This is a genomic window from Actinoplanes sp. NPDC020271, assembly GCF_044388125.1.
In the GTDB taxonomy this organism is placed as follows: domain Bacteria; phylum Actinomycetota; class Actinomycetes; order Mycobacteriales; family Micromonosporaceae; genus Actinoplanes.
The window spans coordinates 1-55899 of record NZ_JBIRWQ010000009.1 but is presented as its reverse complement, the minus strand read 5'-3'; the positions used below and the strand labels follow the sequence as shown (position 1 = coordinate 55899).

The window sequence follows — 55899 nt, the reverse complement described above, 5'->3', positions numbered from 1 at the left end:
TACGCGGAGATCCCGATGGCCTGGGCACCGACCGTGGAGGCGGCCGCGACGGAGGCGCACCGGACGTCGCGCTGGTCACTGAGCGGCTGGAAGGTGATGGCCGAGCTGCCGAACCCGGTCAACTTCGACGCGGCCTCGGAGACGGTGCGGGTCGAGGACGTCCAGGAGCAGTTCGTCTGCGGACCGGACCCGCAGCCCTACCTCGACGCGATCGCGACCTACACCGAGGCCGGTTTTGATCACCTGGTTCTGCAGAACGCGGGTCCGGATCCGGACGGCTTCCTGGAGTTCTTCGCCAACGACCTCAAGAAGCGGCTGTGACCGGCAACGACGAGTAGCCGCGCAGGGTCAGCCGATCCCGCCGCACCGGCTCGCCGGCCAGCGCCAGCCCCGGCAGCCGGCTCAGCAGCAGCGGGAACGCGACCTGCGCTTCGAGCCGGGCGAGCGGCGCGCCGAGGCAGTAGTGCGCGCCGCCGCCGAACGACACCGGCTGGATGTTCGGCCGGTCCGGGTCGAACCGGTGTGGGTCCGGGTACCGCGCCGGGTCCCGGTTCGCCGCGCCCAGCAGTATCATCATCATCGCGCCGGCACCGACCTGGACCCCGTCGAGATCCACCGGGGCGGTCGCGAATCGCGAGGTGAGCTGCACCGGTGAGTCGTACCGCAGGATCTCCTCGACGAAGTTCGGCGCCAGCGACGGATCTGTCCGCAACCGATCAGCCTGCGACGGGTGCTCCAGCAGGATCTTGAGGCCGGTGCCGAGCAGGTTCGTGGTCGTCTCGAACCCGGCGACCAGCAGCAGCACCAGGTTCGCCAGCAGTTCCGCGCCGGTGAGCACGGCGTCGTCGGCGCTCGCGGCCTCGACGAGCGCGCTGGTCAGGTCTTCCCGCGGGGTCCGCCGCCGGTCGGCGACCAGGCCGATGAAATAGTCCTCCAGCTCGCGGCCGGCCTTGTCGGCGCGGCCCATCTCCTCCTCGGTGCTGATCGGCTCCAGCACCACGGTCAGGTCGGCGGCGCGCCGGCGGAACCAGCGGCGCTCCGACTCCGGGATGCCGAGCAGCGAGCAGATCACCCCGATCGGCAGCGGGTAGGCGAACGCGCTCATGAAGTCGGCCTCGACCGGCATCTCGTCGATCAGCTCACCGGCCTGCGCGGCGATGACCTCGCGCATCGCGGCGACCCGCCGGGCGGTGAACGTCGACGCGGCCGCGCGGCGCACCCGGGAATGGTCCGGCGGGTTGGTCTGCAGCATGGACAGCACGACCGAGGCGACGCCCCGGTTCTCCCGCCAGGTGGGCCAGAACTGGTCGTAGTCGAACTTGTCCGCGACCCGCAGGCCGGGGTCGCGCAGCAGGCGGCTGACCAGGGCATGGCTGCTGATGAACCACTGGTCCTCCATCGCCGGGGCGGCCGGAGCGTGCGCACGGATCACGTCGTAGGCCGGATACGGATCCTCGCGTCCCTCGAGCTGAAAAAGTGAACCGACCGCGGTTTCGTAATCCATCCGGCCATCATGCCGCGTCCCATCAACACCGGCGGAACCCTCAGGAGCCGAAAGAGCCGACCGATGCTGTGTCCCGGAAGAGGCCGGACGAAGGGGCGATCATGGAGCGTTGGTTCGGGGTGGGGCGCAGCCTGCTGGCAGACCCGGCCGAGGCCGGGGCGCAGGCGTGCCGGGAGGCGCTCGGCGGTCGCCGGGCGAGCCTGATGATCGTCTTCGCGGCGCTGTCGCACTCGACGCCGGCGATGGCGGCCGCGGTGCACGCCGCCGCCGGTGGGGACGTGCTGATGATCGGCTGCTCGACGTCCGGTGAGTACACGGTGGACGGGCGAGGGTCGGGCGTGGTGGTCAACGCCATCGGCGGGGACGGATTCCAGGCTTCGGCGCGGGCCGTGCCGTACAACAGCATGGATCTTTACGCGGCCGGCGAGACCGTGGCGTCGGCACTCGACGACGTCGACTCCCCGCACCGGGTGCTGCTGATGCTCGGCGACGGGCGCAGCGGCGACCAGCAGGAGGTCGTGCGCGGGGCGTATTCGGTGGCGGGCGCGCAGGTGCCGCTCATCGGCGGGTGCGCGGGCGACGACGTGACGCAGACCGGGACGTACGCCTTCTTCAGTGACGGCCAGCAGGTGCAGGTCCTGAAGAACGCGGTGCTCGGCGCCGCGCTCGGTGCGGAGTCGCCGTTCGGGATCGGGGCGGCGCACGGCTGGCACCGCACGGGCGAGCCGATGGTGGTGACCCGCAGCGAGGGCGGCAAGATCTTCGAGCTCGACGGCGAGCCGGCGCTCGACGTCTACCTGCGGCGCACCGGTGCGGCGCCGGAGCTGGCCGCGGACCCGGAGGCGTTCCTGATGCACGCGACCGTCCGGCCGCTCGGGCTGGCCCGGCGCACCGGTGAGGACGTGCGCATCATCTTCGAGTGCGACGCGCAGCAGCGGTCGATCTCCGGGCTGGCCGAGACACCGGAGGGCGCGATGGTCTGGTTCATGGAACAGGACACCGCGGCCGTCGTCGACGCGGCGGCGGACGCCGCCCGCGCCGCCGCCGACTCCCTGGACGGCGCGGCGCCGCTGGGGGTCCTGGTCTTCGACTGCTGCGTACGCCCGATCGCGCTCGGCCAGGACAACACCGACCTCGCCGCCGAGCGGCTGCGGGACGCGCTGAAGCCGATCCCGTTCGGCGGTTTCTACTCCAACGGCGAGATCGTGCTGAACAAGGGTGCGAAGGGCATGCATCACCTGACGGTCGCCGCCCTCGCGGTGAGCTGACGCCATGACCGCGTGGTCGATGCTGCGGCTCAGCGAGTACTTCAGTGCCATCACCCGGGCCGGCGACGAGCCGAGCGCCACCCGGATCGCCGTTCAGCGCGCCACCGAGGCGACCGACGCCGAGCTGGGCGCCGTGGTCTGCGGTGACGTCCTGGCCGCGTCGGTCGGGCTGGGCCGCTCCCCCGACGCGGCCCTGTTCGCCGGGGTCCGCTCGGGCGCGGAGACGTGGTCGTTCCCCGGGCTCGGGGACGCGTTCCTCACCGTGCACGCGCTCGACGGCGACTACGACGAACGGCTGATCGTGGCGCGGGCCGGCGAACCGTTCACGCCCGAGGAACGGCAGATGCTGCAGGGTATGGCCAAGGTGCTCGGCCTGGCCTTGCGCGGGCTGCGCACGATCGCCGCCGAGCAGCAGCTGCGCCTCGAACGCGAACGTGAGGCCGAGGCCCGGCTCGTCCTGCTGGAGGCCCTCGAACGCCGGGAACGGCTGCTGGAGACGCTGCTGCGCGTGCAGCGGGCGGCGAGCCAGGGCACCCCGCTCGGCGAGCTGCTCGACTCGATCACCCTCGAGGCGCGGATGCTGCTCGACGACGGCGTGGCCGCGCTGGTGCTGGACGACGCCGGCGACACGGCGAAGCTGACCGTCGCGTCGGCCTCCGGCGGGACGGCGTCCGGCCGGGAGGCGGTGCTGAACGCCGCGCGGCGGGCGATGGACGCGGGCGAACCGGTCTCCGCGGGCATGCTGGCGGCCGCGCCGGTCTACATCGGCGACCGGCTGGCCGGCGCTTTCGTGATCGCCGGCCACGGCGGTGACGTGCGCGAATCGGAGCGCCGCGACGTGCTGGCCGCGTTCAGCGAGCAGGCCAGCCTCGCGCTGACCGGCGCACACACCCAGGCCGCGGTCCACGCCGCGCACCACGACCCGCTGACCCGCCTGCCGAACCGGGCGCTGTTCCTGCAACGCGTCGAGCGGGTGCTCGCCGCGAACGGTGACGCCGCCCTGCTCTACCTCGACCTCGACCTGTTCAAGCAGGTCAACGACACGCTCGGGCACACCGCGGGCGACGAGTTGCTGCGCGGGGTCGCCGACCGCATCCAAGCCTCGGTCCGGGACACCGACATGGCCGCGCGGTTCGGCGGCGACGAGTTCGCGGTGCTCCTCGAACCGATCGCCGGGGAGAAGGAGGCGTGGGAGATCGCTCAGCGGGTCATCGGCGCGATCGGTGAGCCGTTCGAGATCGCCGGCCGGTCGGTGCTCACCCGGGCCAGCGTCGGCATCGCCTACAGCTCGCCCGGCCGGACCGCGGAAGGCCTGCTGGAGGAGGCCGACCTGGCGATGTACCGGGCGAAGAAGACGATGCCGGGCACCTGCCGGGAATTCGACCCGCGGATGCGCACCGAACTGCTCCGACCGGCCTGCTGACTCACCGAACTTTTTCCGACGTGGCCCGGGCCCGCGGTGCCGGCGGCCCGGCGGCCCGGCAGCTTCGGGCCCGTCGCCAGTGCAGGGTGGTTCACTGGTAGCCGACATTCATGATCAGCCGGTCGTCCCGGACGCGCGTCACGATGTAGACCGAACCCGGGTCGAACAGCGTCGGTGACTTCGTCTGCGACTCGGCCAGGCCCATCGCCCGCGCCAGTTCCTCCGGCGACTGCCCGGCCGGCGGCTCGACCGTCAGCTGCCACCAGCAGCCGCCGGAGCCGCACGCCTGCTCCTTGCTGACCACGGTCGCCCCGGCCGGCACCGCCGGGATCCGCGAGTCAGGCGGCAGCGACCCCTCCCCGAGCGTCCGGATGTAGAGGAAGACCGTCCCCCACAGGCACGCCGCCACGGCCGACACCGAGATCAACCCCACAACCACGTTTCGCGTACGTCGTGAGCGCACCATCCCGGAAGTCATCGCGCCAGACTAGCGACCAAGGTCAACTTCCCTGGCTCACTGCAGCACCGCGGCGCCCAGGAACAGGCAGGCGGCAATTTCGAGAAGGCCGACCTGCTTCGGCGTCAGTCGGCGCCGCGGGAGCACGAACGCGCGGATCGCCAGAACGGCGAACAGGGCCGCGAGGAGCCGGCTCAGCAACAATGCCACCACGACAGCGGCCACGTGGTACGCGATCGACGTCCGGTAGTAGAGGATGCTGCCGCGCTCCCGGATCATCGTCTTCACGTAGAAGACGGTGCCGGTGAAATAGAGCAGCGTCGCCGTGAACGGAAGCACCGTCTCGCTCGGCGCGACACCCGCGATCGTCGCCGTCACGAACACCATCAGACAACTCTCGACGACCGAGACCAGGTCGTTGACGAGCGCGCGTTCCTGGCGGCGGGCGGCGTGACAGGCGTTGACGGCCAGGAGCGCGGCGAAGATCGGGGCGTAGAGGAGCACCCGCGGGCGGGCCAGGATGACGGGTGCGGCGAAGAGGGCGGTGCTCAGGCCGTACCACATCATCTGGCTCTTGAATCTGCCGGGGCGCCTCGTCTTGAGCGCCTGCGACGCGTAATACGACAGCAGATAGCCCGACAGCCAGGCGAGCAGCAACGGAATGTCGGGCCAGCGGAAACCGGCGGTCAGAACCCCGGCCAGATACGGCAACAGCAGCATCGCCCAGGCACCATGCTGCGGCGGAACAAATCGGCGGAGGCGGCGCATGCCCCCAAACTAGGCCGCCGCCGGCTCCGCTCCCAGGGACCTTCGACCCAGAGATCGCAATCGGTCAGCACGGCCGGTTCATGCGCGGGTGGCGCGGGTGCAGCGGGTGACGTAGGGGAGTGTGATCTCGTCGTGGCCGGCCAGGTCCGGGTGGGAGTCGAGCAGCTCGGCGACGTTGCCGAGGAGTTCGGCGCGTTCCGGCTCGGGCAGGACGATCACGTAGCTGCGCGAGGCGATCATGTCGATCAGCGACTGCCGGCTCATCGTGTGCACCCACCGGAACTCGGCCCGTTCGACCTGCGTGAACGGCACGGCCAGGCTCGGCGTGGTGTCCAGATCCTGGCGGCTGTGGTGGTGCAGGAGTTCGTCGAGTTCGGCGACCCACGGCTCGGCGCTGTCCCGGATGTTCCAGATCAGGCCGAGCGTCCCGCCGGGCCGCAGCACCCGGACGATCTCCGGGATGCCGCGCGCGGGGTCGACCCAGTGCCACGCCTGCGCCATCACGATCGCGTCCACCGACGCGTCGGCGAGCGGAATGTTCTCGGCTGTGCCCTCGTGCACCGCGGCGGTCGGCACCACCTCGGCGAGCTGTTCGCGCATCCCCTCGGAGGGCTCGACCGCGATGACGTCGAAGCCGGCCTTGACCAGGAGTTCCGTGAACTTACCGGTGCCGGCGCCGAGGTCCGCGACGGTCTTCGCGGACGACGGCACCAGCCAGTCGAGGGCCTCCTGCGGGTAGGAGGGCCGCCCCCGCCGGTATTCCCGGGCCGCCGCCCCGAACGACGCCGCGTGCCGGCGGCGCTGCTCATCACTCGCCGAAGATGTCACGGGGGCAACATATGTCATGCTGCCCCCGCTCGCATGATCAAGGTCGGCCATCGACTCCGCACTTGACGATGATCCGGATGCAGTCGTCGACGCGGCGGGCCATCTCGTCGACCGGCCACGCGTTGAAGAAGTCGCCGTGCATCGTGTAACCGCCGCCCGACGCGAGCCGCAACCGGCTCGGGTCACCGTTCACCGGGTACCGCATCACCTGGCGCAGTTTCGGCACGACCACCGGGTGACTGGCCGGGCAGGCATTGTTCACCGGATACGCCATGTGACTCCTGTGGTCGGCCGAGTCCAGGTTCTTCCCGTCCCAGCAGTGCGGGAAATCGAGGTAGGACTCGAGCATCGACCCGGCCGGGCAGTTGACGAAATCGCTGAGCGGGTTCACCTCGCCGTGATGCAGGCACGACCAGCGGGCGATCGTGTTGTCGGCCGGCCCGGTCGCTTTCGCGTTCCCGGCCACGATCCGCAGCCCGAGCGGCAACGGCCGGGTCTGTGCGATCAGTGCATCAGAAACGCCCTCACCGAGGTAGTAGAAGACGCCGGTCACCGGTTCGACCGGAACGTTGTCCTGGTAGAGGGTGGGAATCCAGTAGGACGACTTGTCGATCGACGGATTGCAGTTGCTGTTCGCGTTGATCAGGTCGTTGACCGTCGTCGACGCGTTCGTCACCTCGCTGCCGAAGAAGCTGTGCAGGTGTGACGCGCCGGGCAGGTTCGGGAAGACGATCGGGTCGTCGGGGAGCCGGTGGGTGAACGGGCAGTCGGCGAGGAATTCGGCGACCCGTACCGCGCCGGGCGGAATGGTCGGCGTCGTCGTGCCACCACCCGTTCCGTAGACCTGGAATTCGGTGAGCGAGACACCATATTGCGTCGCGCGCGCCGTCGTGGTCAGCCGCACGTACCGACCGGTGCCGTTCACCGTGACCGTCTGCCGCCCATCGGTTCCGCTCGTGGTGCCGTAGCGGGTGGTCCAGGAATTGCCGTCGGCCGAGGTCGCGATCGAGAAGCTTGTCGCGTACGCCGTTTCCCAGTCCAATGTCACCGACGTGACCGTGGCGCCGGCCCCGAGGTCCACCTGCAGCCATTGCGGATCGGTGAACGCGCTCGACCAGCGGGTTCCGGCGTTGCCGTCGACGGCGTTGGAGGCGGGGAAGGCGGCCGACTCGACGGACGACGCGGTGGCGGTCTTCCCCTGCGAGAGCAGGGTGTCAGCGGCGCTGGCCGCGTCGGCGGGGACCAGCGCCCCGGCGGTGAGGGCAGCGGCCAGGGCGGCGGCGAGCAGGGGACGTCTGCGCATGGGCGAGGAGCCTTTCCGGCCACGGAAGAAGGGGGAACGTGCTGAGAAAGCGCTCTCTGCCGCCACTGTGAACGGCGTGTTAACCGGTGTCAATGCGCCGGAACCGCTTCCGCCGGAGTATCAGCAGGTCAGCGGGCTGCCCTCGGCATAGTTCCGGTAAGTGGGGACCCTCTCCCCGCTTGCGGACGCACCGGTCGGCGAGGTCGGTGATCCATCCTCTACGGTGCCGGTGTGACAAAGAACGGTCGCTGGACGACGCAGCAGCACTTCGCGGCGATCCTGGGGACGATGGTGGTGCTCGTCCTGGGCGCCTCGGTCGTCGGCGCGGAAGCGCTGAACAGGACCGGCGCGGTCTCCAACCGTCTCAACGACCGGATCTCGCCGGCCCGCACCGCCGTGGTGCAGCTCGACGACGCCCTGCGCAACCAGGACACGGCGCTGCGCGGTTACCTGCTCAGCGGGGCGCCGCAGTTCCTGGAGCTGTACCGCGAGAGTGTGACGGCGGAACAGAACGTGGCCGCGTCACTGCGGAACCTGCTCGACACCGAGACGGAGCCGCTGGCCGACCTGGCCGCGGTCGAACAGGCGGCCGGGACGTGGCGGTCGTCGATCGCCGAGCCCGCGATCACCGCCCGCGGTGGCGACGTGACCGGGACCTTCGAGCCGGTTCGCAGGCGCTTGTCCGTACTGGACAATCGTCTTGTTCTTGCTCGTCAGCAGGGACGCACCGCGCTGGCCGACGCGCGGGAGCTGCGCGACATCGTCTTTCTCGGCCTGGTCGCGGCGTTGCTGCTGCTCATCGTCGCCATCGCGATCCTGCTGCGGGTCACCGTGGTCCGCCCGCTGAACCGGCTCGGCGCCGCGGTCCGGGAGGTGGCCGGCGGCGACTTCGCGCACGCGGTCACGCCGGGCGGCCCGGCCGACGTCGCCGAGCTGAGCCGTGACGTCGAGGCGATGCGGCACCGGCTGGTCGACGCGCTGACCACTACCGGTCAGGCCCGGGACGAGCTGGCCCAGCGTGAGGCCGAGCTGCGCCGATCGAACGCGGAACTGGAGCAGCGGGAGGTGGAGTTACGGCGGTCGAACGCGGACCTGGAACAGTTCGCCTACGTCGCCTCGCACGACCTGCAGGAACCATTGCGCAAGGTCGCGTCGTTCTGCCAGATGCTGCAGCGGCGTTACGGTGACCAGCTCGACGACCGCGCCCAGCAGTACATCACCTTCGCCGTCGACGGCGCCACCCGCATGCAACGCCTGATCAACGACCTGCTCACGTTCTCCCGGATCGGCCGCCTCTACGACGGCAACGCGCCGGTCGAGCTGGACCACGTGCTGGACCGGGTCGAGGAGACGCTCGCGGTCGGCATCGAGGAGACCGGGGCCCGGATCGTCCGGCCGCCACTGCCGACCGTCGCCGGTGACGTCACGCTGCTGACCATGCTGTGGCAGAACCTGCTCGGCAACGCGATCAAATTCCGGCGCCCGGGTGAGCCGCCGCAGGTCGAGATCACCGCTGTCGAGACCGGCTCGGAGTGGACGTTCTCGGTCAGCGACCACGGCATCGGCATCGACCCGGAGTACGCCGACAAGATCTTCGTCATCTTCCAGCGGCTGCACCCGCGGGACAAGTACGAGGGCACGGGCATCGGCCTGGCCGTGTGCAAGAAGGTCGTCGAGCACCACGGCGGCGTGATCGAACTCGACGCGTCCTGCACCGAAGGCGCCCGCTTCGTATTCACGCTGCCGGCGGTCAAGAACTAGTTTGCGACAGAATGTCGTTGACGACCTTCTGCGCCGTGGCCTTCTTCGCCGGATCGGTCCGCGCGTCGACGCCGACCTGATATTTCACGCCACTGGCCGAGTCGGTGAAGAAGTGGCTGAGTTCCAGCTGGTATTTGCCGGCCTTGTTCTTCGCGGTCTGCCGGAACCGGGTGTCGGCGCCGGCCCGCCGCAGCCCGGTGGTGCTCACGAGCCAATCCTTGTCGAGCTGCTCCCGGTCCGCGGCGTCACAGGTGGACGGGCACACCCGGAGAATGACGGCGGCCCGTTCGTTCTTCTGGGTCTTCTTGTCGAAACAGACCACCGCGTCGGTCTTCGGAAGATCGATCTTCCCCGGTACGCAGTTCCAGCTCTCCGGAATCCGGAAGGCGAACGGCCAGTCGGCCGAGGAGGCCGCCGACGTCTTCTCCCCCGGCTGGAACGTCGCCCCCGCCACCTTCCGGTCGGGCGCGTCGTCGCGGAATCCCGGCCCGGACCCTTCGGACGACGAGGGGAACTTCGGCACCGCGGGCCCGGTCGGCGCGACCGGGAACGGCGGTGCGCCGGCCGCCGACCTCGCCGGGGCCGGTGTGTTCGCGGCCGGCTGCGCTGACGCCGTCCGGTCGCCGCCCACACCGATCAGCCCGCCCGCGAGCAGCGCGGTGACCGCGACCGCGTTGATCGCGACGGCGGCCGCCACCCCCGGGTAACGCTGCGGCGAGGCCCCGAGCGCGCCGCGCATGAACGTGACCAGCGGTGCCCGGTACTCCAGGGCGGCGGTCTGACCGGGCGCGAGCTCGACCGGCAGATCGGCCCTACCGGCCCGGGGTGGGACCAGGAACGGCAGGTGGACGTGGACCAGGTGCGAGCCGGGGTTGACCGGCACCACGATCCGGCGCTTCCACGTGGCCCGAACCCGCTGGCCGTCGATGGTCAGGACCGGCTTGACCAGCCCGAACAGGAACGCAATCGGCGCGTGCCGCATCGTCACCGCGACCGTCGCCGCACCGTAGGCAGCCTCCGCGGGCATCGGCGGCAGGAGCTGCGTGACCGGAGCCGGCGGCGCGTGTGTGGCCGGAGCCGGCGGCGCGTGTGTGGCCGGAGCCGGCGGCGCGTGTGTGGCCGGCGGCGCGTATCCGCCGGGCTGAGCCGAATCCCACGACGGGAAGGACGGGTAACCAGTGCTCATCGTGATCTCCCCCTGGCCGCTGCTGCCTACGCCAGGGAACACACCGGAAAGCCCCCATCCGGTTCGATGCGGGACCGGGAAGTCCCGAAGTTGACACCCGTCAGTGGCCGGCCCCGAACCGCAGGCCGTCGATGAGCAGCGACACCATCCGCCGGGTGTGCTCCGGGTCCTCCTCGGCCGGCAGGCACAGGTTCGCCACGGCGACCAGCAGGTCCTTGGCCTCGACGTCCCGCCGCACCGCGCCGCTCGCCACCGCCGCGCCGAGCAACGTCTCCAGCGCCGGTCGCAGATGCTCGTCGAAATATCCGGGCAGCGGCGCGAACGCCGGATCCCCCGAGTGCAGCGCCGCCACCAGCCCCCGCTTGGTCGCCATGAACTCGATGTAACGATCCAGCCAGCGGCGCAGCGCCTCGACCGGAGGATGTTCCGCCGCCAGTTCCGGCGCCGCCGCCGCACACCGGTCGATCTCGTGCCGGAAGACCGCGGTCACCAGGTCCGACCGCTGGGGGAAGTTCCGGTAGACGGTGCCGAGCCCGACGCCGGCCCGCTCCGCGATCTCCCGCACCGGGGCGTCGACACCCGAGACCGCGAAGATCTCCTTCGCCGCCTCGCGCAACGCCTCCCGGCTGCGCTGCGCGTCCGCGCGCACCCGCCGTGCCGGTTCCGCCCTGCTCTCGCCCACCGTGCTCCCCCGCTCACCAACCGGAACAAGGTTCCGATGGTACCGCTACCGACCGGCGCGGAGCAGCGCCAGCGCCGTCCGCCCCAGCTCGGAGGCCGCCACCGACTCGCGGACGACGACGTGGATGCGGCGCACCGGCGTCGGCCGCACCACCGGGATCAGCACCACGCCCGGTGGCGGCTGCTCCGCCCCGAGCGAGGGCAGCACGGTGATCCCGATCCCGGCCGCGACGAACGCGAGCGCCGCACGGTAGTCGTGCGCCTCGACGTGGAACGCCGGGCGGAACCCCACGGCCGCGCACGCGTCGAGCGCCACCTGCCGGCAGCGCCCGTGCACGAAGTCGTTGTCGATCCACCGCTCCGGCGCCAGCTCGGCCAGCTCGATCTCGTCCCGTCCGGCCAGGCGATGACCTTCGGGCAGGATCACGACGTACGGGTCGTCGCGCAGATGCTCGGCCCGGAACCCGGCGCGCCGCGGGATCTCGTCACCGGCGACGACCAGCTGCAGGTCCGGCCGTTCGTCGAGGCGTTCCGGCGGCTCGTCGCAGAGGCGCAGGTCCAGCCGCACCCCGGGGAACGCCCGCATCAGCCCGTCCACCAGGGCGGGCATCCAGACGATCCCGGCCGACGGGAAATACGCGATCGACAGCGATCCGGTCCGCCCCGCGCGCAGATCCGCCACGAGCGCCTCGGCCTCACCGACCCGCGCCAGCAGCTCGTCGGCCTCGGCGGCGAGCGCCAGCCCGGCCGACGTCGGCCGCAGCCCGCGACCGGCGCGTTCCAGCAGCACCAGCCCGGTCTCGCGCTGCAGCGCGGCGAGATGCTGACTGATCGCGGACGGGGTGAACCCCAGATTCGCCGCAGCGGCGTGCACCGAGCCGCTCGCCACCACCGACCGGAAGACACGCAGACGATGCAGGTCCAGCATCCCCGCACCCTACAGCCGCACTGAACGGACCGGCAGTACCGTGCAACGAGCCTGAACTGGTGCGAACCCGGCATCCCACCCCCGGATTCGGCCTAGCCTCCCGGTTATGCGACAAACACCCCGACGATTCGGTACGGCCATGGCCGCGCTCGCCGCGACCCTCCTCGCCGCCGTCCCCGCGGCAGCGGCCACCCCGCGGCCGGCGGCGTCGGACTGGGCGCAGGACGGTCACGACGCCGGCCACGACGCTTACAACCCGGACGAATACCGGATCACCGCCGGGACGGTGAACCGGCTCGTCCAACGCTGGTCGATCGCCACCACGGGTGGAGCGGTCCAGCAGCAGGCGCCGATCGTCGCCGGGACGCAACTGTTCCTGACCGACAGCGCGGGCATCGGGGCGTACAACGCGACCACCGGCGTCGCCGACTGGCAGTTCCCGCTGCCCAAGACCGACAACCCGCAAGCCCCGGCGCTCGCCACGGACGGGGCGGCCCTGATCGCGTACCTCCGGACCGGAGAGCTCGTGTCACTGGACACCGCGACCGGATCGGTGCGGTGGCGCACCCCCGTCCCGTCGCGCGCCCCGGCCGGCAAACTGCTGCTCGACCGCGGTGTCGTCGTCGCCGGCGGCAACGACGGCGAGAACCTGGGCGCGTGGGCGTTCGAGGCCGCGACCGGCAAACCGCTGTGGCACCGGCTCGGCCTCGACCCGCAGTGGCCGGTCGCCGACGGCAAGATGCTGCTGTCCCGCCCGTACCGCGGTGGGCTCCAAGCCGTCGACTTCGCCACCGGCCGGGTCGCCTGGGAGACCGACCGGGACTGGTTCGGCTACGCCGCCGACCCGACCGGCCGGTTCTTCCTCGTCGGACAGGACAACGACCTGCTCAAGGTCCGCGCCGACTCCGGCCGCGTCGTGTGGCAGGCGGCCGGCCTGTCCGGCGCCCCGGCCGTCGACAACGACCGCGTCTACCTGGGTGTCGAGGACCAGCCCGAGATGGTCGTCGCGGTCGACCTCTACACCGGTGAGGAACGGTGGCGCCTCGCCGCCGGGCTGCTGCCGATCGTCGCCGGTGGGCTGCTCTGGACCAGCCACTCCAGCCCCGATCAGGGGTGGCAGCTGGAGGCGCTCGACCCGGTCACCGGCGTGCCGTTCGACCTGCCGGCCGCGGTCCACAACGCCGGCGGCCCCGACCGCACGGTGGTCACGCACGGCTGGCTCTACACCACGGACGGCGCGACGCTGCGGGCCTTCACCGTGCCGGGAAGCCCCGAGGCGCTCCGTGCCCCTTCACGGTCTTGAAACGGCCCGCGGGAGCCGCGGACGAAGGCCGGCCGCGTCGGACGCAGTCCCCACCCCAACCGGGGGCAGACCACCCACCGATCAGTTTCCCGGAATCCCATGATCGTTTCTGCTGGCCTGTGGACAACCCTCTGCTGTGGACAACTCGACGGCACCTCGCGGGACCGGCGAGAATGAGCGCCGGACCGGAGCCCTCGACCTGGAGGTGGCCATGGACGTCCTCGACGATCTCGAGCAGGAGCAGAACGCGCTGGCCGCGGTGCTGGCCGGCCTCAGTGCCGACGACTGGAAGCGCCCGTCCTCGGCCGCCGGCTGGACGGTGGCCGACGTGGTGCTGCACCTCGCGCAGCTCGAGGAGGCCGTGGTCGCCTCGGCCGCCGACGATCCGCGCGGCATCGACTGGCGCCGGTTCGGGGCGACTGTCGACGACGGCATGGACGCGATGGTCCGGGCCGACCCGGCGGAGCCTGCGGAGATTCACGCACGGTGGCAGGCCGCGCGCCGCGCCTCGGTTCGCGCTCTGCGGGCGGCCGACCCGGCCCAGCCGTTGCGCTGGGTGACCACGTCGTTGAAGCCGCGCACGCTCGCGACGACACGGCTCGCCGAGCACTGGGCGCACGGGTTGGACATCACCGTCCCGCTCGGCGTGGACTATCCGGACACTGCCCGGCTGCGGCACGTGGCCTGGCTCGGTCACAGCACGTTGCCGTATGCGTGGCAGCTGGCCGGGCGTCCAGCCGTACCCCTTTATTGTGATTTGACCGCGCCGGACGGCTCACGGTGGGAGTTCGGCGATCCGGCGGCCGAGTCGGCCATCAGCGGCGACGCGGGCGTGTTCTGCCGGGTCGGCGCCCGGCGGCTGGCGCCCGCCGACTCGGGTTTGCGGACCCGGGGGCCACACGGCGACGAAGCCCTCCACCTGTTGAGGAACTACGCGCTCACGTGACCCCCGGCCGCGGTCAGGGCAGGGCGTTGAGGAACGGCTCGTGGCTGTTCTTGAACTCCCAGCCATAGAAGCGATCCCAGTTGATCGACCATGTCATCAGGCCGCGGAAGTCCGGGTTGAGGCCGCTGCGCGGGGTGTACGACCCGCAGTTCGTCCCCTTGACCAGGCACGTCACCGCCTGCTGGACGGCGGCCGGCGCGACGTAGCCGTTGCCGGCACTGACCGAACTGGGCGCCCCGAACGCGATCTGGTCCTCGCGCAGCGCGGGGAACAGGTTGGCGGTGTTGCCGGCGACCGGGAAACCGGCGAGCAGCATGTCCGTCATCGCGACGTGGAAGTCCGCGCCGCCCATCGAGTGGTACTGGTTGTCCAGCCCCATGATCGATCCGGAGTTGTAGTCCTGCACGTGCAGCACCGTGAGGAAGTCCCGGACCGCGTAGATCACCGGGAGGTAGGAGCCGGCGCGCGGGTCCTGGCCGCCCCACGGGCCGGAGCCGTAGTACTGGTAGCCGAGCTGGACGAAGAACGTCTCCGGCGCCATGGTCAGCACGAAGCCGGCGCCGTAACGGGTTTTCAGGCTCTTCAGGGCGCTGATCAGGTTGACGATCACCGGCGTGGTCGGGTTCTTGACGTCGGTGTCCCCGGTGTTCAGTGACAGCGAGTGGCCCTCGAAGTCGATGTCGACGCCGTCCAGCCCGTACCTGTCGATGATCGCGCTGACCGAGCTGACGAACGTGTCCCGGGCCGCGGTCGTGGTGAGCTGCACCTGCCCGTTGGCGCCGCCGATGGAGAGCAGCACCTTCTTGCCGGCCGCGCGCTTGGCCTTGATCGCGGCGAGGAAGTCCGCCTCGGATTCGACGCCGGGGCACTCGGCGGCCGGGCAGCGGGTGAACCGGATGTCGCCGGAGGTGACGCTGGTCGGTTCACCGAAGGCCAGGTTGATGATGTCCCATTCGGCGGGGACGTCGGCCATCCGCAGGTATCCGGAGCCGTTGGCGAAGCTGGCGTGCAGGTAGCCGATGAGCGCGTGTTTCGGCAGCCCGCCGACCGGGATGGGCGTGGTCGGCGAGGGACCGGCGCTCGGACCGGCGCTGGGACCGGCGCTACTGGAGGTCACTGAAGGTGACGGATTGGTCGTGCCGCCGCAGGCGCCGTTGTTGATCCAGACGTCCCACTGGCCGCTCTTCAGGGCCGGGTCCTCTCCCTGGGTCCACCACTTCGCGGTGTAGTTGTTGCCACCCTTGGAGACGACGTTGTCCTTGACGTAGGTGGCGGTCACGCTCCATGCCGGAGCGCAGGCCACAGCGGCGCTGGCGGTGGCCGCGACATAGACGGTTGAGCATGCAGCGGCCAGGGCAGCCACGGCCGCAAGGATCACGGATCGACGCATGTGCAATTATTAGGACTGTTAACTGAAGTTGTAAAGAGCCCACCCGGATCACCAGGTGGCGAGCACTCGGGCCTGGCCGCCGGAGCCGCCCTCGTAGGGGATCAGCCCGACGAAGATCTTCGCCCCCGTCCGCGGGAGGTGCGCGAGGTTGGCCAGGTTCTCGATGCCGTACCGATCAGCACCGGTCAGCGCGACATGCGTGTCGAACGTCGTCGACGGCGCCGGGTCGATGCTGAGCGTGTCGACGCCCAGCGCGCGGATCCTCCGGTTCCGCAGCAGCCACTCGCACGCGTCCACCCCGAACCCGGGGAAATGCGCCCGGTACTGCTCGGGGCGGCTCACCTTGGCGCCCCACCCGGAGTGCATCAGGACCGCGGCACCCGCGGGGATCTCGTCGTACCGCCGCTCGAACGCACGCAGGTCATCAACGGTCACGACCGTGTCCGGATGACGCGCGGCCCGACCGGCGATGTCGATCACCACGGCCGGGACGAACAGTTCGGACGGCCGCAACTCGGTCGACGTCCGCCCGCCCGCGGTGAAGTGCACCGGCGCGTCGACGTGCGTCCCGAAGTGCTCCAGGACCGTCCACTCCTGCATGTAATAACCGTCTTTTTCGATGGTCGTGACAGTCCTCCGCGTAGCCTCCTCCCCCGGCTCGAATGCCGGAAAAGCAGGCCCCAGCGCGTACGTCAGATCCAGCAACCCGCCACGCCCGGAAGCGCTCGCCGCCGCGGCGGGCGCGGTCAGGGCCAGGGTCGCGGCAAGTCCCGCGCCGCCGAGCAGGGCGGCGCGGCGACTCATTCCGGCATTGCTCTCGTGGGTCGTGCACATCGAAGCTCGGCTCCATCCGCTCGGCGTGGCTCGGTCCTCATCCTGCCGAATCGAACGCGCCGGCCGAGCGAAGTGCCGCAATCCGTCACTCACCCCGGGCACGCCGGCCGAGCGAAGCGCCGCGATCCGTCACTCGACATCAGGCACGCCGGCCGAGACCGGAACAGCGGTCAGTGCCGGCTCGATCGGGTGAGGCGCCATGCGGCGGGCAGCAGGCCGGCCGCGATCAAGATCTTGAGGGCGTCGCCCAGCAGGAACGGGAACAGGCCCGCCTTCAGCGCCGCGCCGACGCCCAGGTGCAGGGAGACCGCGAGCCAGGTGACGCCGACCGCGTACACGATCAGGTTGGCCAGCACCATCGTCGGGATCACCCGCCCGGCAGTGCGGTCGGCGCCACGCCGCGACAGCTCGCCGACCACTGACGCCGCGAGGGTCATGCCGAGCAGGTATCCGAACGTCGCACCGACGAACCCGGACGAGCCGTGAGCGAACCACGGAACACCGGCGATCCCGGCCAGGATGTAGGTCAGGCCGGCGAGCGGCCCCCGCCACGGCCCGAGGGCGGCCGCGACCAGCAGGACGGCGAGGGTCTGCCCGGTCACCGGTACCGGCGAGCCGGGTACGGGGACGGCGATCTGCGCGGAGAGTCCGATCAGCCCGGCCCCGCCGAGGACGAGCGTCACGTCCCGGAAGCGGAGGCGGACACGGGTCAGGAGCAGGTCGCCGAGGACGTAGCGCGGCGCGTGCAGGGTCAGGTTGTTCATCGGGACTCCAGATAGGCGAGCCAGCCACCGTGGCCGGTGATGTCAGGTGCGTCGGCCAGCCCGGCCTGTTCGCAGAGGAAGCCGGTCACGGACGTCCCGTCGTCGAGGCGGACCTTGCCGAGCGCCATCGGTGAGGGCAGTGCGACCAGGAACGGCCCGAGGGCGGCCGGCGGCATGTCCCACACCTCGCCCACGATCGAGGCCCCTCCGGAGGGGACGCGGACCAGGCCGGGTTTGCCGGACGGCAGCGCGTAGAGCCGGTACTCCGAGGCGGTACGCACCGCTCCGCGCAGCCGCGCCCCGACGGACGTGAGCTGGTGGTTGAGGGGCTGGCCGGCGAGATGCGCCCCGACCACCAGCAGCGGCAACCCGGGTTCGCCGACGATCAGCGCGGCGATGTCGGCGGCGACCGCGTCGGCGAACCCGCGGGCGACCACCTGCACCCCGACCCCGGGCGCGGGCACCGCCACAGCGGACAGACCGAACAGGTTGCAGAAGTTCGTGTACGTCCCGAGCTGCGCGTTCACCCCGATCGGGTCGGCCTCGACCGCCGCGATCGACGGGTGAAACGGCGCGGTCGGCAGCAGCAGCGCGTCCGCGTCGCCCCACTCGGCCATCGCCTCGCGCCGCAATTCCGCGAGACGTTCAGTATCGGACACCAGCACGTGCGCCGGAATGTCGCGCGCCTTGCCGATGATCGCCCCCACGGTCGGGTCGACCCCGTCGGGTGCGGTGTCGATGAAGGCGCCCACCGCCGCGTACCGCTCGGCAACGAACCCGCCCTCGTAGAGCAGTCTCGCGGCGGCGAGGAACGGGTCGAGCCGGATCGTCCGGATCACCGCACCGGTCGCTTCCAGCGATTTCACCGCCTGCTCGAACGCCTCCGCATAGGAGTCGGAGAGCGCGGGGAGCGACGAGGGCACCGCGACGACGGGCCGGGGCGGCGCGGCGAGCGGCGCGGCGGCGGGGACGACGGGATCACTCATGATCCCGATCGCCTGGCGAGCTTCATCGAGCGTACGGGCGAAGATCGTGACGCAGTCGAAACTCCGGCAGGCCGGGACCACGCCGTCCGCCGGCACCAGCCCATAGGTCGGTTTCACGCCCACGATCTGCTGGAACGCGGCCGGCACCCGCCCCGACCCGGCGGTGTCGGTCCCGATCGCGAGATCGGCGATCCCGAGTGCCACCACGACGGCCGACCCGGAGCTCGACCCGCCGGACACGAGCGACGGATCACGGGCGTCGCGGACCGCCCCGTACGGGCTACGGGTCCCGACCAGACCGGTCGCGAACTGATCCAGATTGGTCTTGCCGAGCACGATCGCCCCGGCGTCCACGAGCCGTTGCACGGCGGGCGCGCTGACCGCGGGCTGATAGGCGTAGGACGGGCACCCGGCCGTCGTCGGCAACCCGGCCACGTCGACGTTGTCCTTGACCGCCAGCAACTTCCCGGCCAGCGGCAACGATTCACCATCGGCCAGCCGCGCTTCGAGAGCGGCCGCCTCAGTCAGAACAGAGGAGAGATCTCGCAGCGTGATCCACGCTTCCGGCCGCTCCGCGAGTGCCAGCTGCGCGAACGCCGCCCGAACCCGTTCCTGTGGAGTCATCACGATTCCTTCCGAGCGAGAACGACGAGCGGGTTCCCGGGCGCGACCTGAGCCCCGGGCGTGACCAGAATGTCCGCGACGATCCCGTCACAGGGCGCGGCGACCACCGTCTCCAACTTCATCGCCTCCAGCGCCAGCAGCGGCTGACCTGCGACAACACTGTCCCCGGGCCGCACGTCGACCCGCCACACGCTGGACACGAACGGCGCTTCCACGAGCGTGCCCCCGTCCGGCACCGCGACCTCGCCGGCGGCGGGCGCCGCGACCGGCTCGGGGCGCGGGTCGAACTCCCCCGCCGCGGCCCAGGCAGCGCGTTCGGCCCCGAACGCCGCCGCCTGCTTCGCCCGGAACTCGGAGATCGAGTCCTCATGCGCGTCCAGGAACGCCTGGTGCTCGGCGAGCCGGAACGTCCCCTCCTCGATCCGGAACCGGTGCCGCCCGGCCGCGACGTCCGCGCGCAGGTCGAGCAGTTCCTCGGCCCCGACCGGATACCACCGGATCTGGTCGAAGTGCCGCAGCAACCAGGGCGTTTCCCCGCGCGCCCACCGGTTCCACACCTGCACGGTCCGGCCGACGAACTGGTAGCCGCCGGGTCCTTCCATGCCGTAGATGCACAGGTAGGCCCCGCCGATCCCGACCGCGTTCTCCGGCGTCCAGGTGCGAGCCGGGTTGTACTTCGTGGTCACCAGCCGGTGCCGCGGGTCGAGCGGCGTCGCGACCGGCGCGCCGAGGTAGACGTCGCCGAGGCCGAGGACCAGGTAACTCGCGTCGAACACGGTCCGGAACACGTCGTGCACGCTGTCCAGGCCGTTGACCCGCCGGATGAACTCGATGTTCCACGGGCACCACGGCGCGTCGTCGCGCACCCCGGCCATGTAGCGGGCGATCGCCTCCCGGGTCGCCGGGTCGTCCCAGGACAGCGGCAGGTGAACGACCCGGCTGGGCACTTCGAGGTCCTCGGTGGCCGGCAGCTCGATCGAGCGGACCACGTCCAGCAGCTTGCGCACCGGCAGCTTCGCGGGATCGACGTGGATCTGCAACGATCGGATGCCGGGCGTCAGGTCCACCACCCCGTCGAGGCCCTCGGCGCGGAGCCGGTCCATCAGCGCGTGCCCGCGCATCCGCAGCCCGAGGTCGAGCGTCATCGGACCGAACTCGACCAGCAGATTGTCGTCGCCGGAGCGCCGATAGGTGACGTCGGAGTCCCGCGCGAGGATTCCGTCGTCCACGGGTTTGATCAAAGGCACAAAATCAAGATCATTGGTGGGTACGAACGTAACGGTGTCCCCCGGGCTCAGCTGTCCCAGTTTCCACCGCTCGGCGGTGATCACCGTGGCCGGGCACACGAACCCGCCCAGGCTGGGACCGTCCGGCCCGAGCAGGATCGGCACGTCCCCGGTGAAGTCGATCGCCCCCACCGAGTACGGCGTGTCGTGGATGTTCGACGGGTGCAGTCCCGCCTCTCCGCCGTCGGTCCGCGCCCACCGTGGTTTCGGCCCGACCAGGCGCACCCCGGTCCGCGCCGAGTTGAAGTGCACCTCGAACGTCGAGGCGTAGAACTCGTCGATGTCGGCCCGGGTGAAGAACTCGGGCGCCGCGTGCGGTCCCTCGGTCACCTTGATCCGCCACTCCCGCCGGATCGCCGGACGCTCCGCGAGCGCCACCGGGCCGACGGCCGTTCCCTGATCAGTTCCGGTCCGCAGCACGTCACCGATCCGCAGTGCCCGGCCGCCGTGGCCGCCGAACTGCCCGAGGGTGAACGTCGACGCGCTCCCCAGATACGCCGGAACGTCGAGCCCACCGGCGAACAGTACGTAGATCCGCAGCCCGGCCTCGGTCACCCGGCCCACGTCGAGCACCGAACCGGCCGGCACGACGACCGGCTCCCAGCGCGGCACCCGGACGCCGTCCACGGTCACCGGCGCCGCCGCCCCGGTCACACAGATGGTGGTCTGCGCGCTGAACCGCAGCGACGGGCCGTCGACCGTGCACTCCAGGCCGGGTGCGCCCTGGTCGTTGCCGAGCGCTTTGTTGCCGAGCCGGAACGACAGGTCGTCCATCGGCCCGGACGGCGGCACCCCGACCTCCCACAGGCCGACGCGCCCCGGCCAGTCCTGCACGGTGGTCATCGTCCCGGGTCGCTCGACGACGATTCGCGGCTCCTCGTCGTGCACGTCGGCAAGCGTCGCCGTCGAGTGGGTGGCGGAACGCACCGCCGGGGCCTGCAGGGCCGCGCGCAGCAGCCCGAGGTTCGTCTCGATGCCGGCGACGGAGGTTTCCTTCAGCGCGTCGTGGAGTTTCACGAACGCCAGCTCACGCGTGGGCGCGGCGACGATCACCTTCGCCAGCATCGGATCGTAGGCGGTGGAGACCTCCGTTCCGGCGGTGATCCACCCGTCGACGCGTACGCCGGAAGGAAATTCCGCCTGGGTGATCAGCCCGGCGCTGGGCCGGTGCCCCTGGGTCGGGTCCTCCGCGTAGATCCGCGCCTCGACCGCGGCACCGGTGGCCGTCCGCGGCTCGCCGAGGAACTCGGAGTCGCCCCGCGCGAGCCGCAGCATCCACTCCACCAGGTCGATACCGAAGATTTCCTCCGTGACCGGGTGTTCCACCTGCAGCCGGGTGTTGACCTCGAGGAAGGACACTTTCTGCCGCTCGGCGTCGTAGACGAACTCCACGGTCCCCGCCGACCGGTAGTTCACCGAGGCGCAGAGCGCGACCGCGGAGGCGTGCAGTTGCTCGCGCACCTCGGCCGGCAGACCGGGCGCGGGCGCTTCCTCGATCACCTTCTGGTTGCGCCGCTGCAGGCTGCAGTCCCGGTCGCCGAGCGCGACCACGTTCCCGGCGCCGTCCCCGAAGACCTGCACCTCGACGTGCCGGGCCCGCTGGACGAACCGTTCGAGGAAGACGCCGCCGCTGCCGAAGTTGGCGACGGCGAGCCGTTCCACCCGATCGAAAGCGGCCGCCAGCTCACCGGCGTCGTGGCAGGCCTGCATGCCGATGCCGCCACCACCCCCGGTCGCCTTGAGCATCACCGGATAGCCGACGGTGTCGGCCGCGGCGAGCGCCTCGTCCAGCCCGGCCAGCAGCCCGGTGCCGTCGATCATCGGCACCCCGGCGGCCCGGGCCAGGTCACGCGCGGTGTGCTTGGCCCCGAACGCGGTCAGCTGCTCCGGCGTCGGCCCGACGAAGACCAGCCCCGCGTCGGCCACCCGCTTCGCGAAACCGGCGTCCTCGGAGAGAAAACCGTATCCGGGGTGCACCGCGCCGGCGCCGGTGGACAGCGCCGCGTCGAGGACCAGATCAGCGTTGAGGTAACTGTCGCGGGCGGGCGCGGGCCCGAGCCGGACGGCCACGTCGGCCATCCGGACGTGCGGCGCGCCGCGGTCCGCGTCGGAGTAGACCGCCACGGTCTTGAGACCCATCCGCGCGGCGGTCCGGATGATCCGGCAGGCAATCTCACCGCGGTTCGCGACGAGCAGGGTGTCGAACATGAGAGCGGGCCTCCGGCTCGTTGTCAGGCGGTGACGACCATGCGGACGGGCGTGGGGTCGAAGCCGTTGCAGGGGTTGTTGATCTGGGGGCAGTTGGAGACCAGGACCAGGACGTCCATCTCGGCCCGCAGGGACAGGGCGAGGCCGGGGGCGGAGATGCCGTCGACGATTCCCAGGCTGCCGTCGGGGTCCACGGGCACGTTCATGTACCAGTTGATGTTGGAGACCAGGTCGCGTTTGCCCAGGCCCCAGCGGCTGCCCTCGATCAGGAAGTTCTCGACGCAGGCGTGCTGGTGCTTGGTGTGGTGCCCGTAGCGCAACGTGTTCGACTCCCGGCTGCACGCCCCGCCGACCGTGTCGTGCCGCCCGACCTCGTCGGCGACGACGGTCATCAGCGGCCGCCCCTCGCTGGAGCGCAGCACACTGCCCGTGGTCAGGAAGATGTTGCCCTGCGCGGCGACGGTGTCCGGCGCGGAGTAGCGCTCGGCGGTGTCGCCGGCGTTGTAGATCAGGCAGTCGACGGCCTGATTGCCCTCCAGGTCGATGATCGTCAGGGTCTGGCCGGCGCGGACGACCGCCGACCAGGGCGCGCGCGCCGGCACCGTCTGGTCGAGGACCACGGCCTGATCAAGAACGGTCGTCATGCGATCCCCCGGGCGGTGAGGTAGTCGGCGGTGTTGAGGAACGCGCGTTCGCCCTCCGGGGACTGCGTCCACCGCGCGTCGGCGGGCGCGGTCGGTTGTCCGGGAGAGGCCTTCACCCGTACGGCGGAGCAGGTGTAATCCGCACGGGGGTCGAGCGGATGCGGCACGTTGGCGAGCAGCACCGTCACCGGCATCTCGGCGCGCAGTTCGACGACCGCGCCGGCCCCGGCCGAGCCGAGCCAGGTGAACCCGCCGTCCTCGCCGACCCGCAGCCCCTGGAAGAAGGAGATGCTCGGCGGCAGGTCACGGCGGGTCAGGCCGTGCTTGGCGGCGGCGAGGGTGAACAGTTCCCGCCCGGCGGGAGTCGGGCCGTGGGGGCTGCCATCGCCGTACCGGGAAAGGTTGCTCTGCAGTGTCGACGTGCCGCAGAAGGTGTCGGAACGGTCGCGCGCGCCGGCCGTCACCGACGCGAGGACGCGCCCCTGATCGGAGAGGAGCAGGTGGCCCTCCCCCACGTAGGCCTGCCAGAGCACCTTCACGGTGTCGGCGACGTTGAGGCGCTCCCACGGTTCGTCCGCGTTGAACAGCAGCAGCGAGACGCAGGCGTCGCCGTACAGGTCGGTCAGCTGCAGGGTCGTCCCGCGAGCGAGGCGCTTGCTCGCGTAACCACCGCCGGGGATCGTCTCCTCCCAGGTCAGACCGGGTGAGGCGGGAACGGTCGGCATGCTCTCGACGACGGTGCCGCCCTGGGCGCGGGCGTGCTCGCGGGCGCCCGCGGTGGTTGCCGTGCTCACGCGACCTCCTCGGCGACGACGGGTGCGGTGACCGGAAGTGACAGGTGCAGGGACATGGCGCGGGTGCGGTAACGCAGGTAGGCGAGCCCGCCCAGGGCCAGCGCGCCGCCGACGAAGAGCAGCGAGAAGTAGTGCAGGTACCAGTGCGCGCCGGCCGGGTCGTAGACCTCGGGGCGCGGCCAGCCGAGGTTGAAGATCATGCCGATGCCGTAGACGACGGCGAGCACGTTGACGACCAGGCCGAACTTCCCGAGCGAGAAGAGCTTGCCGCCGCGCTCGGTGGTCACGGCCCGGTCCTCGGCGTGCGGCCAGCCCTTGAGCCGGCGGACCAGCAGCGGAACGGTGACCAGGGCATAGGCGATGTAGAGCATCACGATGCAGACACTGGTGATCGCGGTGAACAGCGCCGGCTGACCGATGTTGACCAGCAGCACGGCGGCCGCGCCGATGCCGACGACGACCGACGGCAGGATCGGCGTGCCGGTGCGCGGCGACACCTTCCGCAGCGCGGCGGAGAACGGCAGGACGTTGTCGCGGGCCATCGAGAACACCATCCGGCTGCCCGCGGTCTGGATCGCCAGGGTGCAGACCGCGATCGCGATCGCCACGTCGACCAGCAGGATCCGGCCGCCGGTGTCGCCGAGGCGGCTCGTCAGCACGTAGGGCAGGCCCTCGGTGGCGAGCCGGCCGTCGGTCAGGCTCGGCGCGGCCATCAGCCCCGCGATCAGCAGCAGCCCGCCACCGATGCCCGCCGCGGCGAGCGCCCGCAGGATCGTCCGGGGTGCGGTGTGCCGCGGGTCGCGGGTCTCCTCACTGAGCTCACCGGCGGAGTCGAAACCGACGACGACGTACGCCGCCATCAGCGCCGACACCAGGAAAGGCCCGACGTAGCCGAGTCCCGAGCCGGTCCCTCCGGTGTCGAAGACCACGCCCGGGCCGCGCTCGGCGTGCGTGAACAGAAGCACGACGACGGCCGCCACCCCGATGATCTCCAAGGTCACGCCGGTGCTGTTGACGACGGACATCAGACGTACGCCGGAAATGTTGATGATCGTCGTGACGGCGATCAGCAGTGAGCCGAGGATCACCGCGTTGGTCGCACCGGTGGTGGACGTGAGGGCGGCGTCACCGCCGACCAGCTGGAACCCCGACCAGATCGACGGCAGCACCACCTGGAGGGCGATCGCGGCGGCGGCCACCGTGGCGATCTGCGCGATGATCATGACCCAGCCGGCGAACCAGCCGATCGTGGCGTTGGAGAGCCGGCGCGACCACTGGTAGATGCACCCGGAGATGGGGTAGCGGGCGGCCAGCTCGGCGAAGGTGAGCGCGACCATGAACTGCCCGGCGAAGACGAGCGGCCAGGTCCAGAAGAAGGCCGGGCCGCCGAACGAGAAGCCGAACGCGAAGAGCTGGAAGACGGTGGTGAGGATCGAGACGAAGGAGAACCCGGCGGCGAAGCTCGCGTAGCTACCGATGCTGCGCCGCAGTTGCGGCTCGTAGCCGAAACCGCGGAGATCCGCGCCGTCGGCGTCGGGCGGGGCAGAGGTTACAGACATGGCCGCCTCCTGGAATTTCAATTTCTGTCAGTTGACAGATTCCGGTGAGCAGCATCGACAGTGGTTTCTCGGCGGTAAACCTTGAGTTGCCGACTGTGTCGGGGCGGTTACGTCGCGGCCGGGACGGAAGTGACGTCCGGGCCCGTGGCACGATTCAGGCGTGAGTTCCGCACCCTCGTCCGTCGGCCGGCCCCGATCCGGGTCCCGGCGGCTGCCGTCCGCCAGCGCACGCGAGGAGATCCTCGACGCCGCGGCCGAACTGTTCGCCCAGCGGGGTTACGCGGCCACGTCGACGCGGCTGATCGCCGAGCGGGTCGGGATCCGCCAGGCGTCGCTGTACTACCACTTCGACACCAAGGAGCAGATCCTCGCCGAGCTGCTCGAAGCCACCGTCCGGCCGTCGCTGGCACACGCCGCGTCGCTGGGTGACCTCTCCCCCGCGCACGCGCTGGAGTCGCTGGTGCGCTTCGACGTGGGGGTGCTGCTGACCGCGCGGTGGAACATCGGGATCCTCTACGCGTTGCCGGAGATCGCGACCGAGCCGTTCACCCGGTTCCGCCGCGAGCGCGACGAGCTGCGCGGGGCGTACCGCCGGCTGGCCGGCGCCGACGTGCCCGGTGATCTGGTGTTCGGGCTGGTGGAGAGCGTGATCGGCATGCGGCGTGACGTGCCCGATCTGCCGCCGGTGCCATCCATGCAGGACACGGTGGCCGCGGCCGCGCTGCGCATCACCGGAGCCCGGTAACCCGCAGCTTGCGGGACGCAGTTACGTTCTCCGATATGACGATCATCAATCGCCGGGTCTTCGTGCTCGGCGGATTGGCAACTGCCGGCACGCTGGCCGTGCCGTCCCTGGCCAGCGCTGCCGTCCCGTACCCGTTCACCCTCGGTGTCGCTTCCGGCGAACCGGACTCGACCAGCGTCGTCCTCTGGACCCGGCTGGCGCCCTCCCCGCTCGACGCGGACGGCCAGGGCGGCATGGCCAACGCCGACGTCACCGTCGACTGGCAGGTCTCCACCACCTCCACCTTCGCGTCGCCGGCCGCGTCCGGCTCGGTCACCGCCCGCTACGCCGACGCGCACTCGGTCCACGTCGTGGCCGGTGGACTCGCGCCCGGCACCGAGTACTACTACCGGTTCCGCGCGCAGGGGCACATCTCCGCCGTCGGCCGGACCCGCACCGCCCCGGCCGACGGCACCTTCGGCAGCGACCTGACGATGGCGTTCGCGTCGTGCGCGCACTACGAGTCGGGGTACTTCACCGCGTACCGCCGGATGGCCGAGGACCGGCCCGACCTGATCCTGCACCTGGGCGACTACATCTACGAGGACGCGGCCACCACCGGCTCGGTGCGGGAGCACGCCGGGGCGGAAGTCGTCAGCCTCGCCGACTACCGCCGCCGGTACGCGCAGTACAAGGCCGACCCGGACCTGCAGGCCGCGCACGCGGTCGCGCCGTGGATCGTGGTGCCCGACGACCACGAGGTGGAGAACAACTACGCCGGCACGGTGCGGGCCGACAACAACCCGGCGCTGACCACCGCGCAGTGGACCGCGCGGCGGACGGCCGCCTACCGGGCGTACTACGAGAACATGCCGCTGCGACCCGCGCAGGCGCCGAGCGGGAACAGCATCCCGCTCTTCCGCCGCCTGCAATGGGGCAAGCTGGCCACGTTCCACATGCTCGACACCCGGCAGTTCCGCGACGACCAGGCCTGCGGCGACGGGTGGAAGGTGTGCGCCGACGCGGACCTCGCCAGCCGCTCGCTGACCGGTGCGACGCAGGAGAGCTGGCTGCTCGACGGGCTCGACCAGCACGCGGCGACCTGGGACGTCCTCGGGCAGCAGGTGTTCTTCGCACGGCGCTTCGACACCACGGGCGCGGCCAGTATGGACGGCTGGGACGGCTACCGGGCCTCACGGACACGGATCCAGCAGGGGTGGCGCGATCGGAACGTACGCAATCCTCTGGTTCTGACCGGTGATGTGCACCGTGCCTGGGCCAACAATCTGCTCGCCGACTACGCCAGCCCGAACTCCGCGGTGATCGGCACCGAACTGGTCTGCACGTCGATCGCCTCCGGCGGGGACGGCACCGCGACCGGCACGATCCCGGACGTGGCGACGAACCCGCACCTCAAGTTCTACTCCGAGCGACGCGGTTACACGTTGACGACGATCACCCCTTCCCAGGTACGGGCGGACTTCCGCGCAGTGGCATCGGTGACCGAACACGGCGCGGCCGTCTCCACCCTCAAGTCGTTCGCGATCCTCGACGGAACCCCGGGACTGGTGGCGCTGTGATCACCCAGCTTCTTCTCCTCTCCACCACGCTGGTGTCCTTCACGACGGTGAACAGCGTCGCCACCGGTGACCAGGACGCGCCCGCCATCGCCACGAACCGTAACGGGCAGGTCGCCGTCGTCTGGGAGGACGACCGGGACGAGACCGACCCGGCCGACGACACGCACTCCGAGATCTACCTGCGGCTGTTCACCGACGGCACGCCGGTCTACGAGATCAAGCTGTCGGCCGGCGGGACGAGCGGCGTCGACTGGAAGCACATCACGCCCGACGTCGGGCTCGACGACAAGGGCAACGCCGTCGTCGTGTGGGCCGACGACCCGGACGGGAACGGGGTGTTCAACATTCCGTACCGGGTGGTGTCACCGACCGGAACGGTGCTCGCCTCCGGCCGGGCCAACGCGGACGTGGCCGGTGACCAGCGGGTACCGCGCGTGGCGGTCGACCCCGACGGGACCTCGGGCAGCGCTTCGGCCGTCGCGTTCACCGTCGTGTGGGAGGACATCCAGGACTCCGCTCACACGGTCAAGGCCGCTGGTTACACGGCCGCGACGACCAAGGCGTACGAGGTGACGGCCTCGCAGACGACAGGTGCGCACCACCGGCCGGACGTGGCGGTGTCGGCCTCCGGCGACGCGACCGTGGTGTGGGAGGAGGACTCCGACGGCAACGGGTACGACAACGTGGGGCTCGTCCGGCTCGCCCGCACCAACGGGGCAGTGACGCTCAGTCGCCGGTCCGCGAACTCACTCGGTGACGGGCAGCAGCGCCGGCCGGCGATCGCCGCGAACTACAACGGGGACTTCGTCGTCGGCTGGGAGTCCGACCACACCGGGACCAACGGAGTGTGGGCCCGCTCGTTCACCGCCGCCGGCGTCGCCCGGCACACCGAGGTGGCAGCGTCGACGAGCACCGGCGCGGCGGCGCCCACGGTCGGCATCGACGATCAGACAGCCGTCGTCGTGGGCTGGACCGTCGCCGGAGTCGACGGATGGCTGCGGGGGATCAACCCGGACGGGACGTTCACCGGGCGGCTCGGGGCGCAGACGCTGACCAACACCGTCACCGGGAAGCAGGAGCAGTTCCAGGTGGCGGTTTCGGCCTGGGGTGAGGTGCCGGTCGTGTACACCGACGACAACGACGGCAACCTGTACGACCAGATCATTCTCGGGGTGGGCGCCACCAACAGCGACTGGTGAGCCGGGCCGGCTCGCGGCGGGGTGATCGTCCTGGGCCGGCTCGCTCTTTCCGGCTGGTCCCGGCCGTGGCTGTTCGTGCCTCGCCCTGCTCGACGAGCTGCGCAGCATGGACTGGGCCAGCCGTTCGGTGCGCGCCGCCGCGACGCACCCCGCGACATCCCACCATGACCACGGCCGGAACCAGCCGGACCGCCGTTCACCTCGCCGAAGTCCGCGACCCACCTCTCCGGTACGCGGCTTGCGTCTGGAGTGGGCGGCACACCTCCCGCAGGCACGGCTCACGCCGGAATGGGCCGGCTCACAGCTGTGCAGTGCGCGCGGCCGTGTCGAGGTGCTCGACGAAGCGGTCGACCGCCGGCGGGCGGCTGCGCCCGGCCGGCGTCGCGGCGTAGACCTGGCGCACCGGCGCATCATCGGCATGGACCCGGAGCAGGGCGATGTCCGCCGGAATGCTGCGCGCGGCGAGCGACGGGACCAGGGTGACGCCGAGCCCGGCGGCCACACAGCCGAACTTGCCGGTCCACTCGGCGACGGTGAAGTCGATGCGCGGCCGGAAGCCGGTCGCGGCCAGCAGAGTCTCCTCCGGCCGGGTGGAGTTCGCGATGAACGGCTCGTCGGCCAGCTCGGCGAGCCGGACCGTGCGGCGCCGCGCCAGCCGGTGGCTCCGGGGCACCGCGACCAGCATCCGCTCGCCGACCAGGTGATGCAGGTCGAACCGGCTCGGATCGGGAGGCCCGGACGGCACGGTGCTGACCACCGCCACATCCAGGTCGCCCGCCGTCAACTGCTCCAACAGCGCCGGAGAGAAACCCTCCACCAGCGACAACGCGACCCCGGGGAAGGCGTCGCGGAACGACGACAGGGCTCGGGGCACGAGCGCGGCCACCGCGGTGGCGAACGCGCCGACCCGCAACCGGCCGGCGTGGAGCGCATCCAGATCGTCCACCGCCTGGCGCGCAGAGGTGAGCCGGTCCAACAGCGCCTCGGCATGCGGGAGCAGCGCGCGGCCGTGCTCGGTCAGCGCGACGCCGCGGGGCAGCCGGTCCAGCAGCCGGGCCCCGACCTCGGCCTCCAGGGCGGCGATCTGCCGGGACACCGCGGACTGGGTGAACTTCAGCCGCTGGGCCGCGGCGGTGATCGACCCGAGACGTGCGACCGTCCGGAACACGTCGAGCAACTGGGTCTCCACCGAGCCATGCTAGCCGGGCATGGGAGCCATGCAAGACAGTCGCTGGTCGCATGGTGGCCGCTCGCCTAGCGTCGTTGACCATGAAGGTGACTCTGGACAACCCCACGTCGGTGGCGGCCCCGTTCGCGGACCGGTTCACGAACGTGGCCCGCGTGGACCTGCCCGGCGGGGCGCTGCTGACCCTCTCCGGCCAGACGGCGATCGACGACAACGGCGACGTGGTGGCGCCCGGCGACACCGGGGCACAGACCGAGCGGATCTTCGAGATCATCGGACGGTTGCTCGCCGCGCACGGGGCGGGGTTCGCCGACGTGCTGCACGTGCGGACGTTCCTGCTCGATCTGGGCGATCTACCGGCGTACGGGAAGATTCGCCGTCAGGTTTTTCCCGGGCCTCCCCCGGCCAGCACCACCGTCCAGGTGAGCGGGCTCTTCCTGCCCGGCTTGACCGTGGAGGTCGAGGTGACCGCGGCGATTGCCCCGGCCTGACCGCCGATGCGCCGACACGGCTGCTCACGATTCCGGGGCGGCGGCCAGAGCTCGGAAGCACGGACGCAGCAACTCGATGATCTGCTCCGGGGACGCCTCCGCGAGGTGGCCGAACCGGAGCAGATAGCGCTCGATGAGCACGCCGTGGACGATCGCGCCGAGCAGACTCGCCCGCAGCCCGGCGTCCGCGGCCGGGATGGCGGCGCTGATCTGACCGAACTGAGCCTCGCCGGCCGTCCGATAACGATCGGCTGCATCCGCGTTGGTGAGCATCGAGCGCAGCAGCGCCAGGGAGGCGACGGGCTCGGCCTCCAGCCGCTTGGCCAGCGAGGCGAGCATCGTGTCGGCCACGTCCCCGTCGACCGGCTCGGCGGCGGCCCGCTCGACGGCCCGCGCGAAGAGCTCGTCCTTCGAGCCGAAGTAGTGCATGACCAGGCCGGCGTCGACACCGGCCGCCTTAGCCACCGCGCGGATCGTGGTGCGGTCGAAGCCGACCTCGGCGAAGAGCAGGCGGGCCTCGGCGAGAATGCGGGACTCCGTCTGGCGGCGCTGTTCCGCGCGGGTAGGGCTCACGCGTTCATTCTACGGATGTTGAACGGGCGGCTGATTCGTTCTACGGTCGTTGAATGAATACTTCACCAGAGACTTCGCGGCAGGTCGTGGAACGGATGCTGGTCGCCGGCCGCAACTCGGACGTCGACACGGTCGTCGAACTGATGGCGCCGGACGGGTACATCGAATGGCCGTACCGTCCGGCGGGCGTACCCGGGCGGTTGGCCGGTCGCGCGCAGATCCGCGAGTTCCTGACCAGGACCGCGAAGGGCTTCATCCGCTTCCACGAGTACCGCGACGTGGTGATCCACGAGACCCTCGACCCCGAGGTGACCATCGTGGAGTACGCCGCGCACGGCACCGTGATCCCCACCGGCGCCCCGTTCGAGCAGGTCGTCATCGCCGTGTTCCGCGTCCGCGAGGGCCACGTCGTGTCCTACCGCGACTACCTCAACCCACTACCCCTCGCCGAAGCCCGCGCCACCCTCAAGGGGTGAGCAGGTCGGGGAAGGCGGCCTCGCCGAACAGGCTGGTCAGGCCGTACAGGATCACGGAAACCAGCACCGACACGACGATCGCCGTGCCCAGGCCGCGCCAGCCGGTGTCGCGGGACTCCGGAATGTCCGGACGGGTCCACGGGACCTCGTGGAACGTCCAGTAGAGCAGGCCGAGACCGAACGGGACCAGCGCGAACAGCCACCACCAGTACCACCGCGTCCCCGTGACCGGGGTCGGACCGACCCAGAGCACGCCGACGAAGACCAGCGTGAACAACAGGCCGATGCCGTTGATCAACGTGCTGAGGTAGAGGACGTTCGCGGAGCGGTCCGGCGACAGCTCCAGCTTCAGGTCGGGCGTGTCACTGATGTCGGCCCAGTGGGTGCGGCCGTCCGAGGTGCGCCAGGCGAAGATCCGATCCTGGTCACCGGTTTCCAGGGTCGGCACGGCGAACCAGCGGTCCGGAGAGTCGTCCTGCCACTCCGTCCCGAGCTGATACGCGACGACCCGGTGCTCCCGGACGTCCGCGAACGCCTCGCCGGTTCCGGCCTCGCGGGGCGCACCCCACCAGGCGGCGCTCGCCGCGACCAGCCAGAGCGCGACGAGCACCAGTCGCACGATTCGCCACATGAGCTGACCTTAAAACAGTTGATCAAGCATGAAATCCGGGCTCCCCGGGCATCGAAGCTGCAACTGAAGGGGAACCTCATGAGCTGGGCACAGACGGTCCGGGAGCACGCCCGGAATACGCTGGCGACCGCCGCCAGCCGCAACACACCGCCGCCGTTCACGGCCGGCCCCGAACTGAACGACAGCGCCCCGTCGGTCGTGGTCGTCAACCAACCGCAGACCTCCTCGGCAGACGTGCTTCCCCGCGGGGTGCGCACGGCCGGTGCGTGGTCGTGGCGGTTCATCCTCTTCGTCATAGCGGCCTACCTGTTCCTGCGCATCGTCGCGTTGCTGCACATCGTGCTGATCCCGGTGGCGGTGGCGATCCTGCTGTCCGCGCTCTTCCAGCCGGTCAGCGCGATCATGATCCGCAACGGCATGAAGAAGTCACTGGCCGCGGGCCTGGTGGAGGTAACCGCGCTGCTGGTGGTCTTCGGCGGGTTGAGCCTGATCGTCCGGACGTTCATCAGCCAGTTCGACGATCTGTCCACCCGGGTCGGCGAGGGCATCGACGAGGTGCAGCGATGGCTCGCGAACAGCCCGCTGCACATCACCGATCAACAACTGAGCCAGTACGTCGATCGGGCGCGCGAGTCGTTCACCGCCAGTCAGGGGTCGCTGACCAGCGGCGCTCTGAGCACGGCCACCACCGTGGGTGAAGTCGTGACCGGGTTCTTCCTGGTGTTGTTCACGCTCTTCTTCTTCCTGCGCGACGGTGGTCAGATCTGGGCGTTCCTGTGCCGGCTGCTGCCGCGGGAGGCCCGGGTCCCGACCGCTCGGGCCGGGCACTACTCCTGGCACACGCTCGTCTCCTACGTCCGGGCGACCGTGCTGGTCGCGTTCGTCGATGCGGTGGGTATCGGCATCGGCCTGTTCGCCTTCCGGGTCCCGCTGGCGCTGCCGCTGGCCGCCCTGGTGTTCCTCGGTGCTTTCATCCCGGTGGTCGGCGCGACCATCAGCGGCGCGGTCGCCGTGCTGATCGCGCTGGTTACCAACGGCCCGGTGACCGCCCTGGGCATCCTGGCCGTCGTCATCGCCGTCCAGCAGTTGGAGGGTCACGTCCTCCAGCCGCTGATCATGGGTCGCGCGGTGGCGTTGCACCCGCTCGCCGTGATCCTGGCGATCGCCGCCGGTGTCGTGGTCGCCGGCATCGTCGGTGGCCTGGTCGCGGTGCCGCTGCTCGCCGTCCTGAACACCGCCATCCGCTACCTCGCGCACCACCCGGACGGCGAACCGACCTCGGACCGCGAACCACCGGGCACCGAACCGACTGACGACGACGAGGCGGAGGCCGAGGAGCGGGTGGACGCGGCCGAGCGCCGACTCGACCCGACGAGCCCGCCTCCCGGCGACACCTCGGTCGCCACCGCCTGACGCCGGCAGCCCGTCCGGCTGGTCGACCGGCCGGCTGGCCGGCTGGGCGACTGGCCGGCTGGCCGGCTGGGCGACTGGCCGGCTGGGCGATTGGCCGGCTGGGCGATTGGCCGGCTGGGCGATTGGCCGACCGCATTCGGCGTCGGCCGGCTGGGATCGATCAGTTGCCGACGCCGACGCCGGACATCATCGCCGAAGGGTAGCGGTCTCCTCGGGCCGCTCCCTTCGGCACTGCTTTCTCCATCTCTTCGAGGTCGGCCGCCGAGAGCTTCAGGTCCATCGCGGGCAGGGCTTCCGCCAATCTGGTACGTGTCCGAGCACCGACCACCGGCACGATGTCCTCTCCCTGTGCCGCCACCCACGCGATGGCGACTTGGGCCACGGTGGCGGCCCTCGCCTCGGCGAACCGGCGCAACCCTTCGACCAGGGCGAGATTTTGCTCGGCGTTCTCCCCCTGGAACCGCGGCATGCGCCCCCGATTCTCACCGGGCCGGCCGGCGTCGGCCGGCTTCCAGTGCCCGGAGATCAGGCCGCGGCTCAACACCCCATAGGCCGTCATGCCGATGCCCAACTCGCGCAACACCGGCAGCACCTCCGGCTCGACGGCACGCGAGATCAACGAGTATTCGATCTGGAGGTCGGCGATCGGGTGCACCGCGTGCGCCCGCCGGATCGTCGCGGCGTTCACCTCGGAGAGGCCGACGTGCCGCACATATCCGGCGTCGATCATCTCCTTGATCGCGCCGACCGTCTCCTCGATGGGCACGGCCGGGTCGAGGCGGGCCGGACGGTAGATGTCGATGTGATCGACTCCGAGCCGGGTCATCGAGTGGATCAGAAAGTTCTTCACCGCGGCCGGTCGGCTGTCCTGCCCGGTCACGCCGCCGCCCGGCCGGCTCAGGACGCCGAACTTCACGCTCAGGAGATAGGCCTCGCGTGGCCGGTCGCGCAAGGCCTCGGCCAGTAGCATCTCGTTGTGACCGGTGCCGTAGTGGTCACCGGTGTCGATCAGGGTGACGCCGGCATCGAGCGCGGCGTGCACGGTGGCGATGCTCTCGGCGCGGTCACTCGCGCCGTAGACCCCGTTGGTCATGCCCATGGCGCCCAGGCCGAGAGCCGAGACGACCGGTCCGTCGGTGCCCAGAGTTCGTGTCTGCATGCCGTTCACCCTGCTCCGGTTTCCGGGTGGGCGGCAGCGGAGCGCTTATCGTAGGAGCGACGCTCCCTGTTTGGTCATCTTTCGGCGAGGCAGCATGGGGGCATGCAACGAGAGCAGCTCGCCGATTTCCTCCGCCTCCGCCGGGAGGCAATCCGTCCGGCCGAGGTCGGAATCAGCGAAGGCCCTCGTCGCCGCACGCGCGGCCTGCGGCGCGAGGAGGTGGCAAGGCTCGCCGGCATGTCCACGGATTATGTGATCCGCCTCGAGCAGGGCCGCAGCAGCCAGCCGTCCACGCAGCTGGTGGCCGCTCTCGCACGAGCCCTGCGCCTTTCCGACGACGAGCGTGCCCACCTGTTCCGGCTCGCCGGTCACCAGCCCCCGCCGGCGGAGGGAGTGGCCCGGTTGGCCCGAGCCGGTCTGGTGCGGATGCTCGACCTGCTCGGCGACACCCCGGCCATGGTCATCTCCGACCTGAGCGAGGTGCTCGCGCAGAACAGTGCGTCGAAACTGCTGATGGGTGACCTGACGGCCTTCACCGGCCCCCGCCGCTACCTGATCTACCGCTGGTTCACCGAGCCGGAGGTGCGCGCCGGCCACAGCCCGGAGGAAATGACGCACCACAACCGTCAGCTGATCGCCGACCTTCGGATGACCGAGGGCCGGCGACCGGGTGACCCGGTGGTCGACCGGCTGGTCGCTCGGTTGCTGGCCGACAGCGTGACGTTCCGGCGCTTCTGGCCCCAGCACGAGGTCGGCGTCCGCCGGGCCGACCGCAAGACGCTGATCCATCCCCGCGTCGGCCCGATCCTGCTGGACTGCGAGACCCTGGTGACGCCGGATCTGGGCCAGCAGCTCGTGGTCCTGACTCCGGCCGACGCCGAGGCCCGGGAGCGGTTGGACCTGCTGCGTGTCCTCGGCGTCGAGGAGTTCCCGCAGGCCGAGATCAATGAAGGCGTGCGGTGATGCGATGGTGAGTGCGCGACCAGACTGCCGCCCGACATCCCCTCGGCACAGGTCGTCCCGCCGGCGACCAGCCGAGGTCCCGTCAGCAGCCGGCCACCCGTCCGCCGGCGATCCGGCCACCTGGTCCGCCGACGGTCCACGGCGGCCAGCCGCCCGGTCCGCCAACGGCCGGCCTACGCCCCGCCGGCAGCCAACCGCCGGTCCGCCGGCGATCGGACGCCGTCCTCCAGCGGTCAGTCGACGTGCCATCGGCGGCAGGCCGACGTCCACCGGCAGCCGGCCCACGGCCCGCCGGCAATCATCGGCGGACACCGGCCGCCGATGCGGGCAGGCGATGCGGGCAGGCGATGCGGGCAGGCGATGACCCTACGAGATCCGCTGGGCAAGTCCTAATGTGGACGGGTGACGACAATCCTTGTGCCCTTCCATCAGGACGAACGGGTGGAGATCCCGGTTCGGGCGGACATCACCGTCGAGCCGGACTTCCCCGGTGGCGACGCGTGGCAGCAGGTGACGGCGCTGTGTGCCGCGACCGCGGCGGCGGTGGCGCCGGTCGTCGCGCGCGGCGAGGTGCCGGTGGTGTTCTCCGGCGACTGCTTGGTCGGCGGCGGGGTGGTCGCGGGGGCGCAGCGGGCGGGGGCGGATCCGGCGATCGTCTGGTTCGACGCGCACGGCGACGTGCACACGCTGGAGACGAGCACCTCCGGTTACCTGGGCGGGCTGTCGCTGCGGGTGGTCAACGGGGCGCACCGGGAGCGGTATGCGGACGGCTTCGGCCTACGCCCGATCGGGCCGGAGCGGGCGTTGCTGGTCGACGCGCGTGACTTGGATCCGGCCGAGGCGGAATACCTCGCGACCAGCGCCACCGGCCGGATCCCGGTCGATCAGGTGGCGGCCGGCACCGTGCCGCCGGGCAGCCTGGTGCTGCACGTCGACGTGGATGTGGTCGACCCGGCCGAGCTGCCCGGTTTGAGGTTCCCGGTGCCGGACGGTCCGTCGGTGGCGGACGTTCTCGCCGCGTGCGGGCGGGTGCTGGCGACCGGCCGGGTGGTTGCCGTGCACGTCTCCTGCCCGTGGTGGGTCGCCACCGACCCGGAGCACCACGCCACGCGCGAGCGTCTGGTGGCGGGCTTCGCCGACCTCTGACCTGCGGGAAGCATCGCCGGCGCAGGCCCGAGCACGCCGTCACGACGCGGTGAGTTCGGCCTCCAGCCGGCGCATCACGTGGGAGCGCCACCCCCGGCCCATGAACTCCAGCGCCTGGCGCTGCAACGGGTCGTCCGGGTCGAAGCCCTCGTGCCGCAGGAACAGCCTGGTCCCGCGCCCTTCCGGGGTGAGGGTCCAGGTGACCGTGCTGTCCAGGGCGCCGCCGCGCCAGGACCAGCGCATCAGCCGCTCCGGGTCGAGGTCGAGGACTTGGCAGTGGACGATGCCGTCGAACCCGGGCCGCGCCTGCGTCCGGAACGTGAACCGGTGCCCGACGACCGGGGCGATGTCGTTCGGCATCAGCCATCGGGCGAGCCGATCAGGATCGGTCAGCGCCCGCCATACCTTGGCCGGTGGGTGACGCAGGAACTGGTCGACTTCGACCGTGGTGGGTTCAGTCATCGGAGGTGTCCAGGAAGTCGGCGAGGCCGGTCAGCCGGTCCTGCCAGAACCGTTCGTAGGGTGCCAGCCACGACGACAGTTCCCGCAGCGGTTCCGTCCGGAGCGAGTAGATCCGTTCCCGCCCGGCTCGCTGCTCGGTGACCAGCCCGGCGTCCTTGAGCAGGCGCAGGTGTTCGGAGAGGCTGGGCCGCCGCATGTCGAAGCGTTCGGCCAGCCGGTTCACCGGGTGCGGCCCGTCCTCGCGCAGCATCCGCAGCATTTCCCGCCGGGTCGGGTTGGCCAGCGCGGTGAAGACGTCGGTCATCCGCGCAGAGCCGGCCGGTCGCTGACCACGTCGATCTCAGCCACGCGACGACGGCCCGCGCAGGACCAGCCGGTTTCCGTCCGGGTCGGTGAACACCGCGAACCGGCCCCATTCCGCCTCCTGCACGCCGCCGGGCACGTCGACCCCCTTGTCGACGAGTGCCGCGACTTCCGCGTCCAGGTCGTCGGCGTGCAGGACGAGCCCTTGCAGCGACCCGGCCGGCATGCTGTCGAACCAGGTCACGAGCGTGATCGAGGTCTGCCCGCCCTTGGGCCCGACCTGGATCCACTGCGCCGCCGGTCCCATCGCGTTCTGCCGGATCAGGTCGAAGCCGAGCACGTCGACGTAGAAGTCGCGGGCCCGTTCCTGGTCGCCGACCGGCAGGGAGACCACGTCGAGGTGTGCGATCGCCATGCCGCCACAATAGGTAGGAGATTTCCTACCCGTCAAGCCGGGCCAGGCGTTCCGTCAGCCAGTCGCGCTCGGCACGGTCACTGGTGAGATCAATTGCTCTCCGGTACGCCGTAACCGCCTCCCCCACCCGTCCGAGCCGCTCCAGCAGGTGCGCCCGAGCCGCTTGAGCTGGTTGAAATCGGTCACCCGGCAGCGAGTCGAGCCGCGCGAGCCCCGCCCCCGCCCCGTTCACTTCGGCGACGACCACCGCGTACGCGACACTCCCGCCGAGCGACGGCGCCACCGTGTCCAGCACCTCGTGCAGCGCAAGCAGCGACCCCCAGTCGGTCGGCCGTACGCAGTGCACGGCCTGGATCGCCGCCTCCAACTGGAACCGTCCCAGCCGCCGGCCCGCGTGCGCCCACCGCAGGTGCTCGTGCGCCCGCGCGATCAACCCGGGATCCCACCGCCCCGGATCCTGCTCGCCCAGCGGCACGAACCGCCCGTCCGGGTCCACCCGGACCCCGGCCCGAGCGGCGGAGAGCTGCATCAACGCCGCCAGCCCGTGCGCCTCCGGCTCGTCCGGGACGAGGTCGGTGAGCACGCCGGCCAGGTGCAGCGCCTCACCGGTGGCGTCGATCGCGTACGCCCCGTAGACCGCTTCGAGGACCGCCGTCATCCGTCCCGGCAGGTCACTCCGGTCGGGCAGCCGGAACGGGATGCCGGCCGCCTTGATCCGCTTCTTGGCCCGCACCAGCCGGGTGGCCATCGTCGCGCCCGGCGTCGAGAAGGCCCGGCCGATCTGCCCGGCGGTGAACCCGAGCACGGTGTTCAACATGAGCGGCGTGTGCATCTGCCGGTCGATGGCCGGGTGCGCGCACACGAGCATCAGTTCGAGGCGCCGGTCCGGGATCGCGTCGACGTCCAGGTCGTCGACGTGGGCGGGGGCGTCCCGGGCCGAGTCGAGCGCGACCACCCGCCGGAACGCGGCCGACTTCCACCGGTCCCGCAGCCGGTTGCGCGCCACGGTCAGCAGCCAGCCGTCCGGATTGCCGGGCGCGCCGCGCTCCGGCCACGTCCGCAGAGCCTGCTCGAACGCGTCCGCGAGCGCGTCCTCGGCCGCGGCGACGTCGCGGGTCGCCGCGGAGAGGAGCGCCAGCAGCCGCCCGTAGCTGTCCCGCGCCGCCAGCGATGTCAACTCGACCATGACCAGCCCCGGAAAGACAGCGACGTCAACTCGACCATTGGCCGTCGACGACGGACATCGCCACGGGCCGCACCTCGACCACCCCCCACTGCGCGCCCGGGCACTTCCCCGCCCACCCGATCGCCGCGTCGAGATCGGGCACGTCGACCAGGAAGATCCCGGCGAGGATCTCTTTCGTCTCCGCGAACGGCCCGTCCTGAATCCGCAGGTCACCATCGTGATGAGTGACGCTGGTAGTCGCCAGCGACGGTTGCAGCACATCCGCCGACAGGAGCACCCCGGCCCGCGTCAGCGCCTGCCCGTAGATCCCGAACTGTCGCTGCGCCTCAGCGATCACCTCGTCGCTGAGCTCCCCGTCGGCCGGCTCACGGTAGTGCATCAGCAGGGCGTACCTCATGATCGTTTTTCCTCTCGTGCGTCGTGCGGTCAGCGCTGTGACGATCCCGGCCGGGCCGAATCGTCAGCCGCGCCCATCTTTTCGCGAGATCGGGGTACAGCAGCCGCCATGGAAGAGTTCCGGTGGCTGGGAATCGTGCGGCACGGGGAGAGCGTCGGCAACCTCGCCGCCGCGGAGGCGGAGCGCAATGGCGCCGAGGTGATCGACCTCGCGGAGCGGGACGCGGACGTGCCGCTATCGGCGACGGGTCAGCGCCAGGCGCGCGCATTGAACCACCATAGCAAGCCGGGTTGTGCACATGCGTATGCGCGTTACGAATTTTCTTGCTATCCGCCGTGCAACGCCAACCCAATTCGCATTAGCGCAGCTCAGTGCCCTGGGGTGCCATCACGGGCCCTCATGCAGCCATCGATAGATGCCCGGACCACGGTTCGCCTCAGTACCGCGACGCTAGCCCCTCTTTGTTGAGGGCCGCTGCAACGGCCCCAAGCTACACACGTGGCCAGCTCCGGGCCGGATGCCGCCTTAATCCGTTCCCTCCGCAGGCGGCTGGACATCCGAGACCGACCTGCCCACGGAGTGGGAAGCCGCGAACGACAGCTCGCCAACATGGCGTGAACTCAGGGGTCAGTTCCCGGTCCTGTGCGGCAACGCACAGGACCGGGCTTCAATCACATTAGCCAGCGTTTCCGGTACTTCGGCCGCGTCAGTTGATCATATTGGTCGCTGCGCGCACGGTGTGGCCCATGAGCAGCATGGTGGTTACGGGGCCGACACCTCCGGGCACCGGGGTAAGCGCACCTGCCGCCTCTGCGCCGTCAGGGTCGACGTCTCCGGCGAGGCCGCCGTCTGCGGTGGGGTTTGTGCCGACGTCGATGACGATGGCCCCGGGCCTGATGTGCGGAGTGCTGATGAGATGGGTACGCCCGACTGCGGCGATCAATACGTCTGCCTCGGCACAAACGGCGGCGAGGTTTTCGGTGCGGGAGTGACAGATGGTAACGGTGGCGTTCTCCGCGAGGAGAAGGAGGGCGGCCGGCTTGCCGACGACGGTGGAGCGGCCAACGACTGCCGCGCGAGTTCCGGTGAGCGGCACCTGTTCGCGCTTGAGGATCTCCAGCACGGCCGCGGCGGTCGCTGGTGCATAGGTCGGGAGCCCGGCGGCGAGCCTGCCGAGGCTGGCGGGGTTCGCGCCGTCGATGTCCTTCGCCGGGGCGATGTGAGCGCCGACGTGGTCCAGGGTGACGCCGGGCGGGAGCGGGGTCTGGCAGATGATGCCGTGCACCGTAGGGTCGGCCGAAAGCGTGTTGAGGTGCTTAGTGATGCTCTCGCCGTCGGGGTGGTCGAGCTTGTCTACGCGGCAGGTGATGCCGACCTTGGCGGCGGTTCGTTCGATGGAGCGCACGTACCAGGCGGTTGCCTCGTCATCGGTCGGTACAACGACGGCGAGCGTTGGTGTGGTCCCGGCGGCAGTCAAGTCGGCGACGGCGGCGGTGACTTCCTCGGCGATGGCGGCGGCGATGGCGCGCCCGTCGATGAGCCTCATCCGTTGATCCTTTCCCGCACGGCAGATACGACCGCAGTGGCGGTGTCGATGGCTGCTGCGTGCTTGGCTAGCTCGGTCCGGAGCGAGTCGCGTTGGGCGGCGTCCTTCATCGCGCCGAGGTTGATCTCAACGTTGATGACGGCGGAGTCCAGGGCGGCCCGCGCGGATGCGGCGGCTACGGCGACGTCGGAGAGGACGTTGACGTTGGCTCCGTCGATGATCTGCTCGGCGTGCCCGATGATCGCGGCGGCGACGGCGGCGGTTCGCAGCGGCACGTCGGCGGCACCGATCAGCGCGGCTTGAATCGCCTCGGTCCGGGCCGCTTTGTCCGCGTCCGTGTCTTTGGGCAGCTTGTAGGCATCGGTCACTGCGCTGAATGCGACGGCGTCATCGGCGGCTAGCTGTACCGCTTGCGCGCGCAGGTCAGTCACGGAGGCAAGCACCCGGCGCATCAGCGGCTCGTGCTCGGCGTAACGGGGTTTGCCGATGGTCAGGTTGCACACCATAGCTACGAGCCCCGCGCCTACGGCGGCGTTCATCGCTGCTGCCGCGCCGCCGCCGGGCGCGGGGGCCTCGGAGGCGAGGTCGTCTAGCCAGGAGCCGACTGTTTGATCGAGCACGATGCCGTGTCCCCTCATCGGTGATCGGATACGGGATGTGATTGCGGTCGGGTCCAGCCGACCCGCACCACAGCATATTGGCGCAGCATGCGGCCCCTGCCAGCGGGTGAAACCGGCGTGCTGCCGCATCGAGCGCGGGATGGAAGACTGTTCCGATGGGCTTCGATGTAGATGAGGCGGATCGGTTGCTGATGACCACCCGATCGGTGCGCCGCCGCCTCGATCGTGGCCGGCCGGTGCCGCTCTCCTTGGTGCAGGAGGCGTTGGGTGTGGCGGTGCAGGCACCCACGAGTGGGGGCGGCGAAGACTGGCGTTGGCTGGTGATCACCGATGCGCAGGTTCGCGCTGAGATTGGTGCGGTGTACCGGCGCGCATCGCTGGCCCTTCACCGGCCCGCGAGCGTGACACCCAGCGCGCAGGAAAGCTCGGAAGCCGCGTTCACCGATCACCTCGGCGAGGTGCCTGTCCTGGTTCTCGCCTGCTATCAGCAACGCGCGTGGCACGCTCGCAGCCCTTACCGGGCGCTGGTTGACGCCAGCGTCTACGGGTCGGTGTTCCCGGCCGTGTGGAGCTTTCAGTTGGCGTTGCGGGCGCGTGGTCTCGCGTCGTGCTTCGTCGCCGCGCACCTGCGTTTCGCCGACGAGGTTGCCGCGCTCGTGGGCCTGCCCGGCGATGTCGGGCAGGCCGGGTTGGTAGCGGTCGGATGGCCGGACCGGGACGAGTTCCGCCCGGCCCGGCGACGTCCGGTAGCCGACGTGGTGCGCTTCGACCGCTGGTCGTAGCCGGGGTGTCAGGCTGCCCACTGCTGCGCGGCTGAGGCGGGCGAATGCCGTGTCAGCGCCGCGCCGAGGTTCGCGCCGAGATCGAGCCAGCAATCGGTGTCCTTGATGTGCCATCCGCAGGAGTCCAAGTATTCGACTGCTGGTTGCAGGTCACCAGACCGGCAGGCAGCCAGCACCTCGGCTACATGACCGAGCTCTGATTGGGCGGCGTCGGCTACCGGGCCCAGCTCGATACGGAGCCCGGCTCTGCCGAAGGACAGCGCGCCGGCCGTGGCGAGCATCTGCAACAGGTGCCTTGCGGCGATCGCATCGACTTGAGCGTACGGCCGCGGTAGCCAAGCTTCCCGCACGACTCTATCCGCCACCAGCAGCCACGCCGCAGGACGAGCCACCGAGTGATACCTGCCAGACAAAAGCATCTCCAGGGCGGCCAGGTCGGCGTGCAGCTCGCTGAGCACAGCGGCGAACCGGCGGCGGCGCGTCACGGTCGTTTGTTCAATCGGTGCACCGGCGTTGTGTCCCCACTCGTGTGCGGCGAACGCGACCGCCCGCATCTCCTCCAGCTCCGCCCGGTCGCTCAGGTCGAATCCCGCCCCGGCCGCGTCGATCACGGGCAAGACATGAGTGGTGAACAGCGCCGCCAGCTTCGGCAGGAAGACCACTCCGAACGCCTGGCCGGATGGGCGATTCACCACCGATAGCTGCTCGGGGAACAGCACGGCGCCGCCGCCCTCGGCGAACCCCCGCGACGCCGCGAGGGGAACACCGAAGCACAACGGGTGAGCCACGGCGAGCGGCGGGAACCAGTCCGGTGTCCGGGCGGGTGCCGCGCGAAACGCTACCGCTTCCAGCCCGAAATGCCCTGGCCACGGTCCGCCCGGCACCGTCATCCGGGCCACCACGAGATTGACCGAGGCGTCATCGGCCATGACCGTGAAGTCACTACACACCCGGTCCGATCGCAGCAGACGCAGCGGTCGGCCCGGATCCGAAGCGATGTCGGTCAGCGCCAGGGCGGCGTTGCCCGCCAGGTGGGCCGGGGCTGCCGCGAGCAGCCGCACCGTCCGTGAGTCACGGGACGAGACTTCCGGGGTGAGGTTGTCGGCGTCGACGGCCGCAGCCAATTCACGAAGCCACGCGGCAAGGCCGCTGTCGAGGCGGCGACGGCTGAGAACGACGGACATGTCCACTCTCCTCTGCCAGTGCGGGGGTCAGGCGGCGGCCCGAGGGGTAGCCGAAAGGCTGGTCACGGCGTCGTAGTGCTCGGCCAATGTCGTCAGCGCCGCAGGACCGTCGCCGAGGTACGCCGGTCCATGCATCGCCGCCAGCACCCGAGGTTGCAGGCTCGCGAGCCGCCGCAATGTCGGCGCGACGTGAGCCGAGACCGTGAAGTGCTTCATCCGGGCCTCGAAGTCCAGCGCCGGGCCGATGATGTCGGTCTCCGTGGTGGCGGGCGGATCACCGGCCATGGTGAACAGGTCGCCACAGAACAACGTGCCGGTGGCCTCGTCTACCAGGAGCCCAGCCTCCCAGAATGGCACATGAGGTGTGGCGTAGAAGCGGACCCGCCGGCCGTCACCGAGGTCCAGCGCTTCACCGTCGGCGAGCGCGACCGGGCGCCGGTCGGCAAGGTGCTGAAGGCATACGTTCACCGCGACCTTGCCGTGCACCACCTGTGCGCCCCGGGCTACCGACAACCACTCGTTGACCGCGCCGAACTCGTCCGGCCGCGATGCGTGACCGCCGCTGATCCACGCCAGCTCGGCGACGTCGACCACCCGGCTCGCGGCTTCCAGCACCGTCGGAAAGATCGTCCGCATTCCGGTGTGCATCAGCAGGGGGCGCTCGCCACGGATCAGGAACTGGTTATACACCAGCCCGCCCGGCAGGCCGTCCGGCCGATGGACAGAGATCCGTACCACGCCATCAGCTATCTCGTCGATTCTCGCGGACATGTGCACCTCACTCATTCCGTCACAGGTGTTCCAATGATTCGCCGCACAAGAACAACATCGATGAAAGACGGGCTTCATAGCTTAACATCGATGTCTCTGGTCATCGCCTCCCTTCTGTGACCTTCTTGCATTCCGGGGGTTTGATCTAGTACTCCCGTGCGCCGCGATCTTGTAGTGAGTCGCCAGGAGCGCGCATTGTTGCAGTGTTGCCTATCAAGCCTGACTCGTGGCAATGGTGAGAAATTCTTGTCGGGATCGCGGGTCGGTACGCAGGCGGCCCAGCATGGTCGACGTGACGGTTGTCGCCCCGATGGCACGTACGCCGCGCATGCTCATACAGGTATGCGTGGCCTCCAGCAAAACGCCGACTCCTTTGGGTTTAAGGCTGACCTCCAACCAGTCGGCAACCTGCTTGGTCAGGCGTTCTTGCACTTGGGGGCGTCGCGCGAAGTGCTCCACCAGGCGGGCGAGCTTAGAGAGCCCGAGGATCCGGTTGTCCGGAAGATAAGCAACGGTGGCCTTCCCGAAGAACGGAAGGAAGTGGTGCTCACAAATAGTTTGGAACGCGATGCCACGCTCGATGACAAGCTCGTCGTAACATTCTTCATTGGGAAAGGTCGTAGCGTCGAAGCCGGGCGCGGTGAACAGTTCGGCGTAGGCCCTGGCCATTCGCTGCGGGGTGTCGCGCAGTGACTCGGTGTCGGTGGATACGCCTAGGGCTTTCAATAATTGCCCGGCGGCCGAGGCTGCCGCGTCAAGATCGATGCCGCGGTGGACCTGCTCTGCCCGTGGCGAGATGACGGCGGAGGCATCTGACGGCGACATGGACTCCCTTTCACGTTGCGAGCAGGGCGGAATCAGTTGTGGATCGGCTCAGAATGGCGGCTTTAGTGAGTAGTTCCGCCCATTCGGCTTGAGCGTTGGAGCCCCAGGTGATGCCGCCACCAGCTCCGTAGACGGCGGTCGCTGTCACCCGGTCGATTACGGCGGTGCGGATCGCTACGCTGAACCGGGCTCGGACGGTGGCCGTGGGCGGGGCCAGCACGCCGATAGCGCCGCAGTAGATCCCGCGCGGGGCGCTTTCCAGCGAGCGGATGATGCCCATGCTGGAAGCCTTCGGGGCACCGGTGATCGAGCCGCACGGAAACAGCGCTGCGAGGATGTCGATCAGGTTGCAGCCGGGTCGGGTACGCGCGGTGATCTCGGAGACCATCTGCCATACGGTCGGATAACGCTCGACGGCGAACAGCTCCGTCACGCTGACACTGTTGATCTCTGCGATCTTGCCGAGGTCGTTGCGGAGCAGATCCACGATCATGACGTTCTCGGCGCGTTCCTTCTCGCTGGCCCGTAGCGCACGGGCTTGTTGTCGGTCCTCCTCGGGATCGTGACGGCGCGCTGCCGTGCCCTTCATCGGCCTCGTCCGGATCTGGCCGCCGGCCCACTCGAAGAACAGCTCCGGGCTGGCGCTGGCGACCACGAACCGGCCGCCGGTATCGAGGTAGGCGTTATAGGCGGCCTTCTGCGCGCTGATGAGGTCGGCATACAGGTCGAGCGGCTCGGCGGTGAACGTGCTGCGCAGCCGCTCGGTGAGGTTGCACTGGTAGACCTCACCGTCGGCGATCCGTTCGCGGACGCTCGCGACCGCCGCCGCGTGCTGATCAGCGCTCCGGTCCGGTCGCCACAGTGTTGCGGGCGAACAGTGGCGTGCGCCGCTGATCGGCTGGTCTTCCGTCGGCGCGTTGCCCAGTCCGAACCAGACCAACGGGGGATCGTCGCCGCTCGTCCTGGCGACCGTCAATCCTGGTCCGAACGCCGGGGACGCCTCGTAGGAGACGTAGCCGAAGGCCCATTCGCCAGCCTCGGCCGCTGCCTGAACCTCGGCGATGATCGGCCGGACCTCCGAGGTCTGGTGGGTGCTCAGGACGCGCCGAGGCCGCGAGAAAATCAAGGCTCGATCCGCGGTGAGATTGTCGAACCTGGCCCACGGCCCGGAGTCGGCTCGGGGTGCTGAGGTGGTGCTGATGCCCGCGAGGTGGCTCACCACGATAGCTTTTCCTTGATCAGGGGCACTAGGGTTTGGGCCACTTCTTCGGGCGAGTCGTCGCCGATGTCGTGAACCAACGTTCGGTACCCGATCGTCGCCAATAGCTCCGCGATGGCCTGGTAGGCGTCGCTCTCACCGTCAAGTCGCTCCGCCAACCGGCGGTAGACCCCCGGCTGGTGGGCTCGCCTACGGCATACCTTGTCGTCGCCCAGAAGGATGATGGTCAGGTCGGGCCGGGCACTCTGGCCGTTGAGCCGCGCGATGTACTCACCAGGCACCTCGTCCAGGTATTGCAGGATCAACGCGCTCGGCAGGTATTGATCACACACGATGGTGTGCCCCGACGTGAGGGCCGGAAGGATTTCGGTGGCGAGTAGGTGATACCGGTCCGCGGCCACCAGACAAGCCAGCGCGAGGCCGCGAAAATCGTGCTCTTCATCCCGCAAGAGGTTCCCGATGGGACTTCGCGAGGGCTGACACTTGGTGATCGTCCTGGGGCCGGCCTCACCGAGCTTCTGGCCGAGCAGCCGAGTGATCGTGGTCTTGCCGACACCTCTGGGGCCGTCCACCACGATGAAGTGGCCTGGAAGGTTGTCCCTCCTCTGCTCAGGTGCCGTCTCGGCGTTGTCGGTCGTGGATGCGAGCGGTTGCACCTGAGACATCAGACCTCCCGGGTGAGGGACGGCAGGGCATGGATGTGGCACGTTCGCGGCAACTTCAATGTCATGCCCGTGCGCCTCGTCCCGTTCGTCGCGCTCTGTCTAGGGAGTAGACGACGGCACCAGCGCCGAAATGTGCAGCGTCAGCGGCCACACGCTCATCGGCTGCGGGCAGGTCAACGTTGAGCTGGATTGATCCACCTTCGGCGATCCGAACCGTCACCGTGACCATCGGCTCCCTGACGACCTTCTTAGCTCTGGTCGATTCGGCCGGCGTCGTGGAGGGCGCGTCGATGGCAGGAAGGTCAGTGGCCGCCGGTGCGGTGAGGTTTCGCTCCTCCGCCGTCCGCCGTTTTGAATAGAAGCCGAGTTCGGCATCCGAGTCCACGGTGAGAACGGCTCGTAGCGCGCGTCGCAGTGCGGCGCTGGGCCACCGGACCAGACCGCGTTCCAACTTGCCGACATAGCCGAAATCAAGATAAAGCGGCTTAAGTCGCCGGGCTGCCTGATAGGCGTTGACCGCGTCAGCCAGCTCCCGCCGTGACAGGCGCAAGTCCGGGTCCGATGGGGACCGCACCCGCAGCCGGGCGTCGCGCAGCAGATCGTTGGGGCGCGGCCGAGGCTTCTGACGGTCGTCGTCCTGCGGGGTGGGAGCGCTCGCGGGAAGGTCGACGGCGAACCACAGGACCTCCGCCGGAATGCGCAGGGTCTTTGCCACGAACCTTAACCAGTCGAGATGTTGCGGGACGACGCCGTTCTCGATCCGGCTAACACGGCATTGCTCAAGCCCCAGCCAGGAGCCGACGACGTCTTGAGGCAGCGGCCTGTGACCGTGTGCGGGGTGGCTGCGGTATGCACGAATGACCCGGCCCATGTGCCCACTAGCGAGCGCCTCCGCCAAAGGCGGGTGCGTCCAAAAATCGGCCGTCACCGTCGGCGGCTGTGTCCGCCAATCAGCGACGGATTGACTCTGCGGCCCGCTCATGCGACGCCGACTTGGACCGGCCATGGGTATCCGGCTCCGGGAGAGCCCGTTCGCACCTGCACGTCGTCTGGAACCGCGCACGTGCTCGCGTCCGCATCCACGAAGACGGCCACTCGTAGCGTGCCCGCGACCGACCCGTGCACCGTCACTGTCACCACCGGCACGGCTGTGGCTCCAGCGGCGGCTTCCACCGGCGCCGCGCTCGCCGTGGCGTCCGAGGCCGTGACTACAACGGCCGGCATAGTCAAGGACTTGCGCAGCTCCTCAAGCCGTTGAGCCTCGCTGCTCAGCTCTCCTCCCGTATTCAGCACCTCATCGCACCGCAGCCAGAATTGTGCGCTCGCGCTGCCGCTGCGCCGCCCGGTCTCGGAGTTGGCGACTGTGCTGCGAGAAAAGTGCACCCGGCCAGCGAGGTCATGCTGCGTCATGCAGGCCGCCTGCCGTCGCGCTGCTAACAGGCGTCCGAGCCGCAACCAACCAGCGGCAACCTGTTCCAGGCCGACGCTGGCGGTTCGCGCGTCGATATCTCTGGGGGCCAGGAGCCGGATCGGATCAGACACGTCATCCACTTCCACGAGTTCGGTTGTCGGCAGTTGGGTTGACGGGCGGGCGTGACCGTCCACGGGGGAGACAGGCCACGCCCGCGACCATCCCCGTCACGCGGCATGGACTGCGTGACGAGAGTCCTGTTGCGCTGCGGATTCGCAAGTTGTTCTAGGCGTCGGATCGCCGCTGGTCTCCGGCGGGGGCACCCAGCCGAGGTACCGCGAGTACAACTCGGCGGCCACGTCGACCGGGTTACGCTCCAGAGCCTCGATCAGTTGCAGGCACAGATAGATCAGCAGTGATGACCGGGCATCGCGGTACTCCTGCAAAAGGGCCGTCCGCTCCGAGGCACACGGCCATAGGGCGCCGCAGACGCTGCACGGTCCTCCGGGCAGGGCGGCGAGGTGCAACGGCGAAAACCCCTGCGTGGTCGCGACTTCAGCCATCCCGCTCACCTGCCCGTTTCGTGCAGAAGCACGCCGCGCCGGTCGCCGGATCAAGATCCGTTACGGGGATGTGGCACGGCTGCGTCCCGGCGAACAGCGGCGCGTAGTGCCGAAGGCCCGCATACCAGACCGTCCGCCACTCCGTGATCCGCAGCGGCGGGACCGAGCGTTCACACTGCGGCAGGTCGCAGAGCCGGACCGGCGCGCCGTCCCCGCTCAATACCTCCTTGGCCGCCCATTGCTGCGCCGACCCGACGGCGCGAGGATCGGTCAAGTCCCAATTCAGCTCAGTGACGACCAGGCCCTCCATGGCGTCGTCACGGTCCACCCAGACCCAGCAGTCCTCGAACCGGTCGAACGCCACCATGCCGACCAGCCACCGCCGAATCGCCCACACCAGGTCAGCCTCGATCTTCAACACCACGTCGGTCTTCGGACCGGCGCCAGATGTCACCGAGTACCGCGACGCTCGCACCGTCGGGTCATACGGACAGCCCCGGCCCAACACGCGGCCCTCGGCGACCGTCAGGACGCCTTCCTCAAGACCGGCTCGCCGGTCACAGACGTCGCGGGGCGACCACGAGTCCGTGTCACCGACCCAGACGATCCCGCACGGTCCAGCAGCCGCAGGCCCTCCACCTGAACGAAGATCATCCGTCGCGCCATCGCGCGTCGCCCCGGCCCCAGTACGTACCCCGCCAGCCAGATCCAGCCCTCGTAGGTGGTCCGCCGGTCCACCCTGATCACTTGGAAGACCAATGCCCGGTCCCCGTCGAACTGCACACTCGCCGCTCGACCCACGTGCAGCACATCTCCCGGCCGCGGCAACATCGAGGTCCACCGCTACCCCGCCATCGGGAGCGGTCGGCGACCGGCCCCGACCATATCGAGCGCCTCGGGACGGCTCGGTCCCGGACGTGGCGTCGGCAACCGCAACGTCCGGGAGAAGACCACGATCGCGTTCTCGCGCCGCCAGCACGGTCCCGACGAACCGCACTTCGCGCAGCGTCCCGTCTCTTCCAACGTGACGTGTTCGACGAGGACCGTCCGGGCCGCCTTCAACTGCTCATCTGCCGAGAGCACATGAAAGGTTGTGCCCGCGGGCTGGACCTCCATCGATAGGTCGTCCATCGCTACACCTCCTAGAGTCGAATGCGGTTCCGGGAAAGTTCGGCCAGGGCGGGCGCGGCCTGTCGTCTGGGGAACGGCACATCGGCCACACCCGCCCGACCGCTCCGTCACGGAGGTGCGCTCACGCGACGGGCGTCCCTGACCCTTCTCACCGCGACCCAGCGTGTAGCCGTTTCCGCACAAGGCGTACACGGTTTGCTGCCTCTTGCGGTGCTGAACCGATGGTCAGCGAAGGAGGGCTCAACCATCGTGTTCACCCGCGCAGCCTCCGACGCTGGCCGCCGTCGTGGCGAGAGCGCGCCGCGTTTGCCCGCCGGCACGGCGAAGCTCAGCAGGGGGCACTCCGAAGGTGCAGCGCGCACGGTGAGTGCGCGCGTCGAGAACCTGCCCGTAGGTACGGACCATCCCTTGCCTCAGCAGGATCGAATCCGGGAGATGACCGCTTACGGCTTGCCACACGGTCTGAGCATGATTGTGGTGCCCGCACAGCCGAAGCATTTCGATGTGGACCAAGGGCAGAGCAGCGCCGACTCGCCGCCCTGCGCGGCCGGTCCGAAGCCGTAACCCCCATGCCGTCTTGAGGAGGGTGATGGCTTCCCGGCAGCGGCCCAGGCCGTACAAACAGGCCGCTCGATCTATGCGAGCTTCGTCGGCGGCATCCGGGTCATCCCGATGCTCCTGCGCGACGATCACGGCTTGCCAGGCGGCGGCAGCCTCGTCGTACAGGCCCAACGTCCAACACCTGTGGGCCAGCACGCTATTCGCCGCGAGGGTACGCCCGTCCCACGGGCCCAGCAGGCTCGTGGTGGTGTTCTGCACGTACCAAAGCCACTGAACCGCATGATCCTCAGGGCCGAGACGGATGTCACCGAACAGGATCATCGCCGCTTCGGCGATCTCCACATTCCAGCCGGTCTCCGCCGGATCGAGCGGTTCCAGGAGATCGGCTAGCTCCCACACCTTGTCCATGTCGTAGCAGGCCGGATCCGCACCCTTAGCCGCCTCGATCGCGTCACGAAGGGTCGGCAGCTCGCCGCCGGCCGTCGCGAGCGCACGCTTCTCCACGGCCTCTTCACCATCCAAGACAGCCGGGCTCCGCTCCACCAGCGCTTCCGACCCTGTCATGAGTGGTCGTCTTCCAGCTCGATCGTGACGAGGCCCACCAGGTCGAGCTGGCCCGCACAGACCTTGCGGTGCTCGGTGACCGCGCCCTCTTGGAAGGCGCGGTCACCGAGGAACGGCATCAACTTATCCGCGCTGGGGTGCGCTACCCGGATCTCGGCAAGGAGTTGACGTAGGTCGGCGCGGCGCTGGCATCCGGCGAGGATGTGCGCGTACCCCGTGCTCAGCCGTGAGCCCACTGGCAGATCAGAGGTCAGACGACGTCGCCACTCCTGCCACGCCTGATCGGCGTGCCGGGCTGCCTCGCCGCAGCGCCCGAGCCGATGCAGGCTCGCCGCCAAATCCGCCTGGGCTGCCAAAGCGGCCAACGAATCGTGCTCAAGCGGCCGGACCATCTTTAGGAGTGCCGAACGGGCCGCAATCGCGTGCTGGTAGCGACCCAGGCTATGGGCCACCCGGCCGAACAACCGCGCGGCATCGATACGCCGAACCAACTGGTGGCCGCTCCAACGCTGAGTTGATCGGTAGGCGAAGGCGGCGGCGTCGAACTGCCGCGGACCCGGGTCGAGAATCGCATAGAGCATCACCGCGTCAATGAGCACCGGATCATCCGTGCTGCCTTGGAAGGACATGGGGCAAAGGCGTTGCTCCAACTCCGCCCGCGCGGCTTCGTGTTGGCCGGCGTCGACGAGTCGCTGTGCCTTGAGCACTAACCCGGCTAGGGAGAGGCGGTCGTCGCCATAACAACGGGCTGGAGAAATGTCTCCGGATAACCGGCTACTGTGCGCAGTGGTCCGTAGCCAGGCAGAGAACGCCGCAGGTAGACGCTCATCCGACTCGTGGGCCGGGTCATGGTTTCGTCCGTCGCTCACCGTATCGCCTCTATCCCGTCCGCTTCGGGAGCCAGTCGAAGCTGACGCGCTTCGCACCAGCCAGCTCAGGGCGCGTAGCTCCTGGCCGTCGACGCGGTAGGCGAGCCGCCCGTGCGAAGACAAGGGCCGCCGCTTCATGGGCCGGGCACGGGCCCAGCACTCCGCACTCAACGCACAACCCGTCACCGCTCGAGACCGCGTGTTGGTCCAACATCGCCTGCGCCCGGTCGAGTTGCGGTCCGCCGTGATAGGTCGTCATTCCCACCACCCCTGCCAACAGAAAGAGAGACGGGCACGCCACGCGGTCCGCTCGGGGGACCGTGTAGGACGTCCCGCGTGGCGTGCCCGTCTCGATTCGCCCGCCGCCACGGAGCCTCATGTCACGTCGCGGCGGGGAGGTAACTGCGATTCCCTGCGTAGTAGCGCCTGATCGGGAAGGTCGTCGCTGGTCAGACGCTCTGCCGGGCATCCGCCCCACCTTCCCGAAGCCACTGGCATCTGTCGATTGGTGCCCACCCATTAGACTTTGAGACTGTCTAAAAATCAACCTCTTCAGCTCAGGTTGTATCGATCGGGACTGCGTAAAGTTACGCGCACCAGAAGTGAACTGGCGGTATTGAGCTAGCCCGCTATCGGCGTCAAGCCGCCTGCGCGTATCATTTGAGTGAGACATCACGGCAATTGGAGGCGGCGTGCCTGATCTGGTCGGCCATGATCCCGTGCGGCGCAGCTTCGCGCGGCTGTTCGCGGTTCTACGAACGCGTGCCAAGATCACCCAAGAGCGTGCCGCCAAGGATCTGGAGCTGGGTCGGGCGACGATCCTTCGGATCGAGGCGGCAGAGGACGGGGTGAAGCTCCCTGCTCGACTGGTGCACGCGATGGCCGACCTGTTCGGCGCGGACGATAAGGAGCGTCAGCTTCTTCTTGCTCTCGCGGCGGAGACGCGCAACGGTCGTCAGCAAGCGTGGTGGCAGGGCTATACCAGTTCCGAAGTCCCTGACTGGTTCAGCCTCTATCTGTCGCTGGAGGGTTTCGCCGAGCGCATCCGCGTTCACTTCGGGGATCTGCTACCCGGCCTACTCCAAGTTCGCGAGTACGCCAGCGCCGTTATCAGCGTTCCGTCGGGCTACTGGTCAACCGACGAGGTGGAGCGTCGCGTGGAGTCTCGGCTTCATCGACAGCAACTGCTGGAAGACCCGCCGCCGGCTTTCGAAGCGATCGGCTCAGAAGGAGCGCTTCACCGGATGGTCGGCGGCATCGAGGTCATGAAGCAGCAGTTGGAACGCATCCTGAAGTTAACGGAGCGTGACAACGTGGTCGTGCGAATCATTCCGAGCCGGGCTGGCGTCCATGCCGGTATGGCTGCCTCCGACTTCACGCTTCTCGATTTCCCGGAGACGCCGATCTCTGACGGGATCGCCAACGGCATGGCTGCGAACGGGAACGGGAACGGGTCGGCACTCTTGAATGACTCCGCAGCCGAGCCGCCGCTGGCCTACGTCGAGACTTTCACTGGCGCGATGTATACCCAGACGGCTTCCGACGTGGAAGCCTACAACGCCGTGTGGAAGGACCTTGAGAAGCGAGCGCTCCCGGTCGACGACTCTCGGAAGCTGATTCGGAAGCGCTTGGAGGAGATGATGCGGCTATAGCACATCGCCTGTCAGGCGAGGGAAAATTGGTGGCTGGCGAGGCCAGTCCAGGAGAGGCTATCGATATCGCCGCTCTCGCAAGATTTCCGCTCTGTATTTCCAAACCCGGATATGTAAGGAAGCTGGCAATGGCCAAACTGGTTAGCCCCGGAGAGGTAGTCGGGGCGCAGTGGTTCAAGAGCAGTAGGAGCAACAACGGCACGGGGTGTGTCGAAGTGGCGCTCAACTTGCCTGGTGTATACGTGCGCGACACGAAGGACGGCGGCGATGGGCCGATCCTTCACTACACGGATGAGGAGTGGACCGCCTTCACTGCTGGGGTGCGGGAAGGCGAGTTCGACAAGTGAGCCTGCGCGGCGTCCTCAGCGCCGCAGCAGGCCCATCCTTGATCGCGTAGTCCAAACTACACAAGAGTACCGACCGGTTACTAGTAGTTGCTGTCGGTCGATGGCGGAAAACTTCAGAGGGCTGCCTAGCACGGCTAGGCAGCCCTCTGGCTCTTTCACATGGAGGTGATCCGCTATTTGCTGCTCAGGTTTCCGCGGCAAGCAGGCGTTTGATGATCGAAGTTGGCGGCCCAGAGCTAATCGCGCAAGCCAGAGCTCACCGCGAGGCCGCCGCGCTCCCTGACCTGAGCCTCCGCCATTGACCGTCCCGCGGCCAAACCTCGGAGCCCGTCTCTGCGAGGTGGCGGAAACAAAAATAAGGTCGATATGCGGGTGATGGCGGGTCGAGTTGGAACTCGACCCGCCACTTCATCGGTCACTCGTTGTCGGCGATGGCGTCCTCGGAGTTGGTTGGCCGTCCAAGAACGCGGACGGTCGTGCTCAGCTTGATGGGCAGGCTTTCATCGCCCTTGAGGAACGGTTGGATGTCCACCGGCTTGCGCAGACTCCAGCCGGGACCGTATGCCTGCTGACGTTCATGGCCCGAGACCCAGTAGCGGTGGTCCGGCTTTGCTCGCGTGCGGCCGGTTGCGCTCTTGGCCTCCTTCGTGGTCGATGGGCCGCTGCGTGGTCTGATTCGCACGACGCGGACCTCGGGGACAGGGCGATTGGCGCGCTGGTACGCCTTGGTCGTGCCCTTGGAAAGTTTCGCCGGAACCGCCTCGGCCATCTGTTGGTTGATCAGGAGCCAGGTGGTGATGAGCGGCCCGAGCGGATGGCTGCCGTCGAGAGGCGCTCGGTAAGGAACGTATTCGGCGTGGATGGGGACCAGCCAGCCGATCTCGTGGCGTAGAGCGGGCATCAGATCGTCGTCGAGGGCGCTGCCGATGCTGCGGTAGCCGATGATCTGCCATCCAGCAGAGTGAGGGGTCCAGGAAACGGCTGCGAGATTCCTGGTGCTGCCGACTGGTCCGGGCCAGGCGATCAGACCTGATGACGAGGGCACGAGCTCGTCGTTGACTCTGGCGACGGGCTGATCGCTGCTGAGGGTGTTGACCAGGTCGGTAAATTCCTCGTTGACCCAATACATGGGTGCGATGTCGAGCTGGCTGGCTATGTTCCGGCGCTGGTCGGGATCGTTGAGCGGCGTGGGCAGGTCTGCTGCGCTGCGGAGCAGTCCGGTGAACCGGTCGCGAATCTTCGGCAGCGCCTCAGCGGAGATCCGTGCGGCTGGCCATTGTGTGGTACTGAGCAACGTGCGGCCCTCGCGTCCGAAGACGATGCCGCGGTACAACAGGTCGAGTTGTGAGGTTCCACCCCGGGATCGGACACCAGGGTTTTATGCCGCGAGGGCGATGGGTGGACGGTAACAGACACGGGTCTCGCGCGGGGTGCGCAGGT

The 55899-nt window shown here is 69.6% G+C and carries 57 protein-coding genes (1 of these 57 only partly in view); 17 read left to right on the top strand and 40 right to left on the bottom strand.

The genetic code is table 11. The features are described from left to right. Positions 1-321, top strand: the 3' portion of a protein-coding gene (locus ACH442_RS21055) for a TIGR03557 family F420-dependent LLM class oxidoreductase (RefSeq protein ID WP_396339753.1). 618 nt of this gene lie to the left of the window's left edge; the window shows 321 of its 939 coding nt (coding positions 619-939); its start codon lies beyond the left edge, outside the window; its stop codon occupies positions 319-321. Here the strand turns inward: ACH442_RS21055 and ACH442_RS21050 are convergent. After that, complete coding sequence (locus ACH442_RS21050; RefSeq protein WP_396339752.1) at positions 305-1504, bottom strand: cytochrome P450; 1200 nt, start codon at positions 1502-1504, stop codon at positions 305-307. The genes ACH442_RS21055 and ACH442_RS21050 overlap by 17 nt on opposite strands. A 101-nt stretch (positions 1505-1605) precedes the next feature. On the opposite strand from ACH442_RS21050, the gene ACH442_RS21045 reads away from it, so the two are divergent. Both ACH442_RS21045 and ACH442_RS21040 read left to right on the top strand, forming a co-directional pair. After that, on the top strand, positions 1606-2772 hold the full coding sequence (locus ACH442_RS21045; protein ID WP_396339751.1) for an FIST signal transduction protein: 1167 nt from the start codon (positions 1606-1608) through the stop codon (positions 2770-2772). 4 nt (positions 2773-2776) lie between these two features. Then, positions 2777-4195 carry a diguanylate cyclase domain-containing protein gene (locus tag ACH442_RS21040; RefSeq protein ID WP_396339750.1) on the top strand — a complete coding sequence of 473 codons (1419 nt, stop codon included), beginning with the start codon at positions 2777-2779 and terminating at the stop codon, positions 4193-4195. 91 nt (positions 4196-4286) lie between these two features. Here ACH442_RS21040 and ACH442_RS21035 read toward each other — a convergent pair whose 3' ends face one another. The 4 genes from ACH442_RS21035 to ACH442_RS21020 all read right to left on the bottom strand — a co-directional run bounded on the left by ACH442_RS21035 (position 4287) and on the right by ACH442_RS21020 (position 7551). Beyond that, complete coding sequence (locus tag ACH442_RS21035; RefSeq protein WP_396339749.1) at positions 4287-4673, bottom strand: hypothetical protein; 387 nt, start codon at positions 4671-4673, stop codon at positions 4287-4289. Between the two features lie 36 nt (positions 4674-4709). Further along, positions 4710-5420 (bottom strand): YwiC-like family protein, encoded by a 711-nt coding sequence (locus tag ACH442_RS21030; protein ID WP_396339748.1) that lies wholly within the window; start codon positions 5418-5420, stop codon positions 4710-4712. A 78-nt stretch (positions 5421-5498) separates the two neighbouring features. Continuing rightward, positions 5499-6248 (bottom strand): class I SAM-dependent methyltransferase, encoded by a 750-nt coding sequence (locus ACH442_RS21025; RefSeq protein WP_396339747.1) that lies wholly within the window; start codon positions 6246-6248, stop codon positions 5499-5501. 37 nt (positions 6249-6285) lie between these two features. Further along, positions 6286-7551 (bottom strand): DUF1996 domain-containing protein, encoded by a 1266-nt coding sequence (locus ACH442_RS21020; RefSeq protein WP_396339746.1) that lies wholly within the window; start codon positions 7549-7551, stop codon positions 6286-6288. Between the two features lie 231 nt (positions 7552-7782). On the opposite strand from ACH442_RS21020, the gene ACH442_RS21015 reads away from it, so the two are divergent. Then, the gene (locus tag ACH442_RS21015; RefSeq protein WP_396339745.1) at positions 7783-9312 is read left to right on the top strand and encodes an ATP-binding protein; all 1530 of its coding nucleotides are present in this window, start codon (positions 7783-7785) and stop codon (positions 9310-9312) included. Here ACH442_RS21015 and ACH442_RS21010 read toward each other — a convergent pair. The 3 genes from ACH442_RS21010 to ACH442_RS21000 form a co-directional block, all read right to left on the bottom strand. Beyond that, entirely contained in the window at positions 9302-10498 is a 1197-nt protein-coding gene (locus ACH442_RS21010) for a hypothetical protein (RefSeq protein WP_396339744.1), read from the bottom strand. The two genes, ACH442_RS21015 and ACH442_RS21010, sit on opposite strands and share 11 nt — an antisense overlap. Before the next feature lie 100 nt (positions 10499-10598). Beyond that, positions 10599-11180 carry a TetR/AcrR family transcriptional regulator gene (locus ACH442_RS21005; protein ID WP_396339743.1) on the bottom strand — a complete coding sequence of 194 codons (582 nt, stop codon included), beginning with the start codon at positions 11178-11180 and terminating at the stop codon, positions 10599-10601. Positions 11181-11225: 45 nt separating this feature from the next. Continuing rightward, a complete protein-coding gene (locus ACH442_RS21000; RefSeq protein ID WP_396339742.1) occupies positions 11226-12107 on the bottom strand; it encodes a LysR family transcriptional regulator in 882 nt (293 codons plus the stop codon). Between the two features lie 106 nt (positions 12108-12213). On the opposite strand from ACH442_RS21000, the gene ACH442_RS20995 reads away from it, so the two are divergent. Both ACH442_RS20995 and ACH442_RS20990 read left to right on the top strand, forming a co-directional pair. Beyond that, complete coding sequence (locus tag ACH442_RS20995) at positions 12214-13410, top strand: PQQ-binding-like beta-propeller repeat protein (protein WP_396339741.1); 1197 nt, start codon at positions 12214-12216, stop codon at positions 13408-13410. Between the two features lie 136 nt (positions 13411-13546). Continuing rightward, positions 13547-14356: a maleylpyruvate isomerase family mycothiol-dependent enzyme gene (locus tag ACH442_RS20990; RefSeq protein ID WP_396339740.1), complete on the top strand. Its 810-nt coding sequence runs from the start codon at positions 13547-13549 to the stop codon at positions 14354-14356. A gap of 13 nt (positions 14357-14369) precedes the next feature. Here the strand turns inward: ACH442_RS20990 and ACH442_RS20985 are convergent, their stop codons facing one another. From ACH442_RS20985 to ACH442_RS20950, 8 genes are all read right to left on the bottom strand, one after another. Then, a complete protein-coding gene (locus tag ACH442_RS20985; RefSeq protein ID WP_396339739.1) occupies positions 14370-15746 on the bottom strand; it encodes a chitinase in 1377 nt (458 codons plus the stop codon). 48 nt (positions 15747-15794) lie between these two features. Next, positions 15795-16580 (bottom strand): cyclase family protein, encoded by a 786-nt coding sequence (locus ACH442_RS20980; protein WP_396339738.1) that lies wholly within the window; start codon positions 16578-16580, stop codon positions 15795-15797. Between the two features lie 170 nt (positions 16581-16750). After that, a complete protein-coding gene (locus ACH442_RS20975) occupies positions 16751-17344 on the bottom strand; it encodes a biotin transporter BioY (protein ID WP_396339737.1) in 594 nt (197 codons plus the stop codon). Next, positions 17341-18954 (bottom strand): allophanate hydrolase, encoded by a 1614-nt coding sequence (locus ACH442_RS20970; protein WP_396339736.1) that lies wholly within the window; start codon positions 18952-18954, stop codon positions 17341-17343. The genes ACH442_RS20975 and ACH442_RS20970 overlap by 4 nt, the downstream gene beginning before the upstream one ends. Continuing rightward, positions 18954-22448, bottom strand: a complete 3495-nt coding sequence (locus ACH442_RS20965; RefSeq protein WP_396339735.1) for a 5-oxoprolinase/urea amidolyase family protein — start codon at positions 22446-22448, stop codon at positions 18954-18956. Before ACH442_RS20965 ends, ACH442_RS20970 begins: the two co-directional genes overlap by 1 nt. Before the next feature lie 23 nt (positions 22449-22471). Further along, complete coding sequence (locus ACH442_RS20960) at positions 22472-23092, bottom strand: urea amidolyase associated protein UAAP2 (RefSeq protein WP_396339734.1); 621 nt, start codon at positions 23090-23092, stop codon at positions 22472-22474. Next, the gene (locus ACH442_RS20955; RefSeq protein WP_396339733.1) at positions 23089-23886 is read right to left on the bottom strand and encodes an urea amidolyase associated protein UAAP1; all 798 of its coding nucleotides are present in this window, start codon (positions 23884-23886) and stop codon (positions 23089-23091) included. Before ACH442_RS20955 ends, ACH442_RS20960 begins: the two co-directional genes overlap by 4 nt. Beyond that, positions 23883-25445, bottom strand: a complete 1563-nt coding sequence (locus ACH442_RS20950) for an amino acid permease (RefSeq protein WP_396339732.1) — start codon at positions 25443-25445, stop codon at positions 23883-23885. Before ACH442_RS20950 ends, ACH442_RS20955 begins: the two co-directional genes overlap by 4 nt. Before the next feature lie 160 nt (positions 25446-25605). On the opposite strand from ACH442_RS20950, the gene ACH442_RS20945 reads away from it, so the two are divergent. Genes ACH442_RS20945 through ACH442_RS20935 form a run of 3 tightly spaced genes read left to right on the top strand, consistent with a single transcriptional unit; the run spans position 25606 to position 28948 of the window. Continuing rightward, the gene (locus ACH442_RS20945) at positions 25606-26190 is read left to right on the top strand and encodes a TetR/AcrR family transcriptional regulator (protein ID WP_396339731.1); all 585 of its coding nucleotides are present in this window, start codon (positions 25606-25608) and stop codon (positions 26188-26190) included. Between the two features lie 35 nt (positions 26191-26225). Further along, the gene (locus ACH442_RS20940; protein WP_396339730.1) at positions 26226-27749 is read left to right on the top strand and encodes an alkaline phosphatase D family protein; all 1524 of its coding nucleotides are present in this window, start codon (positions 26226-26228) and stop codon (positions 27747-27749) included. Further along, positions 27746-28948 (top strand): hypothetical protein, encoded by a 1203-nt coding sequence (locus ACH442_RS20935; protein WP_396339729.1) that lies wholly within the window; start codon positions 27746-27748, stop codon positions 28946-28948. Before ACH442_RS20940 ends, ACH442_RS20935 begins: the two co-directional genes overlap by 4 nt. A gap of 298 nt (positions 28949-29246) precedes the next feature. Here ACH442_RS20935 and ACH442_RS20930 read toward each other — a convergent pair whose 3' ends face one another. Beyond that, positions 29247-30137, bottom strand: coding sequence for a LysR family transcriptional regulator (locus ACH442_RS20930; protein ID WP_396339728.1), 891 nt, complete (start codon positions 30135-30137; stop codon positions 29247-29249). Between the two features lie 80 nt (positions 30138-30217). Here ACH442_RS20930 and ACH442_RS20925 point away from each other — a divergent pair, with 80 nt between their 5' ends. Beyond that, positions 30218-30625, top strand: coding sequence for a RidA family protein (locus tag ACH442_RS20925; RefSeq protein WP_396339727.1), 408 nt, complete (start codon positions 30218-30220; stop codon positions 30623-30625). Positions 30626-30649: 24 nt separating this feature from the next. Here ACH442_RS20925 and ACH442_RS20920 read toward each other — a convergent pair whose 3' ends face one another. After that, positions 30650-31198 carry a TetR family transcriptional regulator gene (locus ACH442_RS20920; RefSeq protein ID WP_396339726.1) on the bottom strand — a complete coding sequence of 183 codons (549 nt, stop codon included), beginning with the start codon at positions 31196-31198 and terminating at the stop codon, positions 30650-30652. 53 nt (positions 31199-31251) lie between these two features. Between ACH442_RS20920 and ACH442_RS20915 the strand changes: the two genes are divergently transcribed. Next, on the top strand, positions 31252-31674 hold the full coding sequence (locus ACH442_RS20915; protein WP_396339725.1) for a nuclear transport factor 2 family protein: 423 nt from the start codon (positions 31252-31254) through the stop codon (positions 31672-31674). On the opposite strand, the gene ACH442_RS20910 is transcribed toward ACH442_RS20915, so the two are convergent. Then, positions 31664-32305 (bottom strand): hypothetical protein, encoded by a 642-nt coding sequence (locus ACH442_RS20910; RefSeq protein ID WP_396339724.1) that lies wholly within the window; start codon positions 32303-32305, stop codon positions 31664-31666. The genes ACH442_RS20915 and ACH442_RS20910 overlap by 11 nt on opposite strands. Positions 32306-32383: 78 nt before the next feature. Here ACH442_RS20910 and ACH442_RS20905 point away from each other — a divergent pair, with 78 nt between their 5' ends. Then, on the top strand, positions 32384-33718 hold the full coding sequence (locus ACH442_RS20905) for an AI-2E family transporter (protein WP_396339723.1): 1335 nt from the start codon (positions 32384-32386) through the stop codon (positions 33716-33718). Positions 33719-33878: 160 nt separating this feature from the next. On the opposite strand, the gene ACH442_RS20900 is transcribed toward ACH442_RS20905, so the two are convergent. Beyond that, positions 33879-34877: an aldo/keto reductase gene (locus tag ACH442_RS20900; RefSeq protein ID WP_396339722.1), complete on the bottom strand. Its 999-nt coding sequence runs from the start codon at positions 34875-34877 to the stop codon at positions 33879-33881. Positions 34878-34979: 102 nt separating this feature from the next. On the opposite strand from ACH442_RS20900, the gene ACH442_RS20895 reads away from it, so the two are divergent. After that, positions 34980-35840 (top strand): helix-turn-helix transcriptional regulator, encoded by an 861-nt coding sequence (locus ACH442_RS20895; protein ID WP_396339721.1) that lies wholly within the window; start codon positions 34980-34982, stop codon positions 35838-35840. Positions 35841-36242: 402 nt separating this feature from the next. Beyond that, complete coding sequence (locus ACH442_RS20890) at positions 36243-36986, top strand: arginase family protein (protein ID WP_396339720.1); 744 nt, start codon at positions 36243-36245, stop codon at positions 36984-36986. Between the two features lie 39 nt (positions 36987-37025). Here ACH442_RS20890 and ACH442_RS20885 read toward each other — a convergent pair whose 3' ends face one another. The 7 genes from ACH442_RS20885 to ACH442_RS20855 all read right to left on the bottom strand — a co-directional run bounded on the left by ACH442_RS20885 (position 37026) and on the right by ACH442_RS20855 (position 41933). Beyond that, positions 37026-37448: an SRPBCC domain-containing protein gene (locus tag ACH442_RS20885; protein WP_396339719.1), complete on the bottom strand. Its 423-nt coding sequence runs from the start codon at positions 37446-37448 to the stop codon at positions 37026-37028. After that, complete coding sequence (locus ACH442_RS20880) at positions 37441-37752, bottom strand: ArsR/SmtB family transcription factor (protein WP_396339718.1); 312 nt, start codon at positions 37750-37752, stop codon at positions 37441-37443. The genes ACH442_RS20885 and ACH442_RS20880 overlap by 8 nt, the downstream gene beginning before the upstream one ends. 36 nt (positions 37753-37788) lie before the next feature. Continuing rightward, positions 37789-38166 (bottom strand): VOC family protein, encoded by a 378-nt coding sequence (locus ACH442_RS20875; RefSeq protein WP_396339717.1) that lies wholly within the window; start codon positions 38164-38166, stop codon positions 37789-37791. Positions 38167-38191: 25 nt separating this feature from the next. Then, positions 38192-39352 (bottom strand): RNA polymerase sigma factor, encoded by a 1161-nt coding sequence (locus tag ACH442_RS20870; protein ID WP_396339716.1) that lies wholly within the window; start codon positions 39350-39352, stop codon positions 38192-38194. A 25-nt stretch (positions 39353-39377) separates the two neighbouring features. Next, positions 39378-39749 carry a YciI family protein gene (locus tag ACH442_RS20865; protein WP_396339715.1) on the bottom strand — a complete coding sequence of 124 codons (372 nt, stop codon included), beginning with the start codon at positions 39747-39749 and terminating at the stop codon, positions 39378-39380. 706 nt (positions 39750-40455) lie between these two features. Further along, positions 40456-41295, bottom strand: coding sequence for a bifunctional 5,10-methylenetetrahydrofolate dehydrogenase/5,10-methenyltetrahydrofolate cyclohydrolase (locus ACH442_RS20860; RefSeq protein WP_396339714.1), 840 nt, complete (start codon positions 41293-41295; stop codon positions 40456-40458). Continuing rightward, positions 41292-41933 carry a cyclodeaminase/cyclohydrolase family protein gene (locus ACH442_RS20855; RefSeq protein WP_396339713.1) on the bottom strand — a complete coding sequence of 214 codons (642 nt, stop codon included), beginning with the start codon at positions 41931-41933 and terminating at the stop codon, positions 41292-41294. The genes ACH442_RS20860 and ACH442_RS20855 overlap by 4 nt, the downstream gene beginning before the upstream one ends. A 137-nt stretch (positions 41934-42070) precedes the next feature. Here ACH442_RS20855 and ACH442_RS20850 point away from each other — a divergent pair, with 137 nt between their 5' ends. After that, the gene (locus ACH442_RS20850; RefSeq protein WP_396339712.1) at positions 42071-42697 is read left to right on the top strand and encodes a nitroreductase family protein; all 627 of its coding nucleotides are present in this window, start codon (positions 42071-42073) and stop codon (positions 42695-42697) included. Between the two features lie 8 nt (positions 42698-42705). Here ACH442_RS20850 and ACH442_RS20845 read toward each other — a convergent pair whose 3' ends face one another. The 12 genes from ACH442_RS20845 to ACH442_RS20790 form a co-directional block, all read right to left on the bottom strand. Beyond that, complete coding sequence (locus ACH442_RS20845) at positions 42706-43881, bottom strand: hypothetical protein (RefSeq protein ID WP_396339711.1); 1176 nt, start codon at positions 43879-43881, stop codon at positions 42706-42708. A 27-nt stretch (positions 43882-43908) separates the two neighbouring features. After that, the gene (locus tag ACH442_RS20840; RefSeq protein ID WP_396339710.1) at positions 43909-44652 is read right to left on the bottom strand and encodes an MBL fold metallo-hydrolase; all 744 of its coding nucleotides are present in this window, start codon (positions 44650-44652) and stop codon (positions 43909-43911) included. Between the two features lie 213 nt (positions 44653-44865). Then, complete coding sequence (gene folE, locus ACH442_RS20835; RefSeq protein WP_396339709.1) at positions 44866-45477, bottom strand: GTP cyclohydrolase I FolE; 612 nt, start codon at positions 45475-45477, stop codon at positions 44866-44868. Positions 45478-45487: 10 nt separating this feature from the next. Then, entirely contained in the window at positions 45488-46699 is a 1212-nt protein-coding gene (gene pabB / locus ACH442_RS20830; RefSeq protein ID WP_396339708.1) for an aminodeoxychorismate synthase component I, read from the bottom strand. Then, the gene (locus tag ACH442_RS20825) at positions 46693-47361 is read right to left on the bottom strand and encodes a dTMP kinase (protein ID WP_396339707.1); all 669 of its coding nucleotides are present in this window, start codon (positions 47359-47361) and stop codon (positions 46693-46695) included. The genes pabB and ACH442_RS20825 overlap by 7 nt, the downstream gene beginning before the upstream one ends. 61 nt (positions 47362-47422) lie before the next feature. Next, positions 47423-48076 (bottom strand): hypothetical protein, encoded by a 654-nt coding sequence (locus tag ACH442_RS20820; RefSeq protein WP_396339706.1) that lies wholly within the window; start codon positions 48074-48076, stop codon positions 47423-47425. A 263-nt stretch (positions 48077-48339) separates the two neighbouring features. Continuing rightward, on the bottom strand, positions 48340-48918 hold the full coding sequence (locus tag ACH442_RS20815) for a helix-turn-helix domain-containing protein (protein ID WP_396339705.1): 579 nt from the start codon (positions 48916-48918) through the stop codon (positions 48340-48342). A gap of 81 nt (positions 48919-48999) precedes the next feature. Next, positions 49000-49335, bottom strand: coding sequence for a hypothetical protein (locus tag ACH442_RS20810; protein WP_396339704.1), 336 nt, complete (start codon positions 49333-49335; stop codon positions 49000-49002). Further along, the gene (locus tag ACH442_RS20805; protein ID WP_396339703.1) at positions 49328-49810 is read right to left on the bottom strand and encodes a hypothetical protein; all 483 of its coding nucleotides are present in this window, start codon (positions 49808-49810) and stop codon (positions 49328-49330) included. The genes ACH442_RS20810 and ACH442_RS20805 overlap by 8 nt, the downstream gene beginning before the upstream one ends. Before the next feature lie 368 nt (positions 49811-50178). Beyond that, on the bottom strand, positions 50179-50466 hold the full coding sequence (locus ACH442_RS20800; RefSeq protein ID WP_396339702.1) for a hypothetical protein: 288 nt from the start codon (positions 50464-50466) through the stop codon (positions 50179-50181). Positions 50467-50706: 240 nt separating this feature from the next. Beyond that, the gene (locus ACH442_RS20795) at positions 50707-51531 is read right to left on the bottom strand and encodes a hypothetical protein (RefSeq protein ID WP_396339701.1); all 825 of its coding nucleotides are present in this window, start codon (positions 51529-51531) and stop codon (positions 50707-50709) included. A 56-nt stretch (positions 51532-51587) separates the two neighbouring features. After that, positions 51588-52298, bottom strand: a complete 711-nt coding sequence (locus ACH442_RS20790; RefSeq protein WP_396339700.1) for a hypothetical protein — start codon at positions 52296-52298, stop codon at positions 51588-51590. Between the two features lie 854 nt (positions 52299-53152). On the opposite strand from ACH442_RS20790, the gene ACH442_RS20785 reads away from it, so the two are divergent. Both ACH442_RS20785 and ACH442_RS20780 read left to right on the top strand, forming a co-directional pair. Then, positions 53153-54112 (top strand): helix-turn-helix domain-containing protein, encoded by a 960-nt coding sequence (locus tag ACH442_RS20785; protein WP_396339699.1) that lies wholly within the window; start codon positions 53153-53155, stop codon positions 54110-54112. A 29-nt stretch (positions 54113-54141) separates the two neighbouring features. Continuing rightward, a complete protein-coding gene (locus ACH442_RS20780; protein ID WP_396339698.1) occupies positions 54142-54459 on the top strand; it encodes a DUF397 domain-containing protein in 318 nt (105 codons plus the stop codon). A 415-nt stretch (positions 54460-54874) separates the two neighbouring features. Here the strand turns inward: ACH442_RS20780 and ACH442_RS20775 are convergent, their stop codons facing one another. Continuing rightward, positions 54875-55792 carry a hypothetical protein gene (locus ACH442_RS20775; protein WP_396339697.1) on the bottom strand — a complete coding sequence of 306 codons (918 nt, stop codon included), beginning with the start codon at positions 55790-55792 and terminating at the stop codon, positions 54875-54877. Between the last annotated feature and the right edge of the window lie 107 nt (positions 55793-55899).

Coding starts and splice junctions, on each gene's coding strand:
- ACH442_RS21050 (WP_396339752.1), bottom strand. CDS start 1,504: ATGGATTACGAAACCGCGGTCGGTTCACTTTTTCAGCTCGAGGGACGC.
- ACH442_RS21045 (WP_396339751.1), top strand. CDS start 1,606: ATGGAGCGTTGGTTCGGGGTGGGGCGCAGCCTGCTGGCAGACCCGGCC.
- ACH442_RS21040 (WP_396339750.1), top strand. CDS start 2,777: ATGACCGCGTGGTCGATGCTGCGGCTCAGCGAGTACTTCAGTGCCATC.
- ACH442_RS21035 (WP_396339749.1), bottom strand. CDS start 4,673: ATGACTTCCGGGATGGTGCGCTCACGACGTACGCGAAACGTGGTTGTG.
- ACH442_RS21030 (WP_396339748.1), bottom strand. CDS start 5,420: ATGCGCCGCCTCCGCCGATTTGTTCCGCCGCAGCATGGTGCCTGGGCG.
- ACH442_RS21020 (WP_396339746.1), bottom strand. CDS start 7,551: ATGCGCAGACGTCCCCTGCTCGCCGCCGCCCTGGCCGCTGCCCTCACC.
- ACH442_RS21010 (WP_396339744.1), bottom strand. CDS start 10,498: ATGAGCACTGGTTACCCGTCCTTCCCGTCGTGGGATTCGGCTCAGCCC.
- ACH442_RS21000 (WP_396339742.1), bottom strand. CDS start 12,107: ATGCTGGACCTGCATCGTCTGCGTGTCTTCCGGTCGGTGGTGGCGAGC.
- ACH442_RS20995 (WP_396339741.1), top strand. CDS start 12,214: ATGCGACAAACACCCCGACGATTCGGTACGGCCATGGCCGCGCTCGCC.
- ACH442_RS20985 (WP_396339739.1), bottom strand. CDS start 15,746: ATGCGTCGATCCGTGATCCTTGCGGCCGTGGCTGCCCTGGCCGCTGCA.
- ACH442_RS20980 (WP_396339738.1), bottom strand. CDS start 16,580: ATGTGCACGACCCACGAGAGCAATGCCGGAATGAGTCGCCGCGCCGCC.
- ACH442_RS20975 (WP_396339737.1), bottom strand. CDS start 17,344: ATGAACAACCTGACCCTGCACGCGCCGCGCTACGTCCTCGGCGACCTG.
- ACH442_RS20970 (WP_396339736.1), bottom strand. CDS start 18,954: ATGACTCCACAGGAACGGGTTCGGGCGGCGTTCGCGCAGCTGGCACTC.
- ACH442_RS20965 (WP_396339735.1), bottom strand. CDS start 22,448: ATGTTCGACACCCTGCTCGTCGCGAACCGCGGTGAGATTGCCTGCCGG.
- ACH442_RS20960 (WP_396339734.1), bottom strand. CDS start 23,092: ATGACGACCGTTCTTGATCAGGCCGTGGTCCTCGACCAGACGGTGCCG.
- ACH442_RS20950 (WP_396339732.1), bottom strand. CDS start 25,445: ATGTCTGTAACCTCTGCCCCGCCCGACGCCGACGGCGCGGATCTCCGC.
- ACH442_RS20940 (WP_396339730.1), top strand. CDS start 26,226: ATGACGATCATCAATCGCCGGGTCTTCGTGCTCGGCGGATTGGCAACT.
- ACH442_RS20925 (WP_396339727.1), top strand. CDS start 30,218: ATGAAGGTGACTCTGGACAACCCCACGTCGGTGGCGGCCCCGTTCGCG.
- ACH442_RS20915 (WP_396339725.1), top strand. CDS start 31,252: ATGAATACTTCACCAGAGACTTCGCGGCAGGTCGTGGAACGGATGCTG.
- ACH442_RS20910 (WP_396339724.1), bottom strand. CDS start 32,305: ATGTGGCGAATCGTGCGACTGGTGCTCGTCGCGCTCTGGCTGGTCGCG.
- ACH442_RS20905 (WP_396339723.1), top strand. CDS start 32,384: ATGAGCTGGGCACAGACGGTCCGGGAGCACGCCCGGAATACGCTGGCG.
- ACH442_RS20900 (WP_396339722.1), bottom strand. CDS start 34,877: ATGCAGACACGAACTCTGGGCACCGACGGACCGGTCGTCTCGGCTCTC.
- ACH442_RS20895 (WP_396339721.1), top strand. CDS start 34,980: ATGCAACGAGAGCAGCTCGCCGATTTCCTCCGCCTCCGCCGGGAGGCA.
- ACH442_RS20885 (WP_396339719.1), bottom strand. CDS start 37,448: ATGACTGAACCCACCACGGTCGAAGTCGACCAGTTCCTGCGTCACCCA.
- ACH442_RS20880 (WP_396339718.1), bottom strand. CDS start 37,752: ATGACCGACGTCTTCACCGCGCTGGCCAACCCGACCCGGCGGGAAATG.
- ACH442_RS20875 (WP_396339717.1), bottom strand. CDS start 38,166: ATGGCGATCGCACACCTCGACGTGGTCTCCCTGCCGGTCGGCGACCAG.
- ACH442_RS20870 (WP_396339716.1), bottom strand. CDS start 39,352: ATGGTCGAGTTGACATCGCTGGCGGCGCGGGACAGCTACGGGCGGCTG.
- ACH442_RS20865 (WP_396339715.1), bottom strand. CDS start 39,749: ATGAGGTACGCCCTGCTGATGCACTACCGTGAGCCGGCCGACGGGGAG.
- ACH442_RS20860 (WP_396339714.1), bottom strand. CDS start 41,295: ATGAGGCTCATCGACGGGCGCGCCATCGCCGCCGCCATCGCCGAGGAA.
- ACH442_RS20855 (WP_396339713.1), bottom strand. CDS start 41,933: ATGAGGGGACACGGCATCGTGCTCGATCAAACAGTCGGCTCCTGGCTA.
- ACH442_RS20850 (WP_396339712.1), top strand. CDS start 42,071: ATGGGCTTCGATGTAGATGAGGCGGATCGGTTGCTGATGACCACCCGA.
- ACH442_RS20845 (WP_396339711.1), bottom strand. CDS start 43,881: ATGTCCGTCGTTCTCAGCCGTCGCCGCCTCGACAGCGGCCTTGCCGCG.
- ACH442_RS20840 (WP_396339710.1), bottom strand. CDS start 44,652: ATGTCCGCGAGAATCGACGAGATAGCTGATGGCGTGGTACGGATCTCT.
- folE (WP_396339709.1), bottom strand. CDS start 45,477: ATGTCGCCGTCAGATGCCTCCGCCGTCATCTCGCCACGGGCAGAGCAG.
- ACH442_RS20825 (WP_396339707.1), bottom strand. CDS start 47,361: ATGTCTCAGGTGCAACCGCTCGCATCCACGACCGACAACGCCGAGACG.
- ACH442_RS20810 (WP_396339704.1), bottom strand. CDS start 49,335: ATGGCTGAAGTCGCGACCACGCAGGGGTTTTCGCCGTTGCACCTCGCC.
- ACH442_RS20800 (WP_396339702.1), bottom strand. CDS start 50,466: ATGGACGACCTATCGATGGAGGTCCAGCCCGCGGGCACAACCTTTCAT.